Genomic DNA, 57,205 nt, shown 5'->3' with positions numbered 1-57,205 from the left:
CTTCCCTTCCATTTGTAATTGCCGCTTGACAATAGACTCAGCGACTCCGGGCGCCATTAAGAGAGTCGATCTTCTTGCCGGGATTGGCCACTGATATTTTTCACATAACCGGTTGTTGAGCAAGACAGTAGCGGCTGTCATCGGCTTATCAGAGTTCAGAACGGCCTACGCGAGGTGTTCCCCCATTGCTTTTGCATGTCATGGGGCCAGCAGGCTTTATCAGGAAAAAATGGCCCGCACCTGGATCAGAACGATGTTGCCTTTAAAAAGGCTGTAACAAATCCACAGTAAGATGCGCGAACGAACCTCATTACAGGAGCGAGTCATGTTTGAGCACCTCCGCCCCTACCTTATTAGGGGTTAGGGCCAGAACTATCTTGGCAGCACTGTTACCTGGGCAGGTAACATAAATTCCTGTGTTCACTTTGACAGAGGAGACGTTGAACAAGCATCAATTTATGAGGAAATAAAAAATGTCACCTGATAGTTCCCGCTTTGCTGTGGGTATATTTATAGTGCTGGTGAGCCTCAGCGCTGCCTACGCCACCATGAATAATTTTTCCGGCCATCCTGCCAACTCCTCGGAACGGTTATACGAGGAATTGAATGCTGCGTTTGCCTCTCATTGGAAAGCCTGGACGGGCCTGGACATTAAAGCCGATCGGACTCGGACAGGTCCGGGAAGCCGATAAACATTAAGATCGATGGGCTTGATGTTCCCGCCCTTGCGCTGTCCTACGATATGGATAAGCTGCATGATAAGGAAAGATTTATTGCACCCCGCTCCCACGAACTTTTAGCGCAGGATTTCCGGAAAGGCACGCGGTGTAGCGGCTTCATACAATCAGTTAGGGGATGCCGCTTGCTGAAGCGGGTACCGCATATAAAATCTTCGAAAAAAAGAAGACGACTGTCGCAAGGTTGTCCTGACACCTCACGCACGCCGAAAAGCGTTTCGCGTTCCCGCTCGCCCTGCCCCCTTCGTTTTCATCCGCCCTGAGCCCGTCATCTTCTCCGTTCGCCCTGAATCCTTCAGCAGCGCAGCGAGGCAGAAACGGAGCAAAACCTGACACCAACGCTGCCGAGGAAAGAGCCTGACAAGAATCTTTGTTCAAAAAATCGGCAGCGTACCTATTTAACTCGGCGAGCAAACAGTACAAATGTCATACCGACGGAAGCCGGTATCCAGTGATTTCATGTCAGTTCGCCCTGCACTCGTCCAAGGATCGGATAAATGATCTCACGATAGAACCCGAAGTGCTGTACGAGGGATGCATGAATTGTTCGTTATCGCACAGTAGTCTTCCATAAAACCCCCGATGATAGCGGCAGCTATATGTCCTGCCCAGCAGGCAAACTAGTCAAACGACGCTAAAAGCATCACGCTTGACGCAAGACTTGCGCAGCTTCTCTATGGTTCAGCTCTCGGGCATCAGGGATGGGCGCAGGTAATAACAAGATATTTCGTTCTTTTCGCTGGCCAGACTATGGAGGTTCGGATTAATGGTGCAGACTTGCCTTTATCCATGAATCATGCGATCCGGCATATGGCTCTGGCATATCACGATTATTTCCTGCTGGAGGATTTCAGGTTCCGGCCAATCCGGGAAAGTGTGGGTTGGCGATCAGCGGAAAAAGACGGCCAATTCGATTTTTCATCGGTCGAACTACGTTCGTCCCACCCAACACTCAAGGAACCCCAATGACGACAATTATTGTTTTTTCCCATCTGCGCTGGGACTTTGTATATCAACGGCCCCAACATCTTCTCTCCCGGCTTGCTGAAAACTACAAAATTGTTTTCATTGAAGAGCCCACGCTACACCGGCATGGCAGCTTCATCGAATACTCCCGACCCGGGCCGAACATTACTGTACTCAAGCCTCATACTCCTGTCCCTGCGCCGGGTTTTCACGATGAGCAACTGCCGCATCTGATCAAACTGATGCAGCAATTCGTTGTTCTGGAAGAAGAACATATCGCCTGGTTTTATACCCCGATGGCGTTGCCGCTGCTGCAGGAGCTGCAACCCTCCCTGGTTATCTATGATTGCATGGATGAACTGGCTGCTTTCAAGAATCCGCCCAAGCAAATGCTTCAACGGGAAAATGCGCTGCTGAGAATTGCGGACCTCGTTTTTACCGGCGGACCAAGCCTCTACCGGGCAAAGCGCGCGCGCCATCCGAACGTGCACTGCTTTCCCAGCAGTGTAGACATCGACCATTTTGAACAGGCAAGGGACCGAAGCGATCACCATCCGGCTCAGGAGGACATACCCGGCCCCCGGCTCGGCTATTATGGCGTGATAGACGAGCGGCTTGATCTGGAACTCATCGATCGCCTGGCAGAGGCACACCCGCAATGGCAGATCGTCCTGGTTGGGCCCGTCGCGAAGATCAGCCGAAGCGCATTGCCACGACGGCATAACATCCACTACCTGGGTCAGCAGCCCTATAAGGCCCTTCCACATTTTTTGGCTGGCTGGAACGTATGTTTGCTTCCTTTTGCACTGAATGAATCCACACGCTTCATCAGCCCGACCAAGACGCTGGAGTACATGGCTGCCGAATTGCCCATAGTCAGCACACCCGTTGCAGATGTGGTGGAACTGTATGGGGAAGTCGTATCGATTGCAGATACACCGCAGGCTTTCATACGGGCCTGCGAGAACGCGTTGCTGACCACACCCGAAGACAATACGCAAACGATTATGAGAATGCGGAAAATGGTATCGGCAACCTCCTGGAATACAACTGCTGAAAAAATGCATGAACTCATGCAGAGCGTCGTCCTGCAAAACGAAGGATCAAAGAGGGATGTACGCCACTTCATAGAACCGGAGTCCTCCATCCACCGGGATATTGAACCTGTCTCTGCCGAAGACAGGAAGTGTGTCATTATCGGGGCGGGACCTACCGGATTGAGTGCCGCTTATCACCTTGATGAAGAAACACTGCTGCTGGACAAGAACCCGATAGTCGGTGGATGGTGCCGGTCGATTGAAGACAAGGGTTTCACCTTCGATCACGCCGGTCACATCATGTTTTCAAACGACGCCTACGTTCATCAGCTCTACAAGATTCTGCTCGGCGATAATGTTCATTGGCAGGACCGTGAAGCCTGGGTTTACAGCAAAGGCGTTCATACCCGTTACCCATTCCAGGGGGCGCTCTATGGGCTGCCGGCGGATGTCATCAGGGAATGTATCGTCGGAGCAATGGAAGCGCGTTATGGCGCGTTAAAGACTCCGCAAGCAAAATCAATGGAAGGAACCTGCCAGGGTCCGGATGGCGCCGCTGCCGTTGTATCCGACTGCTGCGCGGATGGGACCGGGAGTATAACGACCGAGTCCGGCAAAGTACGAGGGGCCGAAGGCGTGGTTGAAAGAAGCAAAGCAGAAAACTTCGAAGATTTCATCTACCGGGTATGGGGGGCAGGTATCGCGAAACATTTTGCGATCCCTTACAACAGAAAACTCTGGACAGTTCCACTGACAGAAATGGAAACTTCCTGGCTTGGGGGCCGCGTACCCCTGCCCGACCTGGAGGAAATCATAGAAGGCGCACTACGGCCTGTCGCCAAACCGATGGGGCCCAATGCACGCTTTGGTTACCCTCTTCGGGGGGGATTTCATGCCATGATGTCTGGCTTTGTTCCCCACATCAAAGGCGCCATTGAACTGAATGCAGATGTTGCCCGCATTTCACCGGACCAACACTTGATTACATTGACGGATGGAAGACGCTACCGGTACCAGTACCTGCTCAGCACGATCCCGCTGCCTGAACTGATCCGCAGCATTGGCGATGAAGCGCCTTCGCCAATCAAAAAAGCGGCAGCTGCGTTGCGCCACGTTTCGGTGCGCTGCGTCAACCTGGGTATCGGCAGGGAAAATATTTCAGACAAGCACTGGATCTATTATCCGGAAGACACCATCTTCCACCGGGTTTTTCTCCAGGGAAATGCAAGCCCTGCCTGCAATCCGCCGGGCGGATTTGGTCTCACCTGTGAAATATCCTACTCGCCGACCAAGCCGCTGCCACTCGACGGCCAGGAGTTAATCGACCGATGCGTGGAAGACTGCATCAAGGTGGGTTTGTTTACGCGAGACGATAAATTGATTACGGCCAATCTGGTGGATATGCCGTACGCCTATGTGGTATATGACCATGCGAGAAAGCAGAGCGTTGAAACCATCCGGCAATGGCTTTCGGAGCGAGATATTATCCTGGGCGGGCGCTACAGCGAGTGGGAATATTACAACTCCGATCATGCTTTCCTGGCAGGAAAAAAGGCAGCAGAAGCTATCAGTCAATTCTCTGACAGCGAAGAACGTGTTGCCGACAAAACCGCAGTGTGATCGAGCATGATAATAGACGCTCATATTCATTGTTCAGGGGATGAGAAAGTAGATGACATTCTACAGGCGTTGGATCTGGCGCAGGTGGACAAGGCCGTTGTGCTTGCGCCGTTTTTGAGCGGCCCATATTCCATGCACGACAGTGCGTCGTTAAGGTCGGCCAACCATTATCTTTCCCAGCTTGTAGGTCATCATACCGATCGCCTGATCGGGTTTGCGGTAATCAACCCTTCGTTAGAAGGTGCGTGCGAAGATCTTGTCAGCGCGCATGAGTTGGGGCTTCATGGACTCAAAATGGTGCCAGCCGGATGGTACCCTTATGACGACTGCGCGCGGGACGTTTATGAAACAGCAGCCCGCCTCAAGATTCCAATCCTGTTCCACAGCGGTATTTTTATCGATGGAAAATCGGGGCGTTTCTGTCGCCCCAGCTTTTACGAAGCGATACGCGAGTATCCTGACCTGCGCGTTACCCTGGCTCACCTGGGGTGGCCGTGGTCCGACGAGGCGAATGCGGTAGGTCTCATAGACCTCATCAACGGAGTGCCGCCTGACAACAGCCAGTTTCGCTTCGACATTTCCTTTGGCGCGCCTCCTGTTTACCGCCTTGAAGTTCTGAGAAAAGCAATCGACGTCCTCACGCCCGATTTATTGCAATTCGGCAGCGATGTGTTTTTGCCCTGTAGTGCGGATTTGATAAAAAGCCGAATTGACGATGTGTTGACGCTGCTGGAACGTCTCGACGTGGACAAGTCCAGCCGCGACCGGATCATGGGAGGGACAGCCGCGGCCTGGCTGGGAATAAATTGACGTGAAAATCATTTCAACTGCCGAACGACCTATCAATCTTCTCGAAATTATAGGGGCCTCCATCGTCGGTGGAATGGAAACTTACGTCTTGAGGTTGCTCGAGCGACTGCCGCAGGATACTTTTCGTGTCACCTGCCTCTGTGTGGCGGAAGGTAAACTGACATCGCAATTACGCGATATCGGCTGTAGCGTTCACATCACTCCTGTCACCGATGAGCCTGACTGGCAGTCTATCCTCCTTGGTTCGAGTCTCGTCCGGGCTGATGCGATCGACGTCATCCATGCACACCTTCCCAATGCGCACTCGCTTGCAGGTATCCTGAGCAGGTTGACCGACACACCGGCAATAGCCACTGTCCACGGACGCTACCTGAGCATGCGCGATTTTGAAGTGCACAAGCTCATGAATACTCATATCAACGTGGTTGCAAAAACCGCCTACTTTCAAGCGTTGACTCTGGGCGTACCAAGCACAAAACTGCGCTTCATTCCTAACGGAATCGATACAAAGATCTTCCATCCGGCTCCCAAGTCCAATTACCTTCATTCCTTGATCAAGATCCCGCCAGAAGCGCCCCTTGTAGGCTTCATCGGTCGCCTCTCGCCCGAGAAGGGGCCGGAAATGTTTATTCGCGTGGCGCAGCTAGCGCACAAGAGGCTCAAGAACTGCCATTTCGTACTGGTGGGCGAAGGGCCGATGCGGGGAGAGCTCCAGAACGAGATCGACCAGCACGATCTGACAGGCCACATTCATATGGTGGGCCTGCAGCGGGACATGGCAAAAATCTACCCCTGCCTCGATCTCGTTGTGTCAACTTCGTATTCTGAAGCGATGCCCCTGGTGATCGTGGAAGCGATGGCATCAGGCCTCCCGGTGGTGGCTACGAATGTCGGGGGCGTAGTCGATATTGTCGAGGTAGGCGGTACCGGTCTGCTGAAACAGCCCGGAGATACGGAAGGCCTAGCCAATGATGTCGTCACTCTGATGACGAGCAATTCGACCCGTCTCAGGATGGGGGAAGCAGCCCGAAAACGCGTCGAAGAGAAGTTCGACCTGAGCGATATCGTCGCTCAAACTGCGCAAGTATTGCGGTCTCTTACCCAAGGTGGTATCAAAGGAAGCGATGCGGATACAGCAAAGGGTTATCGAAAAGCGCGTTCCTGATGGTTCTTCGCGGTGAAACCTTCCGCCGCCTCTCCGCGCGTCATCTCTACCGGGCCAGCGGAGATGGTTCTCGGGGGAATCTCCTGGTTTTTTCGCGATCCACGAGCATGAGAATATACCCAGGTAAACTCGGCACCCAGTAAAAAAATCTGGGCTGAGTAGTAAACCCACACCAATACGACAACCAGTGATCCCGCGGCGCCAAATCCGGAACTGATCGCGCTTTTTCCAATGTAAAGACCGATCAGAAACTTGCCGATGGTAAACAGCAATGCGGTAACGCCTGCCCCCAGCCACACGTCCTTCCACTGAATTTTCACCTGGGGCATAAATTTGTAAAGCATCGCGAAAACAGCGGTGGTAAAAACAAAGCTGAATATAAAATTCAGAGTCGTTACCAGAATTTCAAGTTCCGAAAAAAATCCACCCCACCACTTTCCCAATGCGGATACGGCGGCATTGAAAACAAGGGATACCATCATTAGAAAGCCTATTCCCAGTATTATTCCAAACGACAGCAATCTCGTCCTGATGAGCTCCCCTATCCCGCCGTTCTTGTCTTTGCCGGGTACGCGCCAGATTCGGTCGAATGCGTTCTGCAGCTCGCCAAATACGGTGGTTGCGCCAATCAGGAGTAAAACTGTTCCGACCACTGCGCCTGCCGCACCCTCTTCCGGCTTGCTGACACTTGCAAGCAACCCTTCCACCGCGGCCGCCCCTTGATCACCCATCAAGTCGCGCAATTGTCCGAAGATTTCCCCACGCACCGCTTCTTCGCCAAAGACAAGTCCTGCCGTCGAAATGACGATCAGCAAAAGCGGAGCGATGGAAAACATGGTGTAGTAGGCCAGCGCCGCGCCCATGCTTGGCGCATAATCGTCCAGCCAGGACGAAAAAGAAGCTTTGACAAGAGCCCATACCTCTTTGATATTCATGCTGTCCTCCTCTCTTCCCCCTTCCTTCCCTTTTTGTCCTCTGTCCTCCTGTCAAGCAGGCGATGGGGCAGAAATGCGAGTCGGAAAGCGGGAATTTATCCATAGAGCCGAAATAGCGCTATGAATTACAATAGGTGAAACGATTCAATTGGTATGTACGCCATTGCACAGATCGGGAGAAACAGGCTTGGGCTCGAGTGCCAACTCCAACTACTTGGCTCGCTTTCTGCTCGTATAGATCTGGTAGGCGGGATTGGGTGAATTAGGCACTCGGTCGAAGTGTTCGATGATGTAGCGGTAAATAAGAGGATGCGTATTACGAAAGCGTAATTCCTCCCGTCCATCGAGGGGAAGATCGTATATCAGAACAAAGCCGGGGCTCGCCGCTGCAATGCGCTTGATTTCCTCTTGCTGAAAATCCTCACTTCGGGGAAAAAGAGCATATATCTCCCACATCGGAGACTTGGCATTCAGCAATGGATAGCCACCCGGCCAGAATGGAGTCACGACGAAGCTGCGGTCATCTGGCGTATATTCCTCGGCTAGTTTTCTGAGCAGACGAACATCGCTTTCCACCTCCGGCGAAACCATGAGCTGGCTACCTGAAATTTCAATGGCCTTGCATTGGCCGCTGGCGCCACATTGCCAACCCGGATGAAAAGCATGCATCACCCACAGACTCGCGGCGCATAACGCCACTGCGAAAGGCCATTTGATTTTTGCAGGTTGCGCGGCCAGTAGTACCAGGCAGCCGATCAATAACGGAAAGATACTTTGGGCAAGGTGTCCGACATCGGCACGGGAATATGCATAGTGCGCATAGGGCAACCCGAGGAACACCGAAGCCACCAGGGCGGGCGAAACAGCTTTGCTACGAAATTTTTGGAAAAGGACCCATCCAATTCCGACCAGGCTGAAGATCAGTATTCCGATGAAGAATACGCCGACCAGCACACTGCGAATTGCCTCATCAGTCGGTATCGAGTCAAAGGATACTTTCCATGGCCATGGAATGGGCAAAGGAAGATTGGTCGCCTTCACTTCGAACAGAAAGCGGATACTTTCCCAAAATGCGACAGCGAAACCAGGCACAAGCAGCAGCATCGCAAGTAGCGGCGTGAAACCGGCCGCCACTCCTGCTGCCCATAGCAGGAATCCTTCCATTAACCCAGGCTGAGTCCTTCGGCTACCGGATTTGACTGCCAACCAAACCATTACTCCAGCGCTACCCAACGCTCCATACACGCCGTGATTGCGCCCGAAAACAGCCACCAGACCGATGCAAAGACCGCACACGAAGTAACGTAGCCACGTCGGATGTTGAACCAGAAAGACCAATACGCCAATGAGAAGAATGGACAGTGAAATATCGAACAGCTTATGGCGCGGGTACATCCACACCATGAGAGTGATTGCCGAAAGCAGCAGATAGAGAAAACCCGGGAACTTGAAGCGCGGGGCGCTCTTTTGTGCGATCAGCAGCAGACCCATGAACAAGCCTATCGCCTGGAACCCCGCCACCGCGCCGCGCAAGACCATGATGCCATTGTCGCCCCACAAGCTCATCAGAGCTGCCGACCAATAATAGCGGCCGGGATCGTAGGACATGAAATCGCGCAGAGGCACCTCGCCCAGCAATACCCGCTGAGCCCCGTACCATAGGTAACCTTCATCCCACAGATTGAATCCCTTGTGCCCCTGCCACAGAAAGGATGCAAGTACTGCGAAAGCAGCCAGCACAAATACAGGCAATATTTGATGTATCAGCGGGAGATTTTTTTTCGGGAGAATTTTCTGGAGCTTGCCTGGCATCGCTGTGTGGGTGAGGCGAAGCATGCCATCATACATCAGGCAGCATAGGGACAGGCGGCGGAATGACGCCTGACCGACTGGGCGGGAAGTAATTTTGTAAACGGTTCAGGAAGCGGATGAAGGCAGCTCAGAGGTGCTTTGAATATCCTGAAATGAAACCAGCTGCCTATTTAATTCTGCGAACAAACAGTACGAACATCATATCGGCTGAAGCTGGTATCAAGTGACGTTCAAAGCACGCCATTGCTGGTTTGGACTAGATTCCGGTTTGCTGGATTCGAGTCAGGCCCGGAATGAGAGATTCATAATATTTTCTGGCCAGATCAATAGTCACCGGCCAGAGAATAACGGGCGGAGAGTATTTCAATCCTCATTCGCTCGCCTGTCCCCGGCACCTGATTTTCCAGACAAGCCGCGAAAACGTCGCTTCCCCCAGGCGATTGATGGTCGGAACTGACTCTTCCGAGATCAGTGAATAGGGTGAATGGCATACCTTTTGCGCCTCGGTATCCATCCACTCCGCAAGTCGCTCTTTTGATGCCTGACTGCCATCATATAAATTTGTGATGGTATAGAAGCCTGGACTGTCACCGTTTCCGTCGGGTTTGTGCGCGATTGTCGAGCCACAGCCAGCAAGAAGAACAATCAGCGCCAGGACGCCTTTCACTCAAGATCGCTGCAGGAAGTCCAAAGAACCCGCTCGAACCCCGTCGCGTTTCCTGTCATGTTCTGACGGAAACGCTATACGCCCCTGTACCTGTCGGGCTGTAGTGCCTGACCTGAACATAATAGACGCCGCCACCAAGGTTTCGCACGATCCGCGAATTGGTTCCCGGACCACTGTCGTCGTCCTGGGCAATGACGGTCGTTTGGCTATTGGGACCGAACAACGTGAGGAAGCAATCGGTGCTCCCTGCAGTCTCTATCGTATGCGATCCGGGCGTCACGACAGTAAAGGTGTACAAGTCCCTTTCGTTGGCGGAGAGTGTGCCCTGCACTGCCGGGCCGTTTATCTGAATGGTCTGAATACCTGGCTGCGGCCCTCCTGACCCTCGCACTGAAATGCGGTAGCTTCCAGTGGATGAGCCGCTATAGTGCCTTATGCGGACATAATATGTTCCCGGCGCCAGGTCTCGTGCAATGCGCGAATTTTGGCCGGCACCGCTGTCGTCATCCTCGGCAATGAGTGCGTTGGCATCATTCGGACCATACAGGGCTGCCACCACATCGGTGGAACCCTCGGTTTCGATGACATAACTCCCCTGGCTTGAGGCAACGAAGCTGTATGCGTCCACTTCTCCCGTCTGGCCTATGGAAGCGGCAAACGGAGCCGCATCTACGGTCAGCGGTACGACCTGCGGAGGCTCCTCTTCCTCGTCATCGTAGGTGTAGCCAAGCGCATGGTGATCGAGAACATCTCGGGGTGTAGGCGGCGAAGCTTCGTTGTTCCATGGCGGCATGGGATCATCCAGTCCATGGCCGTTCACCACGCCCGCCGTGCCGCTCGGTGGACGATAATTCTGCCCCGGATTTTCCCGCTGCCATACTGCCCACAACCGATCGATATTGCAATGATGCAGCCAGAACACCGGATCGTTGGGGGATGACATCGCCATCATCGAGCCGCCTACCCACATATGGCCGGGATTGTGGATAATCCCCTCGAGATGGTTTCGAAAACTCGTGTTCATGCTGCTGTTACGATTCCAGGGCGCTGAATCATAGGGCACGATATTGATGGCGGTATTCACTCCCTGCTGGGTGGGCAGCGCTCCCATGGCGCCGAAGGCGCGGGTGAGAAAATTATCTGTGTCACCGGGGTCCAGGACAGTAAGCGTCCACTCTCCTGTGGAAAAGGCGAACGGACCCGTCATCACACGTCCGCCAGGGCCCGTTCCATTTCCGCCCATGAAATTCGCATTCCAGATGGAGGCGTTCGTCGTGCGGTCAACTGTCCAGTCCCAATACGGGATGGAAACACTGGGATCGATCTGCTGAAGGGCACGCTCGAACCGGCGGAGATACTCCCTGTGCCAGGGCAGAAAGGCGGGGCCGCCGTGTGCCGGATCGTTCACACCGGCAAGAAAGGCGGTACGGTGCTGGGCCACAAATACATCATAGGCGCCATTTGCCTTGAGCGCTTTTACCGCCGCAACAAAGGCCGCCTTCTCCGCAGCTGTCAACGTGGATTGATTCTTTCGGGTTCCCATTTTTATCTCCCCGCCTCACGATAATCGATAATTTTCCGCGCCAGCTCCATAGGCGAAGGTTGCGGATCGAAAGCGAAACCGGATGCGATATACGAGCCGGACGAATTCTTTATAACAAAAACGTTCTTTCCATCAATCCTCACGTCTACTGCCTCTCCACCCGCCCTTTCCGCCCTCGCGGCCTCCAATCCCGCGGCGCCTTCTGCTGGTGCGTCTTCCCCTGTTCGAACAACAATCTCCCGACCCTTATAAGTTTCACGCTGCTCCGCCATTTTTTTCCTCGCACATGTATTGTTCCAAGCTAAAAGCTGGCCGCTCGATGAGCTGGTGTTTTCAATATAGGTGATTTCATCAGAAATGCCAGAAGAGCCAGACGCGGACGCGGACGCGGCCAACACGTAAAACATGAACGTCAACAAGCCAGATGCAGAATGTCGCATGAATTATGTCTTTAGCATGGAGATTGTCCAACTGCCGTCAGACGGAGCCTGATCTACACCACACCTGTTTGGTCTGCGCTAATGCGAATCAAATGCGCTTCCCGATGACCTGAAAGCGTACCGACAGTAGTAGGCCGGGCTCCACCTGGTAAATCCTCTTATCGCCACAAAAAGCTTGACCTGCTATTGAATTCCGGCGTTGCGTGGACGCGAATCAAATGCGCTTCCTGGGTGACCTGGAAGCGCACCGGCAGAAACTGTTCCAGCAGCCAAATGGTCGTTGCGGCGTGGGAGGAGAGTTCTCTCGTGAGAAAGCAGGACGCGCCACTCGCCAGCGCGAGGTAGATCAATACCTGGTCTGCCGCATGAATATCCAGCGTTGCGCCGGACAGGATTTCCTCGCGCAAACGCTTTCCCGCCTCAGCACCGAGCCGTTCGGCTCGCACGCCTCTTTCTGCCACAGCAGACGCCCCCAGACGGCTATGCTCCTTGTGCGCGGTCAGAAGCACTGCTCCGCCCTCGCCTATTGCTTCGTCCTTTCCGAATACCTCCAGGCCAACGGCTGGCGTGGGAAAGGTCGAAAGTTCTGCCAGTGCCGCATTAGCCATGCGGTGGACGATGTGCCTGGGCAGGTTTGAAATGTGTGCAAAACCGGTTATACCCTCCAGCCCTTCCGAGGTGTTCAGGATCAGCGGACGCAGAGGCAGGCAAGGCTCTACGTCCACGACTACCTTTCCTCCGCCGCGGGGATAATACCCCCGCTGCAGCAGTTCGATCTTCGCCCTGGCGCCCATGCTATAAACCAGCGGCAGCAATATGTAGCGGAAGTAATCCAGGGGCGGCGCAGCGCGAATATCGGTGCCACCGGAAATGCTCATCCGCAGCTTTTCTCCGCATGCCATGGCAGCCGGAAGCGCTGCCTGAAGCACCAGGGTAACACTGCCTGCCGTTCCCACGGGAAAGTCGTATTCACCCCCGCGCAAGGGACCGGGGCGAAAAATGATTTCCCGCGATTTGACTTCCACCCCTTCCGTCTGCGCGCTGCAAAGCGCTGCCACCGCCTTTACGGCGGTGAGGTGTTGAGGCGCAAGACCGGGATTGGAACGTTTTGCGCGAATGTTGTACACATGAACCGATAGTCCCGTTATCGCCGCAAGCACGACCGATGTGCGGAGCAACTGGCCCCCGCCTTCTCCATAGGAACCATCGATCTCCCGCATTTCGACCTCTTTGGTTGATACGGCCAGGAACAATAGGTTTTTCGACCTACAATTCAATGTAGCATCAAAAATCGCATGACCGGAATGGACGCAATTCTTTCGGGAAGCTGACGCGGCTGGCTATCTGCCTGAAAAGGAAGCTTCATGACCCCCATACAAGACCTGCTCAGCCAGATTCGCTGGGATGAGTCATTCGGAAAAGATAATTTCGTGATCGGATACTACGATCGCAAGAGTGGGGAAATTATCCAGATTCCGCTACAGCAGATGCAGCTCACACCAAATGATCATTTCTTTTTCCGCTTTACCGATCAGGAGGGACGTACCCGCGAGGTCCCCCTTCACCGTATCCGGGAAGTGTACAGGAACGGCGAGTTGATCTGGCATAGACGAACGGTCAACGATGAGAAGAACAACGGCTCTTGATGAAACCATCCCCTTTGCCTTGAGCCCTTTCGTCTTCGTTCGCCCTGAGCTTGTCGGAGGGCAAACGGGCTCAGGACAAGTCCTGTCAAGGGCACTGTTCCGCGAGGTATCGGATTTGTTGATGAAGCGTTTAAGGAACATAATCGCTTCATTATACGGAGCGAATAAAGCATGGAAGCGCTTCAAACCGGACCTCAAGAGTGAATTTGGCAGCAACCCGACTGGCCACAGTGTTGGCACGATCTCCAAGACAAGTTAAATCCAGTTCTATTGATAACTTGTCTTGTTCAGGCAGAGCAGCACTTTCCATCGCTAATAGCCGCGGTGTTCTCCATCACTGCCATATATCTCTGGCGCATTGGTCGCATAAGGATTGTTGGGGCTGTCGTTACTGTAGCGGCTGCCGTATTGCCCATAGGGATTGTTGATGGACTCTGCGCTGTATGAGCTCCCATACCGGCCGTAGGGATTGTTGACCGAATTTGGATCGTAGGGATTCGCACTCAGATTGCCCAGATATTTTCCTGTTTGTTGATTCTTGAGATGTGGTGGGTCAGCTTGGGCTACGGGAGAAATGAATACGGCAAGTAGGGCAAGGATGATGAATTTCACGATGTGCCTCCCTCTAGTGGCTACAGGTTCTGGTTGGTGTTGTTTTTTATTGCCACAGCTGAACTGGGCTCCTGACATTGATTACTTATTGTCGCTCACTGCCTGTTCTCAAGCTGATCTACTTTCTTGCCACACTTCTACTGTATCAAAACAAGAGTAGAGAAGATGAAATTGAGGGAATTCGTTCCTCCTTAGAATAAGCTATGGGTCAATGGCAACGGCGGCTCTTGCGTTGGCTGTAGCATTGTGATTTTGAATAAGCCGTTGGCGCATCTTACTTCTATAATGGTATTATTTGATCGATTTAGAGCAAATAATACTATCAAATGATCAGTTGTCGACTTTCTGTCATCCTCGGCGCCAAGCGCATCAAGGTCGCGGAGGTGTGCCGTGGAACCGGTATCGCTCGCGCTACATTGGATCGCTACTACTACGACCGTGTGAACAGTTTCGATCGTGCCGTATTGGAAAAACTTTGCAAGTTTTTGCAGGTGAAGCCGGGCGATTTGCTTGTGATGATCGATCAGCCGGACCTGTTTGAAACACCGGTTGTATCGGGTCTTACCGATGCTTTAGCAAAAGGAAAGAAAGCATGCTAGAGCGCGAAGTGAAGCTTCTGCTTGATGCTAATGCGATAAAGCGTGTACAGGTGCATTACGCGGTGATGTCGGCCGGATACATGGTCGTGATCGACGGCCAGCCCCTTGAGACCTCTAAACGCGAAACACGCGGATTCAAAACACTCGACGCCGCGGCCAAATTGCTCTTCAAGATAGGCATAGCGGATTTCTCGGTCAAGCTCAGAACAGGCTGAAGTTGGATCCCGCTTCCGTTCAGTCACTGATCCCGGTGTGTTTTACGTGCGGAAACGGTGCGCACCTTAGACGTCCGCCCCTTCTCTCGCTACGTGGAGTTCAAAAGGGTCATCCATTGAATGCACGCTTGAGTCCACCGATGTCGATTTTCTTCATTTGAAGCATTGCCTCCATGACTCTCCCGGATTTTCCAGAATCGGGATCATCGATCATCTCGGATAAAATCCGGGGAATGATTTGCCAGGAAACTCCGTATTTGTCCTTGAGCCAACCGCACTGCTGGGCCTTTTCGTCTCCGTCTTCGGAAAGACTCTCCCAGTAGTAGTCCACTTCTTCCTGGGTTTCGCAATTGACCTGAAACGAGATGGCCTCGTTGAATTTGAAGGTCGGGCCGCCATTGAGAGCGACAAATCCCTGCCCGTCGAGCTCAAATGCTACAGTCATTACCGTTCCCGCCGCTTGTCCGTGAACCTCGTGCCCAGCTTCTCCATAGTGGCTCACCTTTGTAATTCTGGAAATTTTGAAGATGCTCGCATAAAATTCTGCTGCCTCTTCGGCTTGATTATCAAACCACAAACAGGGGGTAATCCTTTGGATGCTTTGCATGCTTATCTCCTGGGTGTTATTCAGGTTGAGAATTGGAACCGTAACAGATTCCATCTGCAAGGAAAATGCTTTTCAAACTTCTTAAAACAGCCGGAACAACAAGACAGTGATGGTGTATGAAGATGACTTGCAAGGAACCTAAATAACAGGAGGATTTGTCAAATCGTTACATTTTGTTTCGCGATAGGGAGACTTCATTCATGAAGCGCAAGCTTCTTGCAGCAATAGCCATGCTGTTTACCATAATTACCGTGGCTCCAGCGCACGCTGATAATGCTGTCAAACTGAGAATACTGGTTGTTGCTACAGGAGAGGTGGCGGAAGACCTGGGATTGGCCTATATCAAGCCTGTCCTCGATGAAATGGGTGTTCCATATGTCGTGCTGAATGCCGGGACGCAGGATCTGACGCCTGCGTTTCTGGCTGCTTCTTCGCAGGGAACGGCCTGCAAGGCCGAAGAGGCAGGTTGTGTTGGCAACTACAATGGAGTCATCCTCACCGACGCGGACCTGGTTCCAGGCTTCACCCCGGCCGAATGGGATCTGCTGCACAATTACGAGAAAAACTTCCGGGTACGGGAAGCGGTATTGTCAGGGTGGCCAGCCACGTACGCGGATCTGGAACCGCCGCACGACATCTATCTGGATTACGGTCTCGCCTACTCCTCAAGCGGGCACAATTATGATGTGAGGTGGACAATACCGGGGAGGTACAGCAAGGAAGCCTTTGAATACGTAAACAGGAATAATCCGCTTCCAATTACATCCCTCGCCTTTGCGACCCATCCCCGAAACGATATGAACCGCCTGAAGGACGGCTCTATACCCTATGTCGAGCCGCTTTTACGAACCGGACAGGACGAAGCACTGCTGTCCATTGTGCGGTACATGAAGCCTGATCAATCCGCACCCGCGCGCGAAGTACTGATTTCGACGATTACGAATGCGTCGTTCCTCATGCATTCGAAAGTTCTGGCTTATGAATTCGTCAACTGGGCAACCCAGGGAGTTTTCATCGGTGCGCGCTTCATCCATCTGGCTGCGCATGTGGATGATCTGTTTCGTACCAACAATCAATGGAATCCTGCTCTCGATAAGGAGAACGGCGATACTTATCGCCTGACCGGCGCTGACATAACCAATGTGGTGAGCAAACAGGCCGCCCTCCGGGCCGCACACCCGACGGCGGGAAATTTCAAGCTGGATTTCGCGTTCAATGGCGCGGGAGCGGTGGTGAACCCCCAGACAATGCCGCTCGCGGCAAACTGGAAAGATAATCTGGTAGCAGCAATAGCGGCCAACAAAACGCATTTCCGCTTTATAAACCACACCTTCACGCATGCAGACATGGATAAGTCACCGGTTCCTGCTGATGCGCCCTGCGATTACCACACTTTTACGAGTGCAGAGGCAATCAGGGCTGAAATCACTGCCAACCAGAACGTGTGGGCGCTACTGGATCTTCCCGAGAGAAACGAGAACAATCGCGTGCTCATCACTGGGGCTCATTCCGGCCTGAAAGATCAGAAATGCACGGATGATCCTGCCTTACACCCGGGTATGTTCAATCTTCAGGCTGACGACATAGCCTTTGATGCAGGCGGTGCGAATCCGCTATTGCTTCAGGCGGCTGCCACCGCGGGCGTGGAATATCTTGCTGCCGATACGTCACAAAAGGCTCAAAACGTTGAGCAGTATATCACTCAGTATGAAGATGGGAGCCAAACGGATCGACTCATGCTGCCACGCTGGCCAACCAACATTTTTTATAACGTGACAAATCCTTCCCAGCTGGAGGACGAGTATAACTATCTGTACTATCAGAAATTTATCAATGCCGGAAAAAATCCATGTGAAGCACCGGCAATGGCTTGCTCTCCCCGGAGCTACCGCGAAATCCTCGGAATCGAAGCGGATATCGCAGTACGGCACATGTTGAGCTTTAACCGGTGGCCGCATTTTTTTCATCAGTCGAATCTTGCTCAGTATGATAAAAATGGCAGTACGCTTCAATTTGACTGGCTCGATGCAGTCTTCACCGAATATGAGCGATTGTTCAGCCTGCCGGTCAAAAATCTTCCTTACTATGAAATAGGCGACCACACAGCGGAAAGCCTTAACGCCAGGTCCGCAAAGATCGATGCAATATGGAATCGAACAACCAACCGGGTTACCTTATTGGCAAACAAAGCAGTACCTTATCTTCGTGTCACCGGTCTTTCCGGCGGGGAGATTTACGGCGGCCAGCTTATCGGAAACATCAACGTGGATACGAAGGCCACGACATACGAGGTCGACAGAGGGTTGACTCGATGAACGTTGACGACCTCCAGGTTTTGTAAGCAGTCAGGAGGAATTCCGGGAATAAACGGCATGCGCTTGAACGGCATTCTCCTCTCCCTGTTGCTTGTGTTTTCCTTTTCAGGTACTGGTGGCGCCGCTGATTTGGCAAAGGCGGCTGCGGAAAAGACTGATGAGACAGCCAGAACAATAGAGCAGGCGGAAGATGAGAATCGAAAAAAGACGCAGCAAGTGAACGATCTCAAACTGAGGGAGCACGAGTCGTTATTTCCGGAACAGGCGAAATCGCTGGCAAAGGGCTACAGGGAGACTGCAAAGATGATCATGGAGCAAGGCGACGACCCAAAGCCGGTTCTCGATGCCGCTGCTTATTTTGAGAAACAGTCGAGGCGTTCTGAGCGGTAGTTTGGACAGGAGAATACGGCGTGTACAAAACCACTCCTCCTCATTCAGAGTGCCCCATGGTATTCAAAAGACCACAACCCTGCATCACGGCAGACTCGATTAACTCTGATCCCTCCGGATTGAGATCCTTCTGCCAGGGATAGAATCAATCAAGTCTGACCCCGGTCTAATCGCTTGTTGACTTGCGCATGTGCATCAGGGCTTCGTCAACGTGCTTGGTGGCAATGTCAGCGTGGCCTGCTTTCGCATGCTCGATTGCCTGCTTCAGTTCCTTGATGGAGTCCGTCATATGCTTATGTTGTTCGGCGTGCTTTTTCTCCGCCGCCTGAGCATGGCTCAGACTCTCTTCCGCATGCTTGAGCAGCACTTTTGCGTGACCGTCCTCGCCATGTGCTTTTGCCATCGCGGCATGTTCGATCGCCTCGGCAGTGTGATGATCGGCAATCACCGGAGTTGCCAGAAGAACGCCCAAAACACCGATGGCAAAACTTGCTGGTATATATCTCATGACATAACCTCCACAAAGTCTATTGAAATAAATTTCACTGACAGCAGCAGAGCCTTACAGCGCATCTCTGACCTGTATTACGCCGAGGCTCATCTCTGGAAGTATAGATCAGCCAGCCACCTTTTTCTTCCCCGATGGTTGTAGTTGTTTTCGGCAACTCACCACATCCTGAAGAATTATCCAGATTCTTGCGCATAAGGAGAAATGAGAAGCTGGACCCGAAAGCTCGGCAGCCTGTCAACTCGACATAACCGGTGTTTCAGGGCCGAAAAAAATTCCCGTCCGAGCTAGGCCATCCTCTCCGATTGTGCCGCGAAACATTGCGCCAGTGTTGAAACGCATAGTATAGTTGCCCTCCGCATCCAGGACGATCAAGCCGCCATCTCCACCCATCGCGGCGATTTCGGCCAGCGTGTTATCGGCTGCCTCGGTAAGCGGAGTATGCAGAAATCGCACCTGCGCTGCTGTGTTGAAAGCGGCAGCGGTACGAATGAACATTTCGCCTGTGCCAGTCGTGGATACCGCAGCCGAGCGATTGTCCGCGTAGGTTCCAGCGCCAATAATGGACGAGTCTCCTACTCGGCCGGAGTGCTTGTTCGTGAGCCCACCGGTCGACGTGCCGGCTGCCAGATTGCCATGGCAGTCCAGCGCCACGGCGCCAACGGTTCCGCGTTTTTCATCCTCACCCGGCAGTGTATCCAGACCAGCATCATGGTCGCGCAGAATATCGTCTTTAGCGATAGCTTTCTGCAATTGATTCCACCGGTACTGGGTATAGAAATAGGACGGGTCCACGATTTCCAGACCCTGCTTTGCAGCAAAGATTTCCGCACCTTGACCGATGAGCATCACATGCGGGCTTTTCGTCATTACCGCATGCGCGGCGCGAATCGGATTGCGAATCGTCGTCACTCCCGCAATTGCGCCTGCCGCGCGAGTGGATCCTTCCATGATTGAAGCTTCCAGTTCGTTGCGACCATCATGGGTGAACACGGAGCCCTTGCCGGCATTGAACAAGGGGCAGTCCTCCATCACCGCAATTGCCGCAATCACCGCATCGATGCTGCTGCCGCCTGCTGCAAGCACCGCATGGCCGGCGATCAGCGATTGTGCGAGTGCCTCCATGTAGGCCTGCTCACGTTCGTGCCGCTGTTTGCCGGGTTTAACGGCTCCAGCACCGCCGTGAATCACGAGCCGGATGCGTGAGTTATCCTCCGTATTTCTGCAAGCTTGGATCGTCATCAGGGCCGAGCCCAAGAGTAAAAAAGACAGAAGGCATACATCGTGCTTACCCTATTTCGGCACCACCAATCAATCGAAAGTCTGACCCTGTTGATCTGTGTTAAGCCATGTATCGTCGGTCATTCGACTTTGAAAGAATGGTCAGACCGCTGGCTCACTCAGTACTCGTTGATATAACTGAAAGTCTTGCTCGGAGAAACAGCAAAATATCAATTCTTTGAGCGAAGCTCCGGTTTCAATAAATTCCCGTACAGTATTGACCCCTATTTCTGCGGCAGCTTCAGGCGGGTAACCATATGCACCTGTGCTGATGCATGGAAACGCAATCGAACTCAAATCGTTGGCAGCGGCAATTTCCAGGCTCCGCCGATAACAGGAGGCAAGTTGTTCTGGTTCATTGCTTTTTCCTCCATGCCAAACCGGACCAACGGTATGAATGACGTGCTTTGTCTTTAAACGGTAGCCCTTTGTGATCTTTGCTTCACCGGTTTTACAACCGCCAAGCAACCTGCATTCCTCCAACAACTCCGGCCCAGCAGCCCGATGGATAGTGCCATCAACCCCACCGCCTCCCAGCAATGACGAATTGGGGCATTCACGATTGCATCGGTTTCCAGCTTTGTAATATCACCACGAATGGCATGAAGTCTTGCTGTCACTGATTGTGGCCCGGCTTTCAAAGTTGGATCAATTCTTGTCCGGTGATAACAGCTGTACTCGGCCCAACGGCTTGTCCCGAGCTTTATTTTTCTGTCATAGCTTGGCATTTATCAATAAATGCTTGTCGCTCAGCTTCGTTGTCGAAAGTTGGAAGCACCGCCTGCATTCCTATGCCAGAACAATTTGTTGAATTTATCTCAGGAGCCTTGTCACCACCACAACTAGTCAAAGCCCCACTCAACACAATAATAAATACAATATATTTAGACTTCATTAAATTTTCCCTCTTTAAAAATCAATCACAACATGGCGCAGATTCAAGTTTGAGGTACAACAACTGATATCGCCTAGCTGAGCTCATCGACACCTCGAAGAATACCTCAGAGGAACTCTAAATCCCAGCACTTTGCGTGATCGGTGCCCTGTTGGTAGTGCCTCGCTTTATTGGTCAGGGCAGTTTTCGCAACAGCTTTTGTAGATAACCCAGCTACAGAACCAAATAGGCGCGGGTATACGGGAAGATTTATTTTATCGCCAGTTTATGCGGACCGGAATTCCACCTTTAGGTCGCAGGGTTACCGCCATCTCAATCTCGACTTCATTCGGGTCAAGCAACTGTAAATCACAGTGCTGAACTATCATGCTTAGCAAAAGCTGGCTTTCCATTAACGCAAAATGACTACCGATACAGATCCGTTCACCTGTACCGAAAGGTATGAACGAATACTTCTTTTGAGGTAATAAAAACCTGTCAGGGTCAAACTGCTCAGGCTGCTGCCAGAAATCGGCATGATGATGAAGATTATAAATACTGAATATCGCAGACCTGCCAGCCTTTAAAAGATACCCATCAACCTCGGTATCCTTATTAACTTTACGCAGCAAGAAGCCAGCAGGTGGACGAAGGCGCATCGATTCACTGAGCACGGCTCTGGTATAAGCAAGCTGCTGCAAATCCTCGGCGTTCGGGATTCCTCCTTGCAGCAAGCCGTCAAGTTCCTGACGCACTCTGGCGAGTATATCCGGATGCCGGGCCAGTAAATACAAGGTCCAGCTTAGCAAGTTCGCGGTCGTTTCATGGCCTGCGCTAAAAATGGTAATAACTTCATCACGAATCTGCTTATCGGTCATCTTCTCACCGCTGCTGTCATCGCCTGCTTTTAGCAGCATATCCAGCAGGTCATTCTGCCCTGACGGTGCGGCGCGGCGTTGATCGATGATTCCGTAAATGACATCATCGATTGTTCCCAACGCCCGTTTGAATTTTTGATTCGCGGGGGTGGGCACATATAACGGAAGAGTCAAAGGATTCACGATGCTTTTAATGGCATAGCGAAGCAAAGTATCCAGAGAGGGAGAGATATGCTCTATTTTGTCGAGCACACTGGTGCTGAACATGGTCTGGGTGATGACTTCCAACGTAAGCCGCGTCATTTCATTAGAGAGGTTGAGGTGTGCACCTTCACCCAGTTGCCGCCATCGATTCAACATATTGCTGCCCGCGGTAACCATTAGCGGCAGCAGCGTGGTTACATTACTTCTCTGGAAAACAGGCTGCATTAACTGACGCTGTCTTTGCCATAAATCGCCCTGGCTTGTTACTAAGCCCTGACCTAAAATCAACGCGATACCGGTGGGTTTCTCAGGATTGTAGATTTTTTTAAAAATATCGCTTTGCCTGATCAAGGCTTGTTCAACCAGCTTTGGGTGACTGAATAAATAAAATTGGCGGGTAGCCAATCTGAAGCTGACCAAGTCCCCATAATCCCGGTGCCAGTCATAAAAAGCTTGAAGGGGATTCGTCGCCATCTGCCTTAAATTACCCAGCAGAAAGTCGCCTTTAACCTGTGGAACTGTCTTGTTATGTGTCATCGTCGTCTATATAGTTGAAAGGTTAATGACAGCCCCGTTAGCATCAATTCAGCCTATGCATCAGTTCATGCGATAAACCAATGAGGCCCGCCACCCATGTGCTCGAACATTAGCAGGCGGTATGGTGCATTCTAATTGTTCTAGCTGCCGGTTCCTATCACGGATACGCCTTCCCTATTCAGTCATCAATGAATGGTAGATTGGGATCTGCAAGAGCGTGGCTGTCTCCGCACCTGAAGCGCCACTGCCCGAAGGGGATGGCACTCGACTACCGCCTCTCCTATTCGAGTGATGGGGGCAAGACGGTGATATCCTATAACCTGTTGTAGCCGGAGGCGCGCACAAGGCATTGTGTAAAAAAGAAAATAACCCGGGCTCCTGAGAAAGCGGCAATCCCCGGAAAATACTATGAATCTCGTCACCTTCCAGGCTTGACCTGGAATCCAGCCCAAACCAGTAATCCGCTCGCACATCTTCCTGCACACTACTGAACTATCAGGTTTTTTACGACTCACATCTACGGCAGAAACTCGTTCAGTGAGGATTGCTGGCTTGCCAGTTTTCTTGCTGATTATTTATCTGCTTATACACACATCTCCCCTTTGGGAGTCAAGTGACACTGTGCTAATGGATCACATCAATAAGGAGATGGGACGATGACAATCTACAAGACCATCTTGAAAGGTCCCGAGGAAGTTGCGGTTGGGACGATGGCATTCCGTTTTGAAAAGCCGGAAGGATTCACCTATAAGGCAGGCCAATGGGCCGATTTCACTCTGCTCAGTCCGCCGGAAACTGACGCAGAAGGCAATACGCGCGGATTTTCTTTAGCGAGCGCCTTATGAAGACGATCTGATGGTGGCGACGCGAATGCGTGACACGGCATTCAAGCGCGTGTTGAAAAAAATTCCGCTTGGTACCGAGTTCAAAATGGAGGGTCCGGGCGGATCCTTCACCCTCCACAACAATAAGGCCATTCCTGCGGTTTTCCTCGCCGGCGGCATTGGTATAACCCCGGTACGGAGCATAGTTTTGCAAGCTATTCATGACCAGGTGGCCCGCGACCTCTTCGTCTTTGATTCCAACAACCGGCCCGAGGATGCGGCTTTTCTGGACGATCTAGAGCAGCTTCAACATGGCGCTATCCGCGATGTTCTCCGTGCTGGAGGTTGTTCCCCTAACCTTGCTGAAGCTCGACGCCTGGGATTTCATTAAAACGACTCGCGGCGGCAACTGCGCGGAATGTGGCAAGACAGTAGTCATACCCCACCGCTGGACTTTCTATTTTCTCATGGCGGTCGGGTTCTGGAATTTCGTCGGCGCAGGCATCGCATCTTTGGCTTTCTGATCAACCTGCCCATCGTGAGCTATTACGAGGTTGGCACCTTGCTGACCCCAACCCATGCCCATTCAGCCCTGATGGGCGTTTTCGGGATGCTGGCAATTGCGCTGACCGTGTTCGTACTGCGGGAGACAAGTGACGACGCACACTGGGAAGGCATCGAGAAGTACGTCAAGATCAGTTTCTGGGGAACCAATATCGGCCTGGCGATGATGGTGGCGATGAGCCTGTTCCCCGCCGGAGTGCTCCAGGTCTGGGATGTGGTGCAGAACGGATACTGGCACGCGCGCAGCCTGGAGTACATCGGAAATGACAGGTCCCACTTCGTCGAATGGCTGCGCTTGCCCGGCGACCTCGTATTCATTCTGTTCGGCTCCCTGCCGCTTGCGATCACTGCGGTCAAGGCCTACCTCGGGGTACGCGAGGAACCGTCGGGTTATTGATCCGATCCGCCGGAATCGAGGAAAGAAACCACATGGAAAAAATCAGAGGAAAGAAATGGAGTGGAACGGCAAATAGACGCATCGAACTCCATTGGGCTGGATTATTAACTCAGAGCGGGTAAGGGGTATTATGTCCCGAAGAGCAGCCTGACGCCACACCCCATCAATATAATCCCTCCGGCTTTGGAGATAAACTGGCTTTTCACAGGGACGACTTTTTCAAGGAGAATCAGCAGGGTTATCAAAGCCATCCCGAGGAGGTTCATCACACCCACGGCAAACATGATGAGCATTTGCGCCCAGCAGCACCCCACGCACGTGGCGCCATGCTTCAACCCCATCTGAAACGCGCCTTTTGCCCCCTCCCGCCATTCGTTCAACAAAAAACCTGCCGGAGATTGGCAATATTGGAGGAAACGGGTTTTCAGAGGCGTCAGCTGATATATTCCTACCGCTAGAAAAATCACGGCGGAGAACACGTTACTTTCCGTATCCATCATAGGGGAGATCACCTGCAGTCCATGGAGCTGCCATTGCAGGAGGGTCATCCCGATACTGAACAGCAGCCATACGGCGAGGTAGCTGTAAGCAAAGAGAAACGTGGATTTTTGTGGAGCCAGATAACGTTTTTTGGCGACTCGCGAAAAAGTGAGGATCATGGGTATGGCGGATGGGACCATCATGGCCGCCATCATTGCCGCCCACATGAGATATACAAGAAGGAAATCGAGCGATTTCCAGTCGGAGGCTTGCGACGGAGGCATCCACATTTCGGACATCGGCAGCGATGTCATCTGCCAGTGCTGATAGATCAGGTACGCCCAGGCAGAAACGATTACTGTCAGCAGTGATAGCAGAATGGCGGATTGGGTTTTATGCATCCGATGGCTGAAGGTTAGTCCTTAATGGTGAGCAGTCAAGATAATGCAAGATATTTTCTTTTTAAACTAATATGTTATAAAATCAATTGAACAATTTACATGAGCTTTTTGCCCGACTTGCGTGCCGACAGAAACGTCAAGGCTGATAAGTGAATGGCGAGTAAAAACCATTGCGGTTGCTGAATTTCCAGTTCTTGTCGTAATCGTGGTACTCGTAGTGCGCGGACTTGGCAACGACAGCGGGGTGGCTGGTGACGACGCACAGAGGAGGATTATTGATAGTCGCATTTCCGCCCGTAATGCCTTTGATTGCCTCGATCTCTGCTTGTGCGACTCCCGGAATTACGATCTCGCGCCTGCTCCCTTCTTCCTTGTAGTCGATCCTGGTCTTTTTTACGCCCAGCACATCGCTGACAAGGCTCATCAGAATCGAAGGGTGTCCCCCCTGCTTGCCACCAAAAATCTGAGTGATGGCATCAAACTGCCCATCACTTGCCCGTTCATCTACATACAGAGCGGCTTGCCATCCTCCGTTTATCATGGTTCCTTCCGCGTAGCAGGCCAACGCGACATTCAGATCGTCCAGGCTTTGCCCGTTCAAATACCCGTCCTCGATGTGCCAGGCCACCAGCAGCTTGCAGTTGCCTTCGGAAGGGGGTTGCAGCCAGATGCAGGGGCAGGATGTTTCACAATTGCAGGTTTCAAAATAACCGCCGCTCAAACTCCAATCTGCCTTATCCATTTTTTCCTCCGAATTTATCAAAAAGGCTCCTTGAAAGGCCGAAGATCCAGCTCATGCGTCCATGCGCTCGGGTGTTGCTCGTGAACAGCCCAGTATGTCCGGGCAATGGCATCGGGCTCCAGCAACCCTCCTTCCCCCTTTGCTTTGACATAGTCAGGAAACCGATCCCGGGCATAGTCGCCATTTATCACTCCATCAATAACAGTATGGACGATGTGAATACCATGTGGACCGAATTCCCGCGCCAACCCTTGGGCAAGCGCCCTTAACCCGGCTTTGGCGGACGCGAAAGCGGTAAAAGGAGGCCTCGCACGCAATGAAGCGGTCGCCCCCGTAAAAAACATTGTGCCTTTTCCCTGCTCCTGCATGAGGCGCAGCGCTTGCTGGGAGAAGAGAAAAGCGCCCAGGCAGTTCTGCCGCCAAAGCGTGGTGAATGTGCTGGCCCCGGTTTCAAAAAAGGGAGCAGCGATATTATTGCCGACATTGTAGGCGGTAATATCCAGGGCAGCATTCCGTGCGCGAACCAGGTCAAACAAGCGCGCCACATCCTCCTCGACCGTCAAATCAACTGCGATCGGCGTCGCTGAGCCTCCCATTCCCTGGATATGTCCGGCGACCTCCTCCAGCTTCGCTATCGTCCGTCCGACGAGAAAAACGTGCAGTCCCTTACCAGCAAAGCATCTCCCAAGGGCTGCGCCGAGGCCGCGCGTAGACCCGACCCCTGCGACGATTGCCAAGGAAATTTTACCCACTACAGCTTTCTTGTTTTGCCGAAAATAAGCGAGAAGTTGTTGCTCGGCATCTCGATCTTCTCCTTGAGCTCCATCCCGTGGTTTGTGGCCGCTTTTTCCAGGTCGGCAACATCCTTCAGGCCCCACTCGGCAACACCCGCAGAACTCAGGGTTTCGTGAAACTGCCTGTTTGAATCCGTCGAGAATACGCCGTTGAAATGGAAAGGACCGTAGATCAGCAAAAAGCCATCATCCTTGAGCAGATGCTCCGCACATTGCATCATCCCGTCGGCGATGGAAATAGGCGCTACCTGAAAGATGTTGATGCAGAAAATGGCTGCGAATGATTTTGCTGAGCCGGGGTTAAACCACGTTTCCGGCTTGGTGAGATCCAGGTGAACAGGGTCGGCGATGTTGTCATTCCCCTGCTCGCTGGTGACTTTCCTGATATTGTCGAAAACTTCAATATCCCTGTCCGACGGCTGGAAGTGCAAATGGTTGAAGTGGGGAGCGAAGTAATTGATGTGCATTCCGCTTCCACTCGCCAGTTCCAGGACACGCTCGGGGTCTTTCGGCAATTTTTCCCTGAGAACGCCGAGGATGGGCTCGCGGTTGCGTGAACCCGCCCAAGCAACATATTCGCTCAGGGGATGTGGATCCAGGGGAGGCATTTCCTGGTTTATTGTTTGCGATCCTTGACTCATGGATGACTCCTTTCTTTCCGGTTGGCTATCGCATATTTCGAACCAATAATAAAGAAAATATCAATCCTCGTGTTCGAGCTATTGTGACGGACGGTTCTCCTGCAACACTGCTCCTGCGGTCTCTTCCCGTCTACTCGACCAGTGCATAGCCTTCATTTTGGTAGTGTACCAATACCATCATCGCAGAGAGGGCTACCGACACATCTCGGTTGATCCATGATTGCCCAAAACCACTGTGCGCCACAGCCTGTCCGCATACGTACACGCTGACACCTGCCCGCTTCAAAGCCTCGATCAGTTTTATATTGGGATTATCGACCTGATATTTTTCACGGTAGTGAGCGCTGTCGAGCGAAGCGGCGGTAGCTCCGCCATGAAGAACGGCGACGATCTTCAGCTTCTCCGGAGGCACTTTTGAAAGGGCAAACAGATTGACGAGACGTGCCACGCGGTCGAGGCCGGGGTTTACCTCAGCAGGCGAATTCATTGGCCGCACGACATTCACGACAATTTTGGCTTCCCGATTCGGATTCGGTCGAAGCGCGGAATTGGGCAAGGGCAGCACTTTTCCATATCCCTGGATAAGGGGATATTGCCATTCCTGCTCTGAAGCGACGGCAATGCCGGCAAGTGCGAGTGAGAAACCCAGAGCAATGCAAGATTTGCCAAATGCAGAGTTCAGTTTCATTTGAACCTCCTGTTTATATGCACAAAAAGCTTTTTGGGCAAGAAGGGTCTTGGAATAAGGTTGATTGACGAGAATCACCCTTAACCGTGAGAGCATACCAGAACCACAAGAAGCATAAAACGGAAGTGAGGTATTTGGAAAGGCTTGGTCCTGAGGATTATCACCTGATGAAATCCTTGATGAAACCAGCGCTTCAGGAATTACTTGCGGCAGCGAAAGTGATTGGAGTGCAACCTGATGCAAGCAACCCGAGGCTCAAAAGCAGGGTGGAGCGAATAGAAACAGAGATCATCGAAAGCAAGCCGGCTTTACCCCAATTACCGAAACTCAAAAAGCTCGAAATTGACCGAGCCAGGACGCATTCCTTTGACATTCAATCCCTTCAGGATGGCTTTGCGCATATTTGGCGGACCGCAAAAAAAGAAATCCGCTCCCTTCACGTCGAAAGGGGCGTTTGCAAGAAGGCGATTCACGCCGGATCTGCCTTCGCGCTGGCTAAAAACAACATGAAAGGAGAAATTCTGCAATCTCGCCTTCGCTTCTTCCAGCACATCCAGTCCAAATGCCTCCTCGGCATTAACAGTACTATAGAAAAGATAAACGGAGATGTTTTCGTCGCCAGTAAGGCTCTGAGCCCAAGCCAGAAAAGGGGTGATGCCTATCCCTCCCGCAACCCATACCTGGCGCTGCTTCTCCTTCCGTCGAAAAAATTTCCCTAAATCGAATTTGCGAAAATTGAAACGCCCATAGGGGCCCTCGACCTGAACTGTCGCACCCGGTTTCAAAACGAGGGGAAGCTGCGAGGTCCAGTCACCCAACGCCTTGATCGCAAAACGAACCGAGCCATCCGGACCTGGCGGAGCAGTCAGAGTGAATGGGTGGAATTCGGCAAGAGGCGATGCCGCGGCGAGGAATGCGAACTGTCCCGGCTTCCAAAGCAATGGGCGGCCGACAGGGTCGAGGGCAATTTCCAGGGCGCCGCTCTTCCGTTCCATTGACGCCACCGTATAGAAACTTCGCCTCCAGCTCTTTTTGGCAAATTCCGTGAACAGGTAGCAGCAGATTCCGATTACACATAGGGTATTCAGGTAGATGGAGAGGGGCTCGCTGGCGGCGAAGGGTTTGTCGATCAAAAGCTGATGGAACGCGACCAGCGCAAAGAAAGCGCCCGTGAACCGGTGGAAAAAATGCCAGAGCGGATAGGGTATTTCCCAGTGGATGCGAGGAATTCGCTTGACCCAGCTCAGGAGGATCAGCGCCACCAGCGCGGCAAACGCGACTTCGCCGATATCTTCCGCCAGGTCGCCCAGCCCGGTCTCTTCCACCCAGTCTTCGAAATCCGGCTCAACGATGTTATGCAGGATCATCATGGCCAGGGCCATTATTCCCAGATACTTGTGCATACGGTACACGCGATCGAGGCCGCCGAAAACAGGCTCAAGAATGCGAAAGCGTGCGGCGAGAACAAGGCACTGGCTCATGGCGGCCAGCGCCATTGCCGCGGCGCCGATGCTGATGGCGTTCGCTGTTCCGTAATCCCTCGTGGCATCGACTGCCAGCATGAACGCCGCGGCGCAGAGCGTAATGCTCGTCGCAGGTCCGAGCAGCTTCAGCATTTGAAAGGCTCTCTTTCCTGCCAGGCTGGATTTGAAAATGTCATCAGGCGATCGACATAATCGCCTTGACGAGCATGCCCGCAGACGCCAAACCGGCAAGAATGGCGAACGCCCGCTGCAGTCCCTTTCCCGAAAGGCGATGGGCGATGGCGCTTGCAAGGAACATGGCCGCGACCGCTCCCGAAGTGAAGGATAGGGCGATTGGCCAGTTCATTTCACCCATGAATGTAGCGGATACGACGCCAGCGGCGGAAACGAGCGCGATGACCCCGAGCGATGTCGCAACAATCGAATCCATCTGGAGGTCAGTCGCCTTGCGCACGGCAGGAACGATGATGAAGCCTCCTCCTACTCCCAGCAGTCCCGAGAGGAAACCGGCGGAGATTCCCGATAACGCCAACGAGCCGGCGCAGGGACTGGTCCACCGCAAACGTCCGGTCGAACTGTTGACCTCGCAGGGGATCGTACGCGGTACGCCTTCGCTTGAGCCATGTTTTGCGAGTGTTTGGCGAAACATGCGGAATGCGACATAAGCCATGACCAGGGCAAATGCCAGGATCAGCCAGCCATTGGAGATGCGCTGGGCGATGAACAAGCCTGCCGGAGACGCCAGCACGCCGGTCACTGCGATCAGTCCTGCGGCCCGGTATCTCACCTTTCCCGCTCTCCACGCAATGATCGCTCCGCTCGCCGCCGAGAGGCTGACCGCAAACAGAGCGATGGGAGCTGCGTCGGCCATGGTCAGGTGCAAGCCGAATACCAGCAGCGGGACGGCGACAATCGCGCCGCCTGCGCCCGTGAGACCGAGAGTTACGCCGACAAGCGCGCCCAGCATAAGACTGACCAGATGAAGGTGCTCCATACGATCAGTCCGCCACGCCCGGCCCCGCGAGCCATTCACGGCCCTTGAGGAAGCCGTGCCAGTAAAACCAGGGGAGAAATCGCGCCTTGAGCAGCCAGGCCAGGAAACGCGGCACGGTCGGATCAAGCTTGAAGGTCGGCAGCAGTTTTCCGCCAAACCCGAATTCCGCAAGAATGACCTTGCCTCTCTCCACCGTCAACGGACAGGAACCGTAACCGTCATAGAAAGTCTTGAATTCCCGGTGTTCTCGCGCCGCCAGCAGATTTTCCGCGACCACGACAATCTGCTTCCTGACCGCCGCTGCGGTTTTGGCATTGGGAGAGGAGCAGGCGTCGCCCAGACCGAAAATATTCGGGTACCGGGGATGCTGGAGCGTTGTATGATCCACTTCGCACCATCCGGCGGCGTCCGCAAGCGAACTCTCGGCAATAAAAGCCGGTGCAACCTGAGGCGGAGCGACATGCAGCATGTCAAAGGGTTTTGCCACCCGCTCGACTTCCCCGCTGGCATGCTTCACATCGAAATAGGCCACCCTGTTTTCGCCGTCGACCCTGACGAGATTTGAATTGAATACCAGGTCAGCATCATAGCGCTTCACGTATTCCATCAACGGCGGGACGAAGGCGGATACGCCAAAAAGCACCGGTGCGCAGGTATTGAACTCGACCTCGATATCGTTCAGCCTGCCTGCGCGCAGCCACTCGTCGCATGACAAATACATCGCCTTCTGCGGGGCGCCGGCACACTTGATGGGCATGGGAGGCTGGGTAAAAAGCGCCTTGCCGCCCTTGAGCTCTTGCACCAGTGACCAGGTATAGGGTGCCAGATCAAAACGGTAATTGGACGTTACGCCATTTTTGCCCAGCGTCTCTTCCAGGCCTTCTATCCGCTCCCACGCCAGACGAAGCCCTGGGCATACGATAAGCTGTTGGTAGCCAACCTGGCGGCCGTCCTCCAGTTCCACAAAATTGCCCACGGCATCCACCCGCCTGGCGACGCCGCGAACCCACTGCGCCTTCTCCGGGATAACGTCAGCCATCGGCTGTACCGTCTTGGTAACGTCGAAAACGCCTCCGCCGACCAGTGTCCAGGCTGGCTGATAGTAATGCCTGTCGCTGGGCTCGATGATCGCGATGCGCAGCGACGGACGTCTGCGAAGAAGACTTGCGGTCACGCCGATTCCCGCCGATCCTCCACCGATTATGACAACATCGAACGCATCGCTCCAGTTGCATGCTGCATCCACCGGTTGCGCCGTCTCTTGCCGTATACTTGGCTGCATACTTAATCCTCCGGATTAATGATCGGTTTGCCTGACTTGAATGATTCGAGACTCAAAAATATCCTGAACAACCCATCCATTCGCCGGCGGGACAATTGTCATCGCGCCTGCCGGTACTTTCCTCTTGTCGGCAGATTGCTGCCGCTGTCTTCCCCGCTTTCCACGCCCTTTGTCCCGCAATACAGCCGGTACAACGTCTGCATGATCTGGACAACCTCGCTGCTCGCCAGGCTGTAGATGATGTACTTGCCGTTCCGCTCGGTGGAAACCAGGCTTTCCTGACGCAGCACGGTCAACTGCTGCGAGAGTGTGGGCTGGCGGATGCCCAGCAAGGATTCGAGCTCACCCACGGTTCTTGGGCCATCGATGAGCTGGCACAGAATGAGCAACCGATCCTCGTTCGCCAGCGTTCTGAGCATCGTGCACGCTTTCGATGCCGAGTCCCGCATTTCAGAAATCTGAAAATCCTTATGAAGATCCTTTTCCAGCTTCAATCTGCTCTCCCATTCCCTTTTTGAGGCCTTCCCTTTTAGCCCCTTTTAGCCCGCTTTGGCCTTCCCTCTCCCGCAAGCGAGAGAGAGCCTGTCGCAAGTCGCACCGAGTCCGACAAAGACCCATAGGATTCTTCAATGATCCTGAAGGGCTATCTGCTCGCCCGCCTTCCGGTCCGCATTCGGTTTCCGTTGAACCTCGGGGTTACTGCGCCGCCGCTCCAGGATTTCGAAAACTCCCATCCCCAGGAGCATCGCCGCTACAAACACCACGCCCTTTGCGCTACCCGCGCCCAGCAGGACGAGAGCAGGGCCCGGACATATTCCCGCAATCCCCCAGCCAATGCCGAACGCCAGCGCACCCAGAACCAGCCTTTTATCGATGGTGCGCGAGGCGGGCAAGCTCATCGGCGCTCCCAGATAACTCTTCTTCAGCTTTCCCGCCAGGGCAAAGGCCACCGATCCCACTGCGATCGCGCCCGCCATGACGAAGGCCAGCGAAGGATCCCATTCACCGGTCAGATCAAGAAAAGCCAGAACTTTGGCGGGATTTGCCATTCCCCCGAGGATCAGGCCCAGCCCGAAGATCAGGCCCGAAACCAATGCAATCACATTGACCATGCAAACCTCCTCTCAACCCGCTATCTGAAAAACGTGACGGATGACATAAACCGTGACGAAGCCCATCATCATGAAAAGCAAGGTCGCCACCATCGAACGCGGGGACCGGCGGGAAATGCCGCAGACTCCATGTCCGCTGGTGCAACCGGAACCGTAGCGCGTACCGATGCCCACGATCAGGCCGGCGAGCGCCATCATCAAAAAACTGCCGTCGATCCTGATTGCCGGCAGACTTGCAAACAGTTGCCAGATGAGAGGCGCCGCGATCAAACCACCGACAAATGCAAGGCGCCAACCCATGTCTCCTTTTTTCAGGCTGAGCAGCCCCCCGACGATGCCGGAAATGCCGGCAATGCGCCCATTGAACAGTATCAGCGACGTGGCAGCCGCGCCGATCAGTGCACCCCCTGCCAATGAGGCCCAGGGCGTAAATGCATTCCAGTCGATCAACATGCCGAATCCTCCTCCATCGCTCCCTCAAATATTCATGCTTCTATCTCATTGCCGCTTTGACACCGAGACGTGAAAATCATTCTATTGACGTATAATATATATTATTATATATTCTAGTCAAGTATATTATGCATGATTTAATAATAGGATCTACACCGAACCCTGGAGACAACTGACATGAAGCCCCGTATCGAAGCCTTTTTCGAATCTGTGACCGCCACGATCAGCTATGTGGTTTACGATGAGCCGGGTGGATCATGCGCGATCATCGACCCCGTGCTGGACTACGATCCCAAGGCTGGCAGAACAACCGGTGCTTTCGCAGACAAGCTGATTGCGTTTGTCGAAGCGAAGAAACTGAAGGTGGAATGGATACTCGAAACGCACGTGCACGCCGATCACCTGACGGCGGCCAGTTATCTCAAGGAACGCCTGGACGGAAAGACGGGTATAGGCCCGCAGATCTCAACCGTGCAGCAAATCTTCAAGAAGATGTTCAATCTGGGAGCAGAGTTCGTTCCCGATGGCAGGCATTTCAATCATGTATTTGCGGACGGGGAAATCTTCACGGTAGGCAAACTGACCGCTAAAGCAGTTTTTACGCCCGGCCACACGCCTGCCGACCTGTCGTATCAGTTCGACGATGCCGTTTTCATCGGCGACACGATGTTCATGCCCGACCTGGGCACGGCGCGCGCCGACTTCCCGGGCGGGGATGCCCGGCAGCTGTTCCGCTCGATAAAACGGCTGCTCGCCAATCCGCCCCAAACACGGCTGTTCATGTGCCATGACTATCCGCCTGCTACCCGGCAGCCTCAGTGGGAATGCATCGTTGCCGATCAGCGGGCGGGCAACATCCACGTGCACGACGGTATTACCGAAGACGACTTTGTCGCAATGCGCACCGCGCGGGACAAAACCCTGGGAGCGCCTGTCCTGCTGCTGCCCTCGATTCAAGTGAACATACGCGCGGGAGAAATGCCTCCGCCGGAAGACAACGGCGTTGCATACCTGAAGATACCTCTGAATGTGATATGAGGGAAAAGAAGGCACCAGCGATCTCTCCGCGCCCCTTCTGCTCCAGCGTTATTCATACCGGAGTCTTTTTATGGGCACTGATGGAACCGAATCGTGCGATCTTGCGATAAGCGGGATCGAAAGGATCAAACTTGCGCACCACACGCCCAGCGTTGTCAGTGGCATTATCCGTTGCCATTGCTGCTGCAATTGCATGCCAGGACCCAACCTGCGATATATAGCAGGTCAACCCTGACTCCTGCTCTGCGTTAAACTATGCAGCAGCAGCATCGCAAAACGTACGAATGCTGTCTCTATCCAAAAGGATGGAAAGGATCAAGGGCTAGTACGGGTCTCACATAATACGAAAGGAAATTTCATGGCTGCAAAATTCGAGATTTATAAAGATAAGGCAGGTGAGTTTAGGTTCAGATTGAAAGCCACCAATGGACAAACCATTCTTGCCAGTGAAGGCTACAAGGCCAGAGCGGGATGCATGAATGGAGTGGAGTCTGTCCGAAAAAATGCGCCGGACGACTCCCGGTATGAACGGAAAATCACTGAAAGCGGCAAATACAGGTTCAATCTCAAATCAGGCAACAATCAGGTGATTGGCACCAGCGAATCCTATGAGACGGAAAAAGCGCGGGATGGCGGAATAGAATCAGTCAAGAAAAACGCACCAGCTGCCATCATTGCCGATATGACAGAGCCGACTGGGAAAAGCGTACTTGGCACTCCACCAGCCGAAGCAGCAGTCTGAACGCCGGGTTTTCAGCTTGAAGGGCTTCTGTTGAAGTCCTTCCCTCAATCATCAGGTAATCAGCAGGTCAGACCCGGCATTCCAATGGTGACTGTTGATCGACAGTTGCAAAATGCAGGGAAAAATTGGACGGATTTCATTTCTATCCCGGATATCGTTTTCCCTGTTTTCAGGATTGAAAATCAGAGGAGCCTGGATTTGAAGGAGATTTGAACTCCAGGCTCGGGGACAGCATAAAGCGACAGATACAGGCGGGCAGACATACTCGACTGGCATCACCAAGAATATGCCTCCTGCGAGGGGGCGTGCATACCTTCTCGAATATCTACTCAGCTAGACTGATCCGGACCCTCCTCCCATATCTGCCTGATTCCGTAAAGCACGGTCATCAACGGGGCTCCAAAAAGAGCAGGCTTCAAAAACTCAATCAATTCAACCATTTTTTTCCTCAAAGAAGGTATTCAATTATTCAGTCTTAGAAACGACGAAACCGCTTTGCAGCGGCAGCTCAGCTTTAGTCATATAACGGATCGATTCCGTCTTTCTCTCAGTTTTGTGATTTTTTTGTTATGTTTTTGTGAAGAATATGTTAACAGATGGCTGTTGTCAAGCTGAGGAGACATTTGAGATAAGCTTCTGACAGGTACAAATCCTGGAAGTCGCCCCGTATGCGGCACAGCCGGTTTTCCACCTCCTTATCTACTCAGGTGAAGCGCCATTCCTGGTCCGACGTGCAAAAAATCTCCGTAATACTTTCCAGAACCCTCCCGGTTTGACGCCTGACAATCGAAAGATTAGGGCATGCCTGTGCAGAGAGCAGTGAGAGGGAGTCTGCGTGAAGCCATGACCATCCTGTGATTTTTCTCACAGATTATTCTACTGGACACAATTACTCTCTACTTGCGTGGTAACTACACGCTTGTCTTTAACTTCTACTGAGGAGAATGTCATGGCAGCAATATATGGAACCCAATTTCATGATAACGGCACGTCGCAGTGGGCATGGAACGGATGGTTTTCCGAATATAAATTCTTTCCATCATTGATAGGTACAAGCAGCAGCGACTATATCTATGGTTACGGGGGAAATGACACCATCTATGCATACTCTGGTAACGATACGCTGGACGGTGGAACAGGTACGGATTCAATGTACGGTGGGACTGGCCACGACGTGTACTACGTGAATACGACGACAGACAAAGTAATCGAGTACTACAACCAGGGCGTTGACCATGTCTACAGCTCGGTCAGCACCAGTTACAAATGGCTGCCCGCCAATGTCGAGAACCTGAGCCTTACCGGTACTGCCTATTTTGGGGACGGCAACAACCTCGGTAATTTTATCTCCGGCAATGGTTACTCCAACTCTCTCTATGGATATGGCGGCAACGACCAGTTGTACGGCTGGGGTGGTAACGATAGCCTCGATGGTGGAGCCGGTAACGATACACTCATCGGTGGAGCCGGAATGGATTTTCTTACCGGCGGCACTGGAGCTGACACGTTCGTCTTCAACTCGGTAACTGAGAGTCCAGCCTGGGGAGCAATCGATACCATCTCCGACTTCAAATGGTGGGAAGGGGATGCGATTGATCTTTCCGCAATCGATGCAGACGTAAACTGGTGGGCGACTGGCAATCAAAGTTTCAGTTCGAGCCAGTTATCGTATAACCCCTCCTCAGGCATATTGACTGCCGATGTGTACGGAGGCGCGGACCTTCAGATCGCCCTGATCGGCGCCTCAGAATTTGATCCAAGCCTGGATGTTATCGCTTAACCGCTGATAACTCATCTTCTACTGGGTCACGCCGCGTGACCTGGTAGATTTTGGAGAGGAAGCCGGTTCCTCTTCCCCAGACCGTAATCATTCAGGTCCCGCAAAGGGTTCGTTCCCACTCATACAGTTGCGCCTGACCTGGCTCTGAGGTGGCTTACAAATTGAAATTTCCCAAAACAGAAATTGCACAGGTCCTTCTAAGCTTCAAGGGGGCATTCAGAACGATAGGGATCTTCAGCGCCATTATCAACTTGTTGATGCTGGTTCCATCCCTGTACATGCTGCAAGTGTATGACAGAGTTCTGGCAAGCCGGAACGAAACGACTTTGCTGATGCTGACTCTGATGACGCTCGGAGCCTTTCTGTTCATGGGCGCTCTGGAGCTTGTACGAAGCTTTGTTCTGATCCGGATCGGAGCACAGCTTGATATGAAGATGAACAAACGCATTTATACGGCTGCGTTTGAACAAAATCTGAAGCGCGCAGGGGGTAACGCGGGGCAGGCGCTGCAGGATTTCACCACCCTCCGTCAGTTTTTAACAGGTCAAGGCCTGTTTGCTTTTTTTGATGTTCCATGGTTCCCGATATATCTCGCTGTCATTTTCCTGTTTAGTCCGCTGCTAGGCTTGTTTGCCTTGACTGGAGCTGCGGTGCTCATTGCTTTGGCCTTTGCCAACCAGGTCTTGTCCAAAAAACCACTCGAGGAAGCAAATGCGGTAGCGATTACATCAGGCAATCTCGCAACCAACAATTTGCGAAATGCGGAAGTCATTGCCGCAATGGGTATGCTGCCCGACCTGATGGCACGCTGGTTAAGATTCAATGACAGGGTCCTGCGACTGCAAGCGGAAGCCAGCCAAAAGGCGGGAAAGATCAACTCGATTACAAAGTTCGTCCGGGTTTCGATGCAGTCGCTGATATTGGGCCTGGGCGCCCTGCTTGTCCTGGAAGGGAAAATTACGCCCGGAATGATGATTGTCGCCATGATCCTGCTAGGCAGGGCATTGAGCCCGGTGGAGCAGCTGATAAGTGTGTGGAGAAGCTGGAGTAGCACGCGAAGTGCTTACCAGCGTCTGAACGAACTTTTGGTAGCGAATCCCGTGCGTGAAACAGGAATGTTGCTCCCAAAACCGCTTGGGAAAGTGTCGGTGGAAGCGGTGACCGCCGCTCCCCCGGGTTCTACAGTCAGCGTTCTTAAAAACTTGAGTCTTACGATTGCGCCCGGTGATGTGTTGGGAGTCATCGGCCCCAGCGGTTCGGGAAAATCGACACTAGCGCGTTTGCTGGTGGGGGTCTGGCCAGTGGCAATGGGTAAAGTACGTCTGGATGGGGCAGATGTCTATTACTGGAACAAGGATGAGCTTGGCCCGCATATCGGTTACCTGCCGCAGGATATCGAGCTGTTTGCGGGAACGGTTGCAGAGAATATCGCCCGTTTTGGAGAGGTCGATTCAGAAAACGTGGTAATGACAGCGAAGCGCGCGGGAATTCATGAAATGGTCTTGCGCCTCCCCCAAGGTTACGACACCCCCCTTGGAGACGGCGGAGCAGGATTATCGGGTGGTCAAAAGCAGCGCCTCGGCCTGGCACGGGCAATGTACGGTGACCCCTCCCTGATTATGCTGGATGAACCCAACTCGAACCTTGACGAAGCGGGTGAGCAGGCATTGATCGCGGCAATCGATGATCTGCGCAAGCAGGGTAAAACCATTGTAATAATCAGCCACAAGAACAGGATACTGGCTGCCACAACCAAGCTGTTGCTGTTAGCGGACGGAAAAGCGCAATTGTTTGGCCCGACTGCTCAAGTCCTCGACAGGTTGAGAAAACCTCATTCGCAGCAGGTGCAGCAGGTGCAGCAGGTGCAGCAGGTGCAGCAAGATAAAAATTGGCCGGGAGTAAAAAGGGAATGTCTATCAGAGAACTCAAAGCCTGCCTGAAGAGCATGAGATCGTAGGAGGGATGAAATGCAGATGAAATTGCAGAGCAGCGGCAGTAGCTATGGCGGTCCCCAGGAATCGCCCCTTCCAGGAATAGACAGCGATGCTGTCCGGTACATCCGCCTCGGCTGGGGAATCGTCATCGCGGGGATCGGAGGTTTTTTATTGTGGAGTTCATTGGCTCCGCTCGATAAAGGGGTGCCGCTTAGCGGGACTGTTACGGTAGCGACCAACAGGAAAGCAATTCAGCATCAAGCGGGGGGAACGATTGAAGACATCCTCGTGAGAGAAGGAGATGTGGTTGAAGCGGAGACCGTACTGGTTCGCATGAATAGCGTGCAGGTTAAAGCTAACGCCGAGACGATGCGGGTCCAATACTTTGCTGCGCGTGCAGCAGAAGCTCGCTTGATTGCTGAGCGTGATGGGAAAAAGGCCATTGTTTTTCCCATGGAGCTGGGAAAGATGAAAAACGATCCGGTTGTTGCCAACTATATCGCCATGCAGCAGCATCTGTTCAGCTCCCGGCTATTGGGAATACAGAGCGAGTTGTCCGCAATGGATGAGAGTATTACCGGCCTGAAGTTGCAAACCAGCGGTCTGGAGGAATCACGGGATAATAAAAAACAGCAACTGGAATTTTTACAGGAGCAGTTGGGTGGGATGCGTGATCTGGCCTCCGAAGGTTACGTGGCGCGCAATCGATTGCTGGAACTGGAGCGGATGTATGTCCAGATCAGGGGAGCGATTTCTGAAGACATTGGCAACATAGGTCGTGGACAGCGGCAAATTGCCGAATTGAAGTTGCGCCGGATCCAGCGTCAGCAGGAATACCAGAAGGAAGTGCGCTCCCAGTTGTCGGATGTGCAAAAAGAAGCGGAGGCGCTTGCTCACAAGCTAAGCGGTCTGGATCATGACCTCGCAAACGTGCTGGTCAAAGCGCCTGTGGATGGCACGGTAGTCGGCTTGAACGTCTTCACCCGGGGCGGTGTAATCGCCCCGGGTTTTAAGATGATGGACATTGTACCCCGAGATGATCCATTGATGGTTGAAGGTCGCCTGCCAGTGCATCTGATCGATAAAGTTCATCCCGATCTTCCCGTGGAACTTATATTTACCGCATTCAATCGCAATCTAACGCCTCATATACCAGGAATAGTGACTCAGGTGTCTGCGGATCGCTTTGTTGACGAAAACACGGGAGAGGCCTACTACAAACTGCATGCCAGGGTGGCGCCTGAAGGGATAAAAATGATCGCCGACTTGCAGATCAGGCCGGGAATGCCAGTTGATCTGTTCGTGAAGACGGGTGAGCGTACGATGATGAACTACATCCTGAAGCCGATACTGGACCATTTAAAAATGGCCATGACGGAGGATTAGAATGCCTGTTCGAGCCCACCGTCTGATTATTCCAGTCCTTGGCCTGCTAGCGCTGTTTCCACCGAAGCAGGCATTGGCAGCAGGGTTGGTCCAGGTTTACGAAACAGCTTTGGCGAACGACTCCGCTTATCAGGCGGCGATTCACGAAAACAGGGCGGGCCAGGAATTCGCGGCGATTGGACGGTCCGCCTTGCTCCCCTCCCTCTCCGCAAGTTTTGCGATAAACCAGAACCAACAGGATTTCACCCGCCAGGCCATCAGCCTCCAACGAAGCTATGAAAGTCAAACAGCTATGGTTCAGCTAAGACAGCCTCTTATCAACCTGGGAGCGTTCGCCGGCTATAAACAGGGGGTTTCAAAAACGAACCAGAGCAACGCCGAATTCTCCAACCAGGGTCAGGAGCTTATCCTGCGCCTTGTAGGCGCCTATATTAATGTGAAGTATGCCGAAGATCAGTTGGCGCTAGTCACTGCACAACGGACAGCCCTGGAGGAGCAGCGCCGGGCAAACGAACGCATGCTGGAAAAAGGTGAAGGTACAAAAACTGATGCCCTGGAAACACAGGCAAGACATGATCTCGCTGAAGCCCAGGTACTCGAAGCGCAGGACAGTCTCGCAAACGCGCGCGATGTGCTGGCCTCCATCATGGGTGAGGAAGTCACGGAACTTGATCCACTATCGGATGATTTTCAGGTCAAACCGCTGCAGCCGGGACGATTTGACGACTGGAAGGAAATTGCCCTGGAAAATAATCCCGAGATTGCCACCCGGCGGCACGCGGTAGACGTGGCCCGGGAGGAGATTAACAAGCAGCAGGCAGGCCACTTCCCGCGGGTGGAAGCTGTGGCAGCGGTCACGCGCAACAAATCCGATAACCCTCTCCTGGTTGGCATCGATGCGCTTACGCAAAGCATAGGCGTGCAAGTAAGCTTGCCTTTGTATTCCGGTGGCAACGTCAGTGCCATGACGAACCAGGCAAAATCCAGCTACGAAAAAGCGAAAGCCGATCTGGAGACAAAAACGAATCAAATAACCGTGGAATTGCGTAAACAGTTCAATCTTGCTTTGACGAGCACTTCTCGTATTGCCGCCCTGGTAAAATCTGTCGATTCAGCAAGCTTTCTGGTGGAAGCCACCATGAAAAGCATCAAGGGCGGGGTGCGAACCAATCTCGATTTCCTTAATGCCCAACAGCGGTTATTTGAAGCAAAACGGGATCTGGCTGAGGCGCGTTATGGCTATCTGCTTGCCTATCTTCGGTTACGGAAGGCCGCAGGAATAGTCGGGATCAGCGATTTGCACGATATCGGGACCTATTTCACCTCCAGCGATACCTCCCCGGTATCAATAGATGTGGCGTTAACCACGCGAAACAAAATGGAAAGGGCTGATGGCTCGATTACGTATACTTCCAGGTAAAGGGAGGTGGAAGGCAGGAGGTGGAAGGCAGGAGGTGGAAGGCAGGAGGCGGGAGGCGGGAGGCGATCTAGCTAGCGGAAAGAACGGCGTATCGCTTCAATCATTACCATTTACCATTTGTCCAAGGCCGGCCATATCAAGAATGTGCAGATCACGTCCTGTCCGGGCTATCATCTTTTTTCTGGCTAATGCATTCAATTCGCGAGTTACGGTCTCACGATGGGTGTTGAGACGGCTGGCTATCTCCGCGTGAGTTGGTACCGGGGAGATTAGGCCCCGATTTGGTGCTGCTGAATGCGTTTTCGCAAGGCGCAGAAGCTCCGCACGAATACGGTTCGGAACTTTCAGTGCGCTAAGTCCATAAACCCGGTCTATAAGATGCCTTACCTGGCTTGTCAATCGCTTTAGAACAGCTAAATATATTTCCTTGTTGGAATAAATGAGATCCAGAAAAGATTGTGTCGGCAGGGAGGCCACCACTGAATCTTTTTTAGCAGTCACAGTTGCCGAGCGGGCATGACCGTCAATTGCCGCCAGCTCTCCAAATATGTCTCCGCTCGATAAGTCGCACAAAATAACCTCATGACCTTCCCGGGAATTATAGGTAACCCGTATCATGCCTTCCACAATAAAAAAAGTACTATTCGTGTCATCCTGATGCCTATCAATGACTTTCCCTGCGGAATATCTGTGCAAGCGGCAACAGCCAGCCACTGCTTCCAACTCCGCAACTGACAGATTTTGAAGTTCTTTGATACCTGCAAGTGACGCGCCGCCTCGTTCAGCTGATGTATTTACCGCGGCCATTCCCAACTCTTGCTTTTTTGAATCCTTGAGTACGCTACCGCCGTGGCCGGCCTGGCAACTGCCTGATGTTGCCAGCTCTTCGATTGACGCAGTCCTTGATGGATTTTCAAACATTGTATGAGCGTAACAGTGAGATACAGATTCAGTTCTTCGGTAGGGATCGGAGGATGCTTCCCTCTAGTAGCTGAGCCATAGAGTTCTCCTTTAGAATTGAGAGTTGTCTCATCCGATTTGAGTCGTCAGTTTCGACAAATGCATCCATGGCTCAGATTGAGGTATTAGGTTGCGCCTGAACGAATGCCCGGGAAAGAGCAGAAATACGTACGCCAGCTACGCAGAATTATGTATCGCTTGGCGACATCCAGCTGGTGCCGCCAATGAGAGGGAAACCGGTTTTCCGGCAATACAGATAACGAAAAATAAGGAAAAACGTAAATGTATGTAGCTCATCTACGCAGGGCTATGGATGCGCATGCGCCGGGCTCACGCATAATGGAACCATGAAACTCCGGCGAAAACTCATTCTGCTGGCCCTGGCGCCGCTCCTGCTGGTGCTCTCCACAGTCGCCATCATGGTCAATCACCAGTCGGCCGGACTGGCCAGGGAGCAGCGTGATGTGATCGAACCCGCGTATCTCGCCAGCAAACAGGACGAGCTCAGGAGCTACCTCACGCTGGCGCGGCATGCCGTGGCACCGCTGCATGATTCAGGCCGCGCGGATGAAGCGGCTTTGTCGGAGGCAAAGGCGATCCTGCACCGGCTGGATTATGGAGAGAACGGCTATTTCTTCGTCTACAGCCTGCACGGGACACTGCTCGTGCATTCGCGCAAGCCGGAACTGATCGGAGTTAACCGCTGGGATTACCGCGACATCAATGGCTACCCGACCGTTGAGATGCTCATCAGGAAGGCGCGCGAAGGGGGCGGATTTGTCCAGTACGCGACGGAAAAACCTTCCACCGGCAAGCCCGCCACCAAGCTCACCTATGCCGTTCTTCTGCCCAACTGGGAGTGGGTGCTGGGAACGGGCATCTACCTGGACGATGTCCACGGCGTGCTGGCGAAGGTGGACGAACAGGTGGCTATTAACAACTACGATACCCTGCTGTGGATCGGCGTGACTGCGTCGCTGGGCATGACCATCATCATCGTCTGCGGCCTGATGCTCAACATCCGGGGCCGGCGCGAGGCGCAGGAAAAGGAGCGCGCCTGGTTATCGAGCGAACTGCATGAAGGCATCTGCCAGCGGCTCGCGGCCGCCCGCTTCCAGGCGAGCGCCGGCCTCATCCAGCTGGCGGGCATACCGCCGGCCTATGCTCCGGCACAATCCACGTTCCAGGATCTGGATAAGGATCTGAAGGATGTCCTGCGGGAGATGCGGGAAATCTCCCATGGCCTGCACCCCATGATCCTCAAGGACCTCGGGCTGCCGGCAGCGTTGCAGCGGCTCGCGCAGGACATGGAAAATGACAGCATCGCCATCCGCTTCCGTAGGCACGGCCCGGCCGAAGAGCTTCACGCGGACACGAGCCTTGTCTTCTATCGTCTCGCCCAGGAATGCCTGAAGAACATCAGGCAGCATTCCCTCGCCAGCAGGGCATTGCTGCGCCTGACAGGGAACAGGTGCGCCATGCGGCTCACCGTATGGGACAATGGCACAGGCTTCGATCCGGACCACCTGGAGGGCGGACGCACCCCAGGTGCCGGCCTGCGCAACATGAAAGCCCGCGTGGAAGAAGCAGGCGGGCGGCTCACCATTACGTCAAGACCGGGTGGCACGAAAGTCACTGCCACCATTCCCCGACCTTTTTTACAACAACTGATACCTGGAAACCATGCCCAACCTCCCCGTTAAAATACTGATCGTGGACGATCACCCCTTAGTCCGTCACGGCATCCGTTCGCTGCTCGAAACCCAGGTCTCCTTCAGGGTCATGGCGGAAGCCGGGAATGCAAAGGAAGCAGCGGGTCTTCTGGAGAAAACGGCCATAGACCTCGTGCTGCTGGATATCAACATGCCGGGCACGGACGGCATCGAACTGGCCTCCCGGCTGCGGGCCCGTTATCCGTGGCTCTTCATAATCATGCTCACGATACATGATGGGGACGCGTACATCCGCCGGGCAATGGCGGCAGGAGCCAATGGTTACGTGATAAAGGATGCTGAACCGCAGTATATCTTTAACGCAATTCATAAGGTCGCTAACAAGATAACCGTTATTCCTGATGACTTTCGGCCTGAAACGTTGCTTACCTCGGTGGAACGGCGGGTGCTGTGGCTCACCGGTCATCGCGAATACGATACCGCCAGGATCGCGGCCAGCATGGGTATCGTCGAGGCCACCGTGAATACCCACAGGCACAATATCTGGCAAAAGTTGAAGTCGGTCCTCCCGAAAGAGCAGACGAGCAATCCCAATCTGCTTGTCATCTTGGGGGTGGAATACCGGCAGCGCTGCCCTGAGTATCCGTCGGAATGATTTGCCTCATCACAGGCAGCAGAGACAGCCGTGGCGTTTCAGCCCATTCTCATCCTTCCCTGCTCCCCTGCCTGAACCTTCGCCTATCGGCCGAGCGGTCGTGAAGCTACGAAAAAAAATCATCCTGCTGGCCCTTGCGCCACTGGTTCTGGCGCTCGTGGCACTGGCCATTGCCGTCAACACCCAGTCGATCGAACTGGCGAAGGAGCAGCGCGAAGTCATCGAACCGGCGTATCTCGCCAGCAAGGAAGCCGAACTCAAAAACTACCTGCTGCTGGCGCAGTATGCCATCGCCCCTCTTTATGACTCGGGCCGCATGGACGACGCAACGAAAGCGGAAGCCAAAGCCATTCTCGCCCGCATGAATTACGGGGACGATGGCTATTTTTTCTTGTACGACCTGCAAGGGAACCTGCTCGTGCATCCGCACACCCCCGAGCGGGTTGGCACGAACCGGCTCGACTATCGCGACAAGAACGGATTTCCTCATGTCCGGCACCTCATCGCGCGTGGGCACGAGGGTGGCGGCTTCGTCAGATATGTCATCGAAAAGCCCTCCACGGGAAAGTCCGCTCTCAAGCTCACCTATGTCACGCCACTGCCAAAGTGGGGATGGTTTCTCTGTACCGGCATCTATCTCGAAGATGTGGAATACGTGCTCGAAAAGGTGGACACGCAGGTGATCGGCAACAACCTCGCCACCATGCGCTGGATAGGGAGCATCGCCTTTCTGGGAATGGCGGCGATCATTTTTTTTGGCCTGATGCTCAATATCCGGGGGCGGCGCGAGGCGGAGGAAACGGAACGCGCACGGCTGTCGAGCGAACTGCACGACGGCATCTGCCAGCGGCTCGCAGCTGCAAGGATGCAGGCGAGCGTCGGCCTCATCCATCTGGCTGGCGTGCCGCCGGCCTATGTTCCGGCACAAGCTGTGTTCCGGAATCTGGAGAAGGATCTGAAGGATGTCCTGCGGGAAACGCGGGAAATCTCGCATGGCCTCCACCCGATAGTTCTCAGGGATCTTGGGTTGGCGGCGGCGCTGCGTCAGCTTGCGCAGGACATGGAAAATGACGCTACCCTTGTCCGTTTCCGCAGCCGCGGCACGGTCGAAGGGCTTCCCGACGCCACCACCCTTGCCTTCTATCGTCTCGCCCAGGAATGCCTGAAGAACATCAGGCAGCATTCCCAAGCCAGCAGGGCAGTGCTGCGCCTGGCAGGGAACAGGCGAGCCGTGCGCCTCACCGCATGGGACAACGGCATCGGCTTCGATGCACGCGACCCCGAATGCAAGCGGATGCGCGGCCTCGGCCTGTATAACATGAAAGCCCGCGTGGAAGAAGCGGGCGGGCAGTTGACCATTACGTCAAGACCGGGCAGCACGAAGGTGACTGCCACCATCCCTCGACCTTTTTTGCAACGCTTCCTCCCCATGCGGGACCTGCGATCTTCCGATTAGGATACTGGTTGCGAATGGTCACTCGATGACCGTCACAACGTAGTTCGGTCAGTCAGGATACGGATCAGCACCATGCCTTGTTCCGCAAAGAAAGGTAAGACTTTGTAGAAATTCAAGATAACGGCAGGTGAACGCCACGTTACCCGATTGCGCCTTTAACCATTTCCATGTAATTTCATCTTTCATTCCCATGAAAAAAAGCTTTTATTTTTCGGGGGCGCTTCTCACTTAGAAAGGACAATGCTGCCATGTATCCAGCCCTCCAGTCGTTGAAGGCCCGGTTTGCAGAAATCGATGACCTGAGGCGGGCCGTTTCCGTGCTCCATTGGGATATGTCCACCCACATGCCTCAGGACGGAACAACCTCCCGGGGCCGTATGATAGCCACGGTCGAAAAGGCCGCTCACGAAAAACTCATCGACCCCGATCTGGCCACGCTTCTGGAGGAAACAGCGGCATTGCCCGATGCAATGCTGTCTGCAGACGATCGGGCGTTCCTGCGGCTGGCCCGCCGGCAGTTTGTCCGTGCGTCGAAAATCCCTTCCGGTTTCAAGGCCGAATTTTTTCAGCACATGGCCGAAACTTACGAAGCCTGGGTCCATGCACGGAAATTGAACGACTTCAACGTCGTCGCGCCCTTTCTGGAAAAGACGGTCGCATACTCACGCGCCCTCTCGGATTTCTTCAACACCGGAGAAACCGCATGGGCGCATCCGATGGACCCACACATCGAAGACGCTGACCCTGGCATGACCACGACAGCTATCAAGACGCTTTTTGCTGACCTTCGGCGTGATCTCGTACCATTGGTCCGGGAAGTGTCGTCTCGCAGCAGGCCACGAACCGATTTTTTGTCACGGGCCTATCCCAAGTCCCGGCAATTGGAGTTTTTGAACTGGCTTGCCAGGAATATCGGTTATGACTTCAATCGGGGGCGGCAGGACCTCACCCACCACCCGTTCATGACAAAGCTTGGCGCCGGGGATGTGCGCATTACCACCCGGATCAGCGAGGCAAATGTTTGTGATGGCATTTTCAGCACCATTCACGAATGTGGTCACGCCTTTTACGAGCTGGGGCTTTCGCCAAGCCTGGATGGCACTATTCTCGGTCACGGCACTTCCGCCGGCATTCACGAGAGCCAAAGCCGGCTGTGGGAAAACCAGGTGGGCCGGTCCCGGGAATTCTGGACATATTTTTATCCCCACCTGCAGACTCGTTTTTCAGAGGCTCTTGGGGATGTTTCGCTGGAAGAATTCTATTGCGGCATTAATCGCGTGGAACCGTCGTTGATTCGCACCGAGGCCGATGAGGTGACCTACAACCTTCACGTCATGATCCGCTTCGACATCGAATCGCAGCTTCTGGATGGCTCGCTCCAAGTGAAGGATCTGCCTGCGGCCTGGAACGACCGGTATGAGGCTGACCTTGGCGTACGCCCCTCGTCCGATGCTCAGGGCTGTCTTCAGGATGTCCATTGGTATTACGGGAGCGTTGGCGGAATGTTCCAAGGCTATACGATTGGAAATCTCTTTAGCGCACAGTGCTTCGAGGCTGCTCTTGAGGCCCATCCTGAAATTCCGGAGGCGATGATGCAGGGAAATTTCAGCACCCTTCATTCATGGCTGAAGGAAAACATTTATCAGTACGGCTCAAGTCTTTTCCCGCAAGAACTGATCCGCCGTATGACCGGTCACGACTTATCGTCGAAACCCTTCGTTGCGTACCTGACGCGGAAATACCTGTAGGGACTTCCACAGCGACAAGAGTGACTGGCGCACTGGCTTCAGGGTTTTCCGCTTCGACGGGCAAGGCGTCAAAAACACCAGGAAACTGACGATACTATAGTCCGTCCCCACTCTACATTGCACCATGCCATCACCAACTGGCTATGACTTGAACATACGGCGATCTGTGCAGGTTGATGAAGCAATCGCGCAAGCGCTGAACCCAGCGTTATAGCCCCTTGGGGCGGCATATTTGCGCTATGCAACCAGAAAATAGCAAACCAGAGTAATTATCACGGCACCTATCAAATTAAGAACCAACCCTTCCCTTGCCATGTAGGTGATAGGGATGCGGCCGGTGCCAAAAACGATGGCATTGGGCGGAGTTCCAACAGGCAGCATGAAGGCGCAACTTGCACTCATCGCTGCTGGCACCATCAAGAGGCTCGGGTCAACATCCGCTACAATAGCCGCTGGTGCGAGAAGCGGCATCAACAGGACTGTGGTTGCCGTATTGCTGGTAGTCTCAGTGAGAAAGGTTACCACCAGTGCAATGGCTGCGATAATGACCAGGGGGTGCAGGCCGGAAAGAACTGCCAGTTGCTGGGCAACGAACTTTGACAGGCCGGACTCGACAAAGGCTTGCGCTATGGTGATACCTGCCGCGAAGAGAATGAGAGTGCCCCATGGCACTTTCTCAGCGGACTCCCAGTCCAGCAGCCTGCTCCCACGTCCATTGGGAACCAGAAACATCACCACCACGGCAATCAAGGCAACCACGGCGTCGTTAGCCTCCGCAAAGCCGAGCCAGGTACTCCATCCGCCAAACGGCTCAGTACGGGTCAGCCAGGCGAGGATGGTAATGCCAAAAACGATCATTACGCGTCGCTCTTCCGGCCGCCACGGTCCCGGTGGAGGCATGACCAGTTCCCCTAGGTAGTTCAGGTTGCGTGTGAGCCAAAAGCCCGCAAGCGGCACCAGTAACAGCACGGTTGGCAGGCCCCAGCTCATCCACTCGGTGAAACTCACTGTATTGCCGGTGAATATCCGGTACTGCTGCATGAACACCAGATTAGGGGGCGTACCGATCGGCGTTCCAAGACCACCGATACTGCAGCCGTAGGCAATAGCCAGCAGCAGCGGTGCAGCAAGATTTTTATCCTGGCTCTCATCGATTACGGCGAGGGCAATGGGCAACATCATCACGGCTGTTGCGGTATTGGAAATCCACATGCTGACTAGGGCGCATGCGCACATGAAACCCAGCACGATTCGCCGGCTGCTGTGTCCTCCGATAACGTTGACGAGTGTCAGTGCGAGCCGCCGGTGCGAACCCGAACGCGCCATCGCTGCGGAAATCATGAAGCCGCCCAGCATCAGTAAAATCAGATCGCTGCCGTAAGCGGCGGCTATCTTCTCCTGCGGCATTACACCTACCAGGGGGAATACCGCCAGCGGGATAATCGACGTGGCAGGAATGGGGATGGGCTCAAAGATCCACCAGACGACGCAGAGAACAGAGATTGCCCCGGTCCAGCAGGCTTTGGCATCCCAACCATATGAACTCATTGCTAGAGCAAGGGCAGCAGCAAGCAGAGGACCTGCGAACAACGCCCAGTGGCGGGGAGAGGAATTTATCAGTGTTAGCATGCGCCTATCCGGCTTGAAATATCTTACCCGCTTACTTTCTCAAAGTAGTTTTCAGGCAGCATGAGGCTTACATTGGGCTTACATTGTTTTGCCTACAGCGCCCCGAACTGCTCAAGGAAGAAAGGTATTCCCCCTAAATTCCACAAGGTTCTGGCTGAGTTTATTGTTGCATTCGTTCCCGGTTGCGTCCTCCCTTGGTTCCGCCAACGGAACAGACATGAGCCAACCCCTCAAGGTCCTGATCACCGCGCGATTGCATCTCATATCAATTACCCCTGCCCGTTCCATCTTTTCTGATTTTCCCTGCCGATACCGTATCGTCTTTGGGCGGGCTGGATCATCCTTGCGGGAAGCATTGCCTATTTCCCTCCAGGCGATTTCTAAAGATCGTGCGAAGAGATCAGCGCTCTCCTCCTTCAGTCTTTCACCCCCGCCCCTCATCCAGAGACCAGCAGGGTCCGGTTCATTCCTTGGATCGGAAACAATCCTGATGAGATTTTTATAAAGAGGCTCTGAAGGTGCACCGGGAGCATAGATGGCAATATGGTTATTCAGAACTATGGCACTTTGGTCTTGAGTAAGGGTGAAGGATGGCGTTACTTCAACTACCCATTCAGCTACGGATGGCGAATTGAACTCCACCCATTTCTTGCTGCCACCCACCGATGTCTTATTCAATCCTCGCTGCACCAATTCCCTGTATGTGAAATTGCCGAGTGCGGTTTGGTATGGGAGGAGTACTTTGTCAGCTTCAGTCTGAAGTTCCTCATCTTTTCCATATTCCTTGATGTACTTCCCGGTGACAAACGCCAGAGAATAAAGAACATCGATGGAATGGATTCCTTCTGCCTCAATGTTGCTGTTGTCTTGAATGACCTCACCCTTGTAGACCACCTTGTCAGCTTCCGGCAGGCGGACAGACCAATTCTGTTCTGTGCCCAACCTTACAGGGACTGTTCTCTCCCCGGATGGGGCATCGCTGCCAGCCTCTGCTGGGGACATTACGATAATGAGTGTGATGGCTGCGACAGCTAATGCTGTTGGTATCATTTGTCGTGCCAGTGCAGGTCTCATGAATGAAAAGTCTCCTCGACTATAAGCATGTCATCAATTATTGAATGGCTTGAGAAAGGCATCCTTGCCCATTTCCAATACCTGGAAGTAGGCGTTGGTTAAACCCGGAAAATTCGGAGACTCGTCCCATGGACCCTCTGAGCCCTTCGCCAGCTCCACCGGCATGTACCATTCGTAAGCATTGTTGTTCAGGCTGACCATGGACCCCACTCCTTTCAATATTGCTTTAGGCTCGCTAGTGGGAAAATAGGTGGAATAAGGCCGAAGCATCCCCAAGTCCGTGATCTGGATAAGAACAACTTTGTCGATGCCGTATTTTTGCTTCAGTGGAGAAAAATCTTTCTCGGCGATGTCAGTGCCTTTGCCGCTGTAATCCGACAGCTTGCTGATATCCAGGTCTTCGGAGATCACGGTTACATTTGAACCCTTTTTGCGAAGCAGCTCAGCCAGGCTGTTCTTGAGTTTCGGTAGGTCCTCGTGCGGCAATGTCCGTGTGTGATCGATAAGCGAGGAATTCGCCAGGGTCGCGGCAGCGATACAGAGCAAACAGCTGGCTCCCGGCAACTGCATGTCCACTTTTGGCAGGGGCGTCATGGCGACACCAACCCGATGGGTTTTTGAAGCTAATGTGCTTTCAGAAAGAGAAACAGGCCGCTGAGGCGTAGCACAACCGGTGAGGATCAAAGCAGCTGCAATGAGAACGGAAATAATAAAATATTTATTTAGCATGATTTTCAATGTGGAACAATTAAAGGCCGAATTCAATTTTTTCGAGAAATGCCTCAGGAACATCACTTTTATATGAAAAAAATTTTCAAAGCTGAATGATGGGCAACTATTAAAGATTTCAGCTATTACTTTATTGTCGTTACCTGGTTGATCCGATTATTCCGGTCATACGAAACCTCGAATGCCATTTCATCGCCACTAAAGACAGCTTCGGCCGGAGTGCCCACCACCTCCCATAAGCCCAGGGTCATCACATCGGCAGCTCCATGGAAAAGCGCCCTGCCAGCTTTTACCCCAGTGCTGTACCCTTGGACGAACTTGAAAACTTCATATTTCCTGCCATTTCTTGTCTCGCTTGTTACAGGGGGGCCAAACTCTCCCAAAAGCATGGTCCGAGGGGTACCTAGCCGGAATAAATCAACATTCTTCTTGTCTGGCTGCTTGGCGGCCATGAAGACTGAACACCCAGAGCTAAAAACCAATGCCAGCACGCAAACAAAGGCTGCCCATTTTCTTGAGATCATTCCTTTTCCCCTTATTTTCAAGTTGATCTAGTTATTCTGTGAACCATGGCGCGGATTGAGGTATTACACGCTTGAACGAATGCCCGGAAAAGCGCAGGAATACGTACGCCAGCTACGCAAGATTACGTAGCGCTTGGCGGGTGCCCGCTGGTGCCGATGAGAGGAAAATCGCTTTTTCGGGGAAACAGATAACGCAGATAACGAAAAAAAGCAGGCGGATGGCGAGCAGGCAAGCGAAGGCGGAGAAGGCGCCTCCGGCGAGGGCAGCGGTTGTAGCTGTGGCGGGTGCGGGTGCGGCTGAGAAACGGGCTGTATTTTTTATCTAAACTTCGAAAGCGGAAATCGCGCCTGGCATGCTACCCGATTGAACACTCCTGATGGGCTTGAGCCATGTTGTCGCAAGCAGTGTTCATCAGGGAACCCGGGGCGGAGCGCAACGGGATTCCAGGCGGCAAAAAGCCCAACGAGAACGGTCAGGCTTCAGGTAAATGGTGGAGGCGGTGGAAATCTACAACCTCCACCGTTCAACGTTATTTCACTCTGATTTTACAGAGCTTTAAAATCCGATCAGCTTGGATTCCAGGTTCACTGGGATTCCCGGCTGGGAGCAGTATAAGATGATGAGAAGCGAGCCGAAGCAAACTCGTTCAATCCGTTTGATTCCCGCTTTGAGACTTCGGTTCGATTCCTGCAATATCACGCTTCATAACTGCCAACCAAACTTTAAGGCGTTTATGAATTCCTTAACTTATGAATAAACTTCTGAACAGCCTTGTTTTGCTGATCCTTTGTCCCGTGATCATTCCTAATGGATTCGAGGCACCAGAAGATTTTGTATTCAAATATCCCAGACCTTTCGGAATGCAAAGGAACAAAACTCTCCCCCAGGATTTGTCTTCCGTTATCAATAGTGACCTGGGGCCTATCCCTCTCCCGACTAACCAGTTGGCAACCGAATTCTTGAGTCTCCGCGTATCTGACGCCGCCTATCTCATAAACTCGCGTTACGGCTTCTTCCTGTTTGATTTCTTGCAGTTTGGTTTCTTGCGGTTGTGCCGGAACAAGTTCATGTTTCTGTTCTTTGGCCATATATCTCCTCCCTCTCCCTTAGATAAAAATACACTTTGTTCAAATAACTTATTACATCCCGCAGTATTGCGGGCTTTTCCACGCAGATACCAAGGAGTGCGACAACTCGCGAGGCATAAGGATAAAATTCACCAGGCTATTAAATTCGGCGAGCAAACAGTACGAACGTCATACCGGCGAAAGCCATCTCCAGTGATGTTCAAAGCACGCCATTATTGGTCGGGGCTGGATTCCAGGTCAAGCCCGGAATGACGAGATTCATGGTATTTTTTTGGACCAACTCGATAAATTAAATGATGATTCAAATCGAGGGAGGCAAATTCGATTGATCGGAAATTGAAGAAAAAATGCACTTACGGGCAGGGGCAAATGTAGAAGTTCAGCAAGGATCGAATGATAACAGTTGCATCCGATCGGTCGGTGATTGGATACTCTGAAATTAAAAAACCACCTCAAGGGTGGTCTTTTAATTGGTAGAGGCGGCGGGATCTACAGCCTTCCATTCAACGTGATTTCCCTTGGAGGGAGTGTGCCAGAGGGCACTCCCCAGCTATTCAATTCTGCTTTTTGAATCGAGCCGGATTCCTAAAAATTCACGCTTTATAACTGCCAGCCAAACTTTAAAACACTTTTGAATTCCTTAACTTAGGAATAAATTTCTGAATAGTTGTGTTTTGCTGATCTTTCGTCCCTGATCATCTCTAGCGGATTGGAGACACCAGAAGACTTTGTATTCAAATAACCCCGACCTTTTGGAGTGCAAAGGAACAAACTTCTCCCCCAGGATTTGCCTTCCGTTATCAATAGTGACCTGGGGTCTCTTTTTCTCCCGACTAACCAGCTGGCAACCGAATTCTTGAGTTTCCACATATCTGACACCATCTATCTCATAAACCCGCGTCATGGTTTCTCGCGGTTTGGTTTCTCGTGGTTGTACTGGAACAAGTTGGTGTTTTTGTTTGTTATCCGCCATATTTCCTCCCTCTCCCATAGATAAAATGCACTTTGTTCAAATGACTATTACGTCCTGTGATATCGCCTGTCCATGCAGATACCTAATGGGCGCGATGGCATAAGGATAAAGCTTCGCCACACTAAATTAAATGATGATTTATTCGGCAAAACTTTAACGCTTTTAGAAGCCCTGATGTGCTCCCGTTAAAACGCGCCATTTGGAATCTAGTAAAGTTCGTTTTTCGAGAGGAGAGCGGACGTGAAGAAGCGTTTTACGGATGAGCAAATTATTGGATGTCTGAAGCAGGCAGATGGAGGCTTCCGGTCAGCGAATTGTGCCGTCAACATGGCTTTTCCGATGCCTTCTTCTACACTTGGCGGCCAAGTTTGGCGGGATGCCGGTATCTGACGCAAAACGGTTGCGAGATCTTGAAGCAGAGAATGCTCAGCTCAAGAAGCTTAGCCGAGTCGATCAGCGAACAGATACTCAGAAATTAAAAACCAACTCAAGAGGTGGTTTTTAATTGAGCGCCTCAATTCAATTGAATAATCTCGTATAGCGCTTCTATTTAGGCTTTGTCTGGTTGGGATCAAGAAATTATTTTGAGCATTGTTGATCAAACGTACAGATATAGTGCTTCGAAGCTGAGTTATAGATAAGCGTCACTGGACAGTCGATTAAAGTAACTTTTTATTAAATTTCCGCATGCTCTATCTGATATTGATCTGTTTCATTGCTCTCCTGATCGTCGGGCCTTCCTATTGGGTCAAACATATAATGGAAAAATATAGCGAACCCGCGAATCGCTATTCATTTACCGGAGCGGAATTGGCGCGCGACCTGCTGAACAGCGCAAAGCTGCCACATGTAGGCGTGGAGGTAACCGAATCGGGCGATCATTATGACCCGTTGAAAAAAGCAGTCCGTCTCACACCGGATAAATTCAACGGCCGTTCACTGACAGCTATAACAGTTGCAGCGCACGAAGTTGGCCATGCCATCCAGGATCACGATAACTATCCACCCCTTGCCATGCGTACAAGACTGGTGCAATGGACTGCTGGTGTGGAGAAACTGGGTGCCGGTATCCTGATGTTGGCTCCTGTAATGATGGCGGTATTCCGCTCACCTGCGGCGGGGTTGCTTTTGCTTGTCGGTGGCATCTTGACACTGGGAAGCGCGGTGCTCGTGCACGCGGTAACCTTACCAATGGAGTTGAATGCCAGTTTCGACCGAGCCCTGCCCCTTTTGGAGCGAGAACACTACCTGATCAATGGGGATATGCCGCACGCCCGGCGCTTGCTTGGCGCTGCGGCATGGACTTATGTCGCAGCTTCCCTAATGACTCTCCTCAACATGGCCCGTTGGTTGGCGATCCTGCGCCGATGAGGGAATACGTTCCGGTGTTACCACGCTATACCGCCATATTCCCCCCGCAAGAAGTGCGAGTCTCGAGACAGACTAGGCGGATATACTAATATCGGGATGATAAACAGATTTGGCAAACCCCAGTCCAGCTCTTGGCGTACTTGGATTCTGCTGCCGTGCCAGCTATGAATTTCGCGTGCTATGGGGACAGCCGAAGAGTTGAAAAAGGAGCGAATGAATCCTGTAGCGTTTGGTTTCACAGGAGGCCATGAGTTTTCAACAGCTGCCCCAATTATTCCCCGTTTATATCCAGTTTGCGATGTTCCCCCAATGCATCGGTATCACCTGTCACCAGCGCTTTCACAAGTCCATATGCCCGCACAGTAGCACTGTCAGGCGCATCCCAATATTCGACTGCTAGGATGGTGACTTTGAGCAAAGCGAGATCCGGATCATCCAAGCCCTTTGGGAACCAGGGTTTAAGCCACGGAGACCATAAAGTCTGCATCTTCTCCTTGTCGTGCACCAGCTCCGCTGCCCCGGATATGGAAAGATAGTCGTACTTATCGGTACGAGCGTAGGAGAGATTGACTTGCTGGTCCGGTTGCGCTTCCTCAATTTTTGGGGATGACAGGGAAGTAAAAAACCAAAGATTGCCGTCGCTGTCCAGTTGCATCGTAGCCATGGGGCGGCTACGCAAGGTCCCATCTTTTTCCTTGGTCGTCAACATCGCGAATTTGGCATCGCCAACCATTTCCGCCACTTTAGCTAGGGCGGCATTATGTTGTTCATCGATTTCCACGGCTTACTCCTTTACATGAACCGGGATTGATATTCGGCGTTTCCAATGCTCCAGGTCGATAGAGCCTAGGGTACATTTTAATCCGTTCCTTTAGGCTAGACGCTTCAGCGCGCCTTAGCCAGCCTTGGTCTTTGCCGTTCGGGTTGTCGAGGTAAAATGCGAAAAAATCGTCTTTTGTTTCATGATAAAAAAGTCGCCGGCTTCGGTTCTGACTCGACTCCAGTTGCTGCCCCTATCCGGTCGAACAGTCCAAAAATTCCTCCTGCGTTTGAGCTTTGCTCAGTTTTTCCCGCCACTCCTCTCTTTCCCATTGTAAGTGATATTGTATTTTTTCTTCCCCCTCATCCACTCGAATAAGCTGCTCATGCGTTCAAGGTTTTTTTGACAGTCCTCACCGCTAATGGCAGTTTTTCACGGATAAAAGCTCCGATAGCTTCGGACAATAAGATTGATGATGAAGAACCTGCTGGAGAGGCAATTGCTGGCGTTAGTGCTTCTCCATTAAATACAGCCAAATGCGCTTTAATCGTGGACTTGCTGGACCGACTCTGGATAATTGAGCCGGAAGGAAGAGCGCCGGAATTATTGGCGCGGGAAATTAAGATGGACAGCTTGCAGGGTGAAGATCGGCTGAGTCCTCACCAATTGCAATGGCTATTCTTTTTAAATTAAGAATAAGATGCTGTAGAGCCGTAGCGGGAACATTTCCAGTTATAGTTTCTGGTGAGGCCACCTACTTAAAGCCCACGCTGCTAGTGTTTTTCCACGCTTTTGTAGCACGGCTGGCGTCCATCGATCTATCTCTTCTCCAAACTTTCTTGTGCTCTTAAAGGCAGAATCAGCCCGAAATACAGCCCGTTTTGCTTCGTAGTAATTATTACTAAGCTCGCTATTTGAACCGCCCCGGGTTTTGTAGAGGCTCCAACATCTGAGAGAATGGAGCTATGAAGAAACAGAACAAGTTTTCCCCCGAGGTACGTGAGCGCGCT

At 52.8% G+C, this 57,205-nt stretch carries 57 protein-coding genes and 2 pseudogenes; 26 read left to right on the top strand and 33 right to left on the bottom strand.

The genetic code is table 11. The annotated features are described in order from the left end of the window. The first annotated feature begins 473 nt into the window (after positions 1–473). The 4 genes from C8R21_RS01540 to C8R21_RS01515 all read left to right on the top strand — a co-directional run bounded on the left by C8R21_RS01540 (position 474) and on the right by C8R21_RS01515 (position 6,335). Positions 474–692 carry a hypothetical protein gene (locus C8R21_RS01540; protein WP_107761128.1) on the top strand — a complete coding sequence of 73 codons (219 nt, stop codon included), beginning with the start codon at positions 474–476 and terminating at the stop codon, positions 690–692. Positions 693–1,702: 1,010 nt separating this feature from the next. After that, complete coding sequence (locus tag C8R21_RS01525) at positions 1,703–4,360, top strand: NAD(P)-binding protein (protein ID WP_107761125.1); 2,658 nt, start codon at positions 1,703–1,705, stop codon at positions 4,358–4,360. A 6-nt stretch (positions 4,361–4,366) separates the two neighbouring features. Next, positions 4,367–5,170, top strand: coding sequence for an amidohydrolase family protein (locus C8R21_RS01520; RefSeq protein WP_107761124.1), 804 nt, complete (start codon positions 4,367–4,369; stop codon positions 5,168–5,170). Between the two features lies 1 nt (position 5,171). Continuing rightward, positions 5,172–6,335, top strand: coding sequence for a glycosyltransferase family 4 protein (locus C8R21_RS01515; protein WP_107761123.1), 1,164 nt, complete (start codon positions 5,172–5,174; stop codon positions 6,333–6,335). On the opposite strand, the gene C8R21_RS01510 is transcribed toward C8R21_RS01515, so the two are convergent. From C8R21_RS01510 to rtcA, 6 genes are all read right to left on the bottom strand, one after another. Next, positions 6,314–7,270, bottom strand: coding sequence for a YihY/virulence factor BrkB family protein (locus tag C8R21_RS01510; protein WP_107761122.1), 957 nt, complete (start codon positions 7,268–7,270; stop codon positions 6,314–6,316). The two genes, C8R21_RS01515 and C8R21_RS01510, sit on opposite strands and share 22 nt — an antisense overlap. A gap of 210 nt (positions 7,271–7,480) precedes the next feature. Further along, on the bottom strand, positions 7,481–9,118 hold the full coding sequence (locus tag C8R21_RS01505) for a hypothetical protein (protein WP_107761121.1): 1,638 nt from the start codon (positions 9,116–9,118) through the stop codon (positions 7,481–7,483). A 334-nt stretch (positions 9,119–9,452) separates the two neighbouring features. Further along, positions 9,453–9,749, bottom strand: a complete 297-nt coding sequence (locus C8R21_RS01500; protein ID WP_107761120.1) for a hypothetical protein — start codon at positions 9,747–9,749, stop codon at positions 9,453–9,455. 55 nt (positions 9,750–9,804) lie between these two features. Then, entirely contained in the window at positions 9,805–11,292 is a 1,488-nt protein-coding gene (locus C8R21_RS01495) for a tyrosinase family protein (RefSeq protein WP_107761119.1), read from the bottom strand. A 2-nt stretch (positions 11,293–11,294) separates the two neighbouring features. Next, the gene (locus C8R21_RS01490; RefSeq protein WP_258192204.1) at positions 11,295–11,699 is read right to left on the bottom strand and encodes a tyrosinase cofactor; all 405 of its coding nucleotides are present in this window, start codon (positions 11,697–11,699) and stop codon (positions 11,295–11,297) included. 191 nt (positions 11,700–11,890) lie between these two features. Next, positions 11,891–12,952 carry an RNA 3'-terminal phosphate cyclase gene (rtcA, locus tag C8R21_RS01485; protein ID WP_107761246.1) on the bottom strand — a complete coding sequence of 354 codons (1,062 nt, stop codon included), beginning with the start codon at positions 12,950–12,952 and terminating at the stop codon, positions 11,891–11,893. A gap of 144 nt (positions 12,953–13,096) precedes the next feature. Between rtcA and C8R21_RS01480 the strand changes: the two genes are divergently transcribed. Continuing rightward, on the top strand, positions 13,097–13,378 hold the full coding sequence (locus C8R21_RS01480) for a DUF504 domain-containing protein (protein WP_107761117.1): 282 nt from the start codon (positions 13,097–13,099) through the stop codon (positions 13,376–13,378). Between the two features lie 312 nt (positions 13,379–13,690). On the opposite strand, the gene C8R21_RS01475 is transcribed toward C8R21_RS01480, so the two are convergent. Next, positions 13,691–13,990, bottom strand: coding sequence for a hypothetical protein (locus C8R21_RS01475; protein WP_107761116.1), 300 nt, complete (start codon positions 13,988–13,990; stop codon positions 13,691–13,693). Positions 13,991–14,316: 326 nt separating this feature from the next. Here C8R21_RS01475 and C8R21_RS01470 point away from each other — a divergent pair, with 326 nt between their 5' ends. Beyond that, positions 14,317–14,589, top strand: a complete 273-nt coding sequence (locus tag C8R21_RS01470) for a helix-turn-helix domain-containing protein (protein ID WP_107761115.1) — start codon at positions 14,317–14,319, stop codon at positions 14,587–14,589. Then, a complete protein-coding gene (locus tag C8R21_RS01465) occupies positions 14,583–14,804 on the top strand; it encodes a hypothetical protein (RefSeq protein ID WP_107761114.1) in 222 nt (73 codons plus the stop codon). The genes C8R21_RS01470 and C8R21_RS01465 overlap by 7 nt, the downstream gene beginning before the upstream one ends. 109 nt (positions 14,805–14,913) lie before the next feature. Here the strand turns inward: C8R21_RS01465 and C8R21_RS01460 are convergent, their stop codons facing one another. Continuing rightward, a complete protein-coding gene (locus C8R21_RS01460) occupies positions 14,914–15,411 on the bottom strand; it encodes a VOC family protein (protein ID WP_107761245.1) in 498 nt (165 codons plus the stop codon). Positions 15,412–15,611: 200 nt separating this feature from the next. Between C8R21_RS01460 and C8R21_RS01455 the strand changes: the two genes are divergently transcribed. Further along, positions 15,612–17,726, top strand: coding sequence for an Agd3-related carbohydrate deacetylase (locus tag C8R21_RS01455; protein ID WP_107761113.1), 2,115 nt, complete (start codon positions 15,612–15,614; stop codon positions 17,724–17,726). A gap of 63 nt (positions 17,727–17,789) precedes the next feature. After that, positions 17,790–18,116 (top strand): hypothetical protein, encoded by a 327-nt coding sequence (locus C8R21_RS01450; RefSeq protein ID WP_146162428.1) that lies wholly within the window; start codon positions 17,790–17,792, stop codon positions 18,114–18,116. Positions 18,117–18,282: 166 nt separating this feature from the next. Here the strand turns inward: C8R21_RS01450 and smbP are convergent, their stop codons facing one another. From smbP to C8R21_RS01425, 5 genes are all read right to left on the bottom strand, one after another. Further along, positions 18,283–18,624 (bottom strand): small metal-binding protein SmbP, encoded by a 342-nt coding sequence (gene smbP / locus C8R21_RS01445; protein ID WP_107761111.1) that lies wholly within the window; start codon positions 18,622–18,624, stop codon positions 18,283–18,285. 237 nt (positions 18,625–18,861) lie between these two features. Continuing rightward, positions 18,862–19,866, bottom strand: a complete 1,005-nt coding sequence (locus C8R21_RS01440; protein WP_107761110.1) for an isoaspartyl peptidase/L-asparaginase family protein — start codon at positions 19,864–19,866, stop codon at positions 18,862–18,864. Between the two features lie 141 nt (positions 19,867–20,007). Beyond that, on the bottom strand, positions 20,008–20,445 hold the full coding sequence (locus C8R21_RS01435; RefSeq protein ID WP_258192193.1) for a macro domain-containing protein: 438 nt from the start codon (positions 20,443–20,445) through the stop codon (positions 20,008–20,010). 163 nt (positions 20,446–20,608) lie between these two features. Beyond that, positions 20,609–20,800 (bottom strand): entry exclusion lipoprotein TrbK, encoded by a 192-nt coding sequence (trbK, locus tag C8R21_RS01430; protein WP_107761109.1) that lies wholly within the window; start codon positions 20,798–20,800, stop codon positions 20,609–20,611. A gap of 254 nt (positions 20,801–21,054) precedes the next feature. Then, the gene (locus C8R21_RS01425) at positions 21,055–22,398 is read right to left on the bottom strand and encodes a cytochrome P450 (RefSeq protein ID WP_107761108.1); all 1,344 of its coding nucleotides are present in this window, start codon (positions 22,396–22,398) and stop codon (positions 21,055–21,057) included. Positions 22,399–22,586: 188 nt separating this feature from the next. On the opposite strand from C8R21_RS01425, the gene C8R21_RS15775 reads away from it, so the two are divergent. The 4 genes from C8R21_RS15775 (at position 22,587) to C8R21_RS01415 (ending at position 24,183) form a co-directional block, all read left to right on the top strand. Then, positions 22,587–22,727 (top strand): hypothetical protein, encoded by a 141-nt coding sequence (locus tag C8R21_RS15775; RefSeq protein ID WP_181258825.1) that lies wholly within the window; start codon positions 22,587–22,589, stop codon positions 22,725–22,727. Between the two features lie 327 nt (positions 22,728–23,054). Then, positions 23,055–23,243, top strand: a complete 189-nt coding sequence (locus C8R21_RS16040) for a hypothetical protein (RefSeq protein ID WP_219906591.1) — start codon at positions 23,055–23,057, stop codon at positions 23,241–23,243. 25 nt (positions 23,244–23,268) lie between these two features. Then, positions 23,269–23,613, top strand: a complete 345-nt coding sequence (locus C8R21_RS16035; protein ID WP_219906590.1) for an FAD-dependent oxidoreductase — start codon at positions 23,269–23,271, stop codon at positions 23,611–23,613. Positions 23,614–23,640: 27 nt separating this feature from the next. Then, on the top strand, positions 23,641–24,183 hold the full coding sequence (locus C8R21_RS01415) for a cbb3-type cytochrome c oxidase subunit I (protein WP_219906589.1): 543 nt from the start codon (positions 23,641–23,643) through the stop codon (positions 24,181–24,183). Positions 24,184–24,311: 128 nt separating this feature from the next. Here the strand turns inward: C8R21_RS01415 and C8R21_RS01410 are convergent, their stop codons facing one another. The 11 genes from C8R21_RS01410 to C8R21_RS01360 all read right to left on the bottom strand — a co-directional run bounded on the left by C8R21_RS01410 (position 24,312) and on the right by C8R21_RS01360 (position 33,254). Then, on the bottom strand, positions 24,312–25,064 hold the full coding sequence (locus C8R21_RS01410) for a DUF2182 domain-containing protein (protein WP_107761107.1): 753 nt from the start codon (positions 25,062–25,064) through the stop codon (positions 24,312–24,314). 136 nt (positions 25,065–25,200) lie between these two features. Next, positions 25,201–25,806, bottom strand: a complete 606-nt coding sequence (locus tag C8R21_RS01405; protein ID WP_107761106.1) for a DUF1326 domain-containing protein — start codon at positions 25,804–25,806, stop codon at positions 25,201–25,203. Between the two features lie 17 nt (positions 25,807–25,823). Then, positions 25,824–26,558: an SDR family NAD(P)-dependent oxidoreductase gene (locus C8R21_RS01400; protein ID WP_107761105.1), complete on the bottom strand. Its 735-nt coding sequence runs from the start codon at positions 26,556–26,558 to the stop codon at positions 25,824–25,826. Next, entirely contained in the window at positions 26,558–27,241 is a 684-nt protein-coding gene (locus tag C8R21_RS01395) for a DUF938 domain-containing protein (protein WP_107761104.1), read from the bottom strand. Before C8R21_RS01395 ends, C8R21_RS01400 begins: the two co-directional genes overlap by 1 nt. A 130-nt stretch (positions 27,242–27,371) precedes the next feature. Then, positions 27,372–28,172 carry a DsrE family protein gene (locus C8R21_RS01390; protein ID WP_107761103.1) on the bottom strand — a complete coding sequence of 267 codons (801 nt, stop codon included), beginning with the start codon at positions 28,170–28,172 and terminating at the stop codon, positions 27,372–27,374. 74 nt (positions 28,173–28,246) lie between these two features. After that, positions 28,247–29,545: a ferredoxin reductase family protein gene (locus C8R21_RS01385; RefSeq protein ID WP_107761102.1), complete on the bottom strand. Its 1,299-nt coding sequence runs from the start codon at positions 29,543–29,545 to the stop codon at positions 28,247–28,249. Between the two features lie 43 nt (positions 29,546–29,588). After that, positions 29,589–30,407, bottom strand: a complete 819-nt coding sequence (locus C8R21_RS01380) for a sulfite exporter TauE/SafE family protein (RefSeq protein ID WP_107761101.1) — start codon at positions 30,405–30,407, stop codon at positions 29,589–29,591. A 4-nt stretch (positions 30,408–30,411) separates the two neighbouring features. Further along, entirely contained in the window at positions 30,412–31,689 is a 1,278-nt protein-coding gene (locus tag C8R21_RS01375) for an NAD(P)/FAD-dependent oxidoreductase (protein WP_181258823.1), read from the bottom strand. Positions 31,690–31,787: 98 nt separating this feature from the next. After that, a complete protein-coding gene (locus C8R21_RS01370) occupies positions 31,788–32,183 on the bottom strand; it encodes an ArsR/SmtB family transcription factor (RefSeq protein ID WP_308811368.1) in 396 nt (131 codons plus the stop codon). Positions 32,184–32,315: 132 nt separating this feature from the next. Then, positions 32,316–32,801, bottom strand: coding sequence for a YeeE/YedE family protein (locus C8R21_RS01365; RefSeq protein ID WP_107761100.1), 486 nt, complete (start codon positions 32,799–32,801; stop codon positions 32,316–32,318). Positions 32,802–32,813: 12 nt separating this feature from the next. Beyond that, positions 32,814–33,254, bottom strand: coding sequence for a YeeE/YedE family protein (locus tag C8R21_RS01360; protein ID WP_107761099.1), 441 nt, complete (start codon positions 33,252–33,254; stop codon positions 32,814–32,816). 177 nt (positions 33,255–33,431) lie between these two features. Between C8R21_RS01360 and C8R21_RS01355 the strand changes: the two genes are divergently transcribed. Next, on the top strand, positions 33,432–34,292 hold the full coding sequence (locus C8R21_RS01355) for an MBL fold metallo-hydrolase (protein WP_107761098.1): 861 nt from the start codon (positions 33,432–33,434) through the stop codon (positions 34,290–34,292). Between the two features lie 52 nt (positions 34,293–34,344). Here C8R21_RS01355 and C8R21_RS16300 read toward each other — a convergent pair whose 3' ends face one another. Next, positions 34,345–34,470 carry a hypothetical protein gene (locus C8R21_RS16300; RefSeq protein WP_258192191.1) on the bottom strand — a complete coding sequence of 42 codons (126 nt, stop codon included), beginning with the start codon at positions 34,468–34,470 and terminating at the stop codon, positions 34,345–34,347. Positions 34,471–34,650: 180 nt separating this feature from the next. Between C8R21_RS16300 and C8R21_RS01350 the strand changes: the two genes are divergently transcribed. The 5 genes from C8R21_RS01350 to C8R21_RS01330 all read left to right on the top strand — a co-directional run bounded on the left by C8R21_RS01350 (position 34,651) and on the right by C8R21_RS01330 (position 41,554). Further along, a complete protein-coding gene (locus C8R21_RS01350; protein WP_107761097.1) occupies positions 34,651–35,034 on the top strand; it encodes a YegP family protein in 384 nt (127 codons plus the stop codon). A 949-nt stretch (positions 35,035–35,983) separates the two neighbouring features. Beyond that, on the top strand, positions 35,984–36,814 hold the full coding sequence (locus C8R21_RS01345; protein ID WP_107761096.1) for a calcium-binding protein: 831 nt from the start codon (positions 35,984–35,986) through the stop codon (positions 36,812–36,814). Between the two features lie 161 nt (positions 36,815–36,975). Then, positions 36,976–38,754 carry a type I secretion system permease/ATPase gene (locus C8R21_RS01340; RefSeq protein ID WP_258192190.1) on the top strand — a complete coding sequence of 593 codons (1,779 nt, stop codon included), beginning with the start codon at positions 36,976–36,978 and terminating at the stop codon, positions 38,752–38,754. A 27-nt stretch (positions 38,755–38,781) separates the two neighbouring features. Further along, the gene (locus C8R21_RS01335) at positions 38,782–40,134 is read left to right on the top strand and encodes an HlyD family type I secretion periplasmic adaptor subunit (protein WP_219906588.1); all 1,353 of its coding nucleotides are present in this window, start codon (positions 38,782–38,784) and stop codon (positions 40,132–40,134) included. Between the two features lies 1 nt (position 40,135). Continuing rightward, entirely contained in the window at positions 40,136–41,554 is a 1,419-nt protein-coding gene (locus C8R21_RS01330) for a TolC family outer membrane protein (RefSeq protein WP_107761094.1), read from the top strand. A 96-nt stretch (positions 41,555–41,650) separates the two neighbouring features. Here C8R21_RS01330 and C8R21_RS01325 read toward each other — a convergent pair whose 3' ends face one another. Then, positions 41,651–42,475, bottom strand: coding sequence for a Crp/Fnr family transcriptional regulator (locus tag C8R21_RS01325; RefSeq protein ID WP_258192189.1), 825 nt, complete (start codon positions 42,473–42,475; stop codon positions 41,651–41,653). Positions 42,476–42,861: 386 nt separating this feature from the next. Between C8R21_RS01325 and C8R21_RS01320 the strand changes: the two genes are divergently transcribed. The 4 genes from C8R21_RS01320 to C8R21_RS01305 all read left to right on the top strand — a co-directional run bounded on the left by C8R21_RS01320 (position 42,862) and on the right by C8R21_RS01305 (position 48,046). Then, the gene (locus tag C8R21_RS01320; RefSeq protein WP_107761093.1) at positions 42,862–44,217 is read left to right on the top strand and encodes a cache domain-containing protein; all 1,356 of its coding nucleotides are present in this window, start codon (positions 42,862–42,864) and stop codon (positions 44,215–44,217) included. Beyond that, entirely contained in the window at positions 44,198–44,842 is a 645-nt protein-coding gene (locus tag C8R21_RS01315; RefSeq protein WP_107761092.1) for a response regulator transcription factor, read from the top strand. Before C8R21_RS01320 ends, C8R21_RS01315 begins: the two co-directional genes overlap by 20 nt. A gap of 100 nt (positions 44,843–44,942) precedes the next feature. After that, positions 44,943–46,298: a cache domain-containing protein gene (locus C8R21_RS01310; protein WP_107761091.1), complete on the top strand. Its 1,356-nt coding sequence runs from the start codon at positions 44,943–44,945 to the stop codon at positions 46,296–46,298. Between the two features lie 248 nt (positions 46,299–46,546). Then, entirely contained in the window at positions 46,547–48,046 is a 1,500-nt protein-coding gene (locus C8R21_RS01305; protein ID WP_107761090.1) for a carboxypeptidase M32, read from the top strand. Between the two features lie 237 nt (positions 48,047–48,283). On the opposite strand, the gene C8R21_RS01300 is transcribed toward C8R21_RS01305, so the two are convergent. The 5 genes from C8R21_RS01300 to C8R21_RS01275 form a co-directional block, all read right to left on the bottom strand. Continuing rightward, the gene (locus tag C8R21_RS01300) at positions 48,284–49,675 is read right to left on the bottom strand and encodes an SLC13 family permease (RefSeq protein ID WP_107761089.1); all 1,392 of its coding nucleotides are present in this window, start codon (positions 49,673–49,675) and stop codon (positions 48,284–48,286) included. Positions 49,676–49,786: 111 nt separating this feature from the next. Further along, positions 49,787–50,749: a hypothetical protein gene (locus C8R21_RS01295; protein ID WP_146162427.1), complete on the bottom strand. Its 963-nt coding sequence runs from the start codon at positions 50,747–50,749 to the stop codon at positions 49,787–49,789. 33 nt (positions 50,750–50,782) lie between these two features. Further along, the gene (locus C8R21_RS01290) at positions 50,783–51,541 is read right to left on the bottom strand and encodes a hypothetical protein (protein WP_258192188.1); all 759 of its coding nucleotides are present in this window, start codon (positions 51,539–51,541) and stop codon (positions 50,783–50,785) included. A gap of 62 nt (positions 51,542–51,603) precedes the next feature. Then, positions 51,604–52,002 (bottom strand): hypothetical protein, encoded by a 399-nt coding sequence (locus C8R21_RS01285; RefSeq protein ID WP_107761087.1) that lies wholly within the window; start codon positions 52,000–52,002, stop codon positions 51,604–51,606. Positions 52,003–52,734: 732 nt separating this feature from the next. Next, on the bottom strand, positions 52,735–53,091 hold the full coding sequence (locus C8R21_RS01275; protein ID WP_107761085.1) for a hypothetical protein: 357 nt from the start codon (positions 53,089–53,091) through the stop codon (positions 52,735–52,737). A 1,213-nt stretch (positions 53,092–54,304) separates the two neighbouring features. Between C8R21_RS01275 and C8R21_RS01265 the strand changes: the two are divergent. Both C8R21_RS01265 and C8R21_RS01260 read left to right on the top strand, forming a co-directional pair. Then, positions 54,305–54,545, top strand: a pseudogene (locus tag C8R21_RS01265) (transposase); the annotation flags it as partial. 206 nt (positions 54,546–54,751) lie between these two features. After that, on the top strand, positions 54,752–55,435 hold the full coding sequence (locus C8R21_RS01260; RefSeq protein ID WP_107761083.1) for a zinc metallopeptidase: 684 nt from the start codon (positions 54,752–54,754) through the stop codon (positions 55,433–55,435). Positions 55,436–55,706: 271 nt separating this feature from the next. Here C8R21_RS01260 and C8R21_RS01255 read toward each other — a convergent pair whose 3' ends face one another. After that, entirely contained in the window at positions 55,707–56,216 is a 510-nt protein-coding gene (locus C8R21_RS01255; protein WP_107761082.1) for a pyridoxamine 5'-phosphate oxidase family protein, read from the bottom strand. 381 nt (positions 56,217–56,597) lie between these two features. On the opposite strand from C8R21_RS01255, the gene C8R21_RS15595 reads away from it, so the two are divergent. Continuing rightward, positions 56,598–56,888, top strand: coding sequence for a hypothetical protein (locus C8R21_RS15595; protein WP_146162426.1), 291 nt, complete (start codon positions 56,598–56,600; stop codon positions 56,886–56,888). A gap of 39 nt (positions 56,889–56,927) precedes the next feature. Here the strand turns inward: C8R21_RS15595 and C8R21_RS16615 are convergent. Further along, a pseudogene (locus C8R21_RS16615) lies at positions 56,928–57,110 on the bottom strand (GmrSD restriction endonuclease domain-containing protein); the annotation flags it as partial. Between the last annotated feature and the right edge of the window lie 95 nt (positions 57,111–57,205).

Origin of the sequence: Nitrosospira multiformis (assembly GCF_003050865.1) — a bacterium.
Classification (GTDB): Bacteria; Pseudomonadota; Gammaproteobacteria; order Burkholderiales; family Nitrosomonadaceae; genus Nitrosospira; species Nitrosospira multiformis_E.
This window is presented reverse-complemented; position numbering and strand designations above follow the sequence as displayed.

What these genes read in the sequence shown, in the direction of transcription:
- C8R21_RS01540 (WP_107761128.1), top strand. Translation starts at nt 474, where the DNA reads ATGTCACCTGATAGTTCCCGCTTTGCTGTGGGTATATTTATAGTGCTG.
- C8R21_RS01525 (WP_107761125.1), top strand. Translation starts at nt 1,703, where the DNA reads ATGACGACAATTATTGTTTTTTCCCATCTGCGCTGGGACTTTGTATAT.
- C8R21_RS01520 (WP_107761124.1), top strand. Translation starts at nt 4,367, where the DNA reads ATGATAATAGACGCTCATATTCATTGTTCAGGGGATGAGAAAGTAGAT.
- C8R21_RS01510 (WP_107761122.1), bottom strand. Translation starts at nt 7,270, where the DNA reads ATGAATATCAAAGAGGTATGGGCTCTTGTCAAAGCTTCTTTTTCGTCC.
- C8R21_RS01505 (WP_107761121.1), bottom strand. Translation starts at nt 9,118, where the DNA reads ATGTATGATGGCATGCTTCGCCTCACCCACACAGCGATGCCAGGCAAG.
- C8R21_RS01495 (WP_107761119.1), bottom strand. Translation starts at nt 11,292, where the DNA reads ATGGGAACCCGAAAGAATCAATCCACGTTGACAGCTGCGGAGAAGGCG.
- C8R21_RS01490 (WP_258192204.1), bottom strand. Translation starts at nt 11,699, where the DNA reads ATGTTTTACGTGTTGGCCGCGTCCGCGTCCGCGTCTGGCTCTTCTGGC.
- rtcA (WP_107761246.1), bottom strand. Translation starts at nt 12,952, where the DNA reads ATGCGGGAGATCGATGGTTCCTATGGAGAAGGCGGGGGCCAGTTGCTC.
- C8R21_RS01480 (WP_107761117.1), top strand. Translation starts at nt 13,097, where the DNA reads ATGACCCCCATACAAGACCTGCTCAGCCAGATTCGCTGGGATGAGTCA.
- C8R21_RS01470 (WP_107761115.1), top strand. Translation starts at nt 14,317, where the DNA reads ATGATCAGTTGTCGACTTTCTGTCATCCTCGGCGCCAAGCGCATCAAG.
- C8R21_RS01465 (WP_107761114.1), top strand. Translation starts at nt 14,583, where the DNA reads ATGCTAGAGCGCGAAGTGAAGCTTCTGCTTGATGCTAATGCGATAAAG.
- C8R21_RS01460 (WP_107761245.1), bottom strand. Translation starts at nt 15,411, where the DNA reads ATGCAAAGCATCCAAAGGATTACCCCCTGTTTGTGGTTTGATAATCAA.
- C8R21_RS01455 (WP_107761113.1), top strand. Translation starts at nt 15,612, where the DNA reads ATGAAGCGCAAGCTTCTTGCAGCAATAGCCATGCTGTTTACCATAATT.
- smbP (WP_107761111.1), bottom strand. Translation starts at nt 18,624, where the DNA reads ATGAGATATATACCAGCAAGTTTTGCCATCGGTGTTTTGGGCGTTCTT.
- C8R21_RS01440 (WP_107761110.1), bottom strand. Translation starts at nt 19,866, where the DNA reads ATGACGATCCAAGCTTGCAGAAATACGGAGGATAACTCACGCATCCGG.
- trbK (WP_107761109.1), bottom strand. Translation starts at nt 20,800, where the DNA reads ATGAAGTCTAAATATATTGTATTTATTATTGTGTTGAGTGGGGCTTTG.
- C8R21_RS01425 (WP_107761108.1), bottom strand. Translation starts at nt 22,398, where the DNA reads ATGACACATAACAAGACAGTTCCACAGGTTAAAGGCGACTTTCTGCTG.
- C8R21_RS15775 (WP_181258825.1), top strand. Translation starts at nt 22,587, where the DNA reads ATGAATGGTAGATTGGGATCTGCAAGAGCGTGGCTGTCTCCGCACCTG.
- C8R21_RS16040 (WP_219906591.1), top strand. Translation starts at nt 23,055, where the DNA reads ATGACAATCTACAAGACCATCTTGAAAGGTCCCGAGGAAGTTGCGGTT.
- C8R21_RS16035 (WP_219906590.1), top strand. Translation starts at nt 23,269, where the DNA reads ATGCGTGACACGGCATTCAAGCGCGTGTTGAAAAAAATTCCGCTTGGT.
- C8R21_RS01415 (WP_219906589.1), top strand. Translation starts at nt 23,641, where the DNA reads ATGTGGCAAGACAGTAGTCATACCCCACCGCTGGACTTTCTATTTTCT.
- C8R21_RS01410 (WP_107761107.1), bottom strand. Translation starts at nt 25,064, where the DNA reads ATGCATAAAACCCAATCCGCCATTCTGCTATCACTGCTGACAGTAATC.
- C8R21_RS01405 (WP_107761106.1), bottom strand. Translation starts at nt 25,806, where the DNA reads ATGGATAAGGCAGATTGGAGTTTGAGCGGCGGTTATTTTGAAACCTGC.
- C8R21_RS01395 (WP_107761104.1), bottom strand. Translation starts at nt 27,241, where the DNA reads ATGAGTCAAGGATCGCAAACAATAAACCAGGAAATGCCTCCCCTGGAT.
- C8R21_RS01385 (WP_107761102.1), bottom strand. Translation starts at nt 29,545, where the DNA reads ATGCTGAAGCTGCTCGGACCTGCGACGAGCATTACGCTCTGCGCCGCG.
- C8R21_RS01380 (WP_107761101.1), bottom strand. Translation starts at nt 30,407, where the DNA reads ATGGAGCACCTTCATCTGGTCAGTCTTATGCTGGGCGCGCTTGTCGGC.
- C8R21_RS01375 (WP_181258823.1), bottom strand. Translation starts at nt 31,689, where the DNA reads ATGCAGCCAAGTATACGGCAAGAGACGGCGCAACCGGTGGATGCAGCA.
- C8R21_RS01365 (WP_107761100.1), bottom strand. Translation starts at nt 32,801, where the DNA reads ATGGTCAATGTGATTGCATTGGTTTCGGGCCTGATCTTCGGGCTGGGC.
- C8R21_RS01360 (WP_107761099.1), bottom strand. Translation starts at nt 33,254, where the DNA reads ATGTTGATCGACTGGAATGCATTTACGCCCTGGGCCTCATTGGCAGGG.
- C8R21_RS01355 (WP_107761098.1), top strand. Translation starts at nt 33,432, where the DNA reads ATGAAGCCCCGTATCGAAGCCTTTTTCGAATCTGTGACCGCCACGATC.
- C8R21_RS16300 (WP_258192191.1), bottom strand. Translation starts at nt 34,470, where the DNA reads ATGGCAACGGATAATGCCACTGACAACGCTGGGCGTGTGGTGCGCAAG.
- C8R21_RS01350 (WP_107761097.1), top strand. Translation starts at nt 34,651, where the DNA reads ATGGCTGCAAAATTCGAGATTTATAAAGATAAGGCAGGTGAGTTTAGG.
- C8R21_RS01345 (WP_107761096.1), top strand. Translation starts at nt 35,984, where the DNA reads ATGGCAGCAATATATGGAACCCAATTTCATGATAACGGCACGTCGCAG.
- C8R21_RS01335 (WP_219906588.1), top strand. Translation starts at nt 38,782, where the DNA reads ATGCAGATGAAATTGCAGAGCAGCGGCAGTAGCTATGGCGGTCCCCAG.
- C8R21_RS01330 (WP_107761094.1), top strand. Translation starts at nt 40,136, where the DNA reads ATGCCTGTTCGAGCCCACCGTCTGATTATTCCAGTCCTTGGCCTGCTA.
- C8R21_RS01325 (WP_258192189.1), bottom strand. Translation starts at nt 42,475, where the DNA reads ATGTTTGAAAATCCATCAAGGACTGCGTCAATCGAAGAGCTGGCAACA.
- C8R21_RS01320 (WP_107761093.1), top strand. Translation starts at nt 42,862, where the DNA reads ATGAAACTCCGGCGAAAACTCATTCTGCTGGCCCTGGCGCCGCTCCTG.
- C8R21_RS01315 (WP_107761092.1), top strand. Translation starts at nt 44,198, where the DNA reads ATGCCCAACCTCCCCGTTAAAATACTGATCGTGGACGATCACCCCTTA.
- C8R21_RS01305 (WP_107761090.1), top strand. Translation starts at nt 46,547, where the DNA reads ATGTATCCAGCCCTCCAGTCGTTGAAGGCCCGGTTTGCAGAAATCGAT.
- C8R21_RS01300 (WP_107761089.1), bottom strand. Translation starts at nt 49,675, where the DNA reads ATGCTAACACTGATAAATTCCTCTCCCCGCCACTGGGCGTTGTTCGCA.
- C8R21_RS01295 (WP_146162427.1), bottom strand. Translation starts at nt 50,749, where the DNA reads ATGAGACCTGCACTGGCACGACAAATGATACCAACAGCATTAGCTGTC.
- C8R21_RS01290 (WP_258192188.1), bottom strand. Translation starts at nt 51,541, where the DNA reads ATGTTCCTGAGGCATTTCTCGAAAAAATTGAATTCGGCCTTTAATTGT.
- C8R21_RS01285 (WP_107761087.1), bottom strand. Translation starts at nt 52,002, where the DNA reads ATGATCTCAAGAAAATGGGCAGCCTTTGTTTGCGTGCTGGCATTGGTT.
- C8R21_RS01275 (WP_107761085.1), bottom strand. Translation starts at nt 53,091, where the DNA reads ATGGCCAAAGAACAGAAACATGAACTTGTTCCGGCACAACCGCAAGAA.
- C8R21_RS01260 (WP_107761083.1), top strand. Translation starts at nt 54,752, where the DNA reads ATGCTCTATCTGATATTGATCTGTTTCATTGCTCTCCTGATCGTCGGG.